This is a genomic window from Tenacibaculum maritimum NCIMB 2154, from assembly GCF_900119795.1.
GTDB lineage: Bacteria > Bacteroidota > Bacteroidia > Flavobacteriales > Flavobacteriaceae > Polaribacter > Polaribacter maritimus.
In genome coordinates, this window is sequence record NZ_LT634361.1 from 620,001 (window position 1) to 677,671 (window position 57,671).

Annotated in this window: 59 protein-coding genes, 2 rRNA genes and 1 pseudogene (2 of these 62 cut by a window edge); 22 read left to right on the forward strand and 40 right to left on the reverse strand. The window is 31.6% G+C overall.

What is annotated here, in order from left to right; all coding sequences use genetic code 11:
- Positions 1 to 178 (forward strand): 23S ribosomal RNA (locus tag MARIT_RS02900); it begins 2,701 nt to the left of the window's first position.
- Positions 179 to 284: 106 nt separating this feature from the next.
- Positions 285 to 393 (forward strand): 5S ribosomal RNA (gene rrf / locus MARIT_RS02905).
- A 108-nt stretch (positions 394 to 501) separates the two neighbouring features.
- On the opposite strand, the pseudogene MARIT_RS15835 reads toward rrf, so the two are convergent.
- The 3 genes and pseudogenes from MARIT_RS15835 to MARIT_RS15845 all read right to left on the reverse strand — a co-directional run.
- Positions 502 to 867, reverse strand: a pseudogene (locus MARIT_RS15835) (ISL3 family transposase); the annotation flags it as partial.
- A 50-nt stretch (positions 868 to 917) separates the two neighbouring features.
- Positions 918 to 1,199, reverse strand: coding sequence for a transposase (locus tag MARIT_RS15840; protein ID WP_394364684.1), 282 nt, complete (start codon positions 1,197 to 1,199; stop codon positions 918 to 920).
- Between the two features lie 3 nt (positions 1,200 to 1,202).
- Positions 1,203 to 1,358, reverse strand: a complete 156-nt coding sequence (locus MARIT_RS15845) for a hypothetical protein (protein WP_231975187.1) — start codon at positions 1,356 to 1,358, stop codon at positions 1,203 to 1,205.
- 39 nt (positions 1,359 to 1,397) lie between these two features.
- Here MARIT_RS15845 and MARIT_RS02915 point away from each other — a divergent pair, with 39 nt between their 5' ends.
- Together MARIT_RS02915 and MARIT_RS02920 are read left to right on the forward strand one after the other, a co-directional pair.
- Positions 1,398 to 1,892, forward strand: coding sequence for a helix-turn-helix domain-containing protein (locus MARIT_RS02915; protein ID WP_024742594.1), 495 nt, complete (start codon positions 1,398 to 1,400; stop codon positions 1,890 to 1,892).
- Complete coding sequence (locus MARIT_RS02920; protein ID WP_100210705.1) at positions 1,861 to 2,469, forward strand: IS630 family transposase; 609 nt, start codon at positions 1,861 to 1,863, stop codon at positions 2,467 to 2,469. The genes MARIT_RS02915 and MARIT_RS02920 overlap by 32 nt, the downstream gene beginning before the upstream one ends.
- Before the next feature lie 156 nt (positions 2,470 to 2,625).
- Here MARIT_RS02920 and rodA read toward each other — a convergent pair whose 3' ends face one another.
- From rodA to MARIT_RS02955, 7 genes are all read right to left on the reverse strand, one after another.
- Positions 2,626 to 3,903, reverse strand: a complete 1,278-nt coding sequence (gene rodA / locus MARIT_RS02925; RefSeq protein WP_024741974.1) for a rod shape-determining protein RodA — start codon at positions 3,901 to 3,903, stop codon at positions 2,626 to 2,628.
- Positions 3,884 to 5,770: a penicillin-binding protein 2 gene (gene mrdA, locus MARIT_RS02930; protein WP_100210706.1), complete on the reverse strand. Its 1,887-nt coding sequence runs from the start codon at positions 5,768 to 5,770 to the stop codon at positions 3,884 to 3,886. The genes rodA and mrdA overlap by 20 nt, the downstream gene beginning before the upstream one ends.
- A gap of 495 nt (positions 5,771 to 6,265) precedes the next feature.
- Positions 6,266 to 7,096, reverse strand: a complete 831-nt coding sequence (gene mreC, locus MARIT_RS02940) for a rod shape-determining protein MreC (protein ID WP_100210708.1) — start codon at positions 7,094 to 7,096, stop codon at positions 6,266 to 6,268.
- A gap of 16 nt (positions 7,097 to 7,112) precedes the next feature.
- Positions 7,113 to 8,141 (reverse strand): rod shape-determining protein, encoded by a 1,029-nt coding sequence (locus MARIT_RS02945; protein ID WP_024741978.1) that lies wholly within the window; start codon positions 8,139 to 8,141, stop codon positions 7,113 to 7,115.
- An 80-nt stretch (positions 8,142 to 8,221) separates the two neighbouring features.
- On the reverse strand, positions 8,222 to 9,748 hold the full coding sequence (gene purH, locus MARIT_RS02950) for a bifunctional phosphoribosylaminoimidazolecarboxamide formyltransferase/IMP cyclohydrolase (protein WP_024741979.1): 1,527 nt from the start codon (positions 9,746 to 9,748) through the stop codon (positions 8,222 to 8,224).
- A 168-nt stretch (positions 9,749 to 9,916) separates the two neighbouring features.
- Positions 9,917 to 10,042, reverse strand: coding sequence for a hypothetical protein (locus MARIT_RS16025; protein ID WP_262509188.1), 126 nt, complete (start codon positions 10,040 to 10,042; stop codon positions 9,917 to 9,919).
- 91 nt (positions 10,043 to 10,133) lie between these two features.
- Positions 10,134 to 10,589: a GAF domain-containing protein gene (locus MARIT_RS02955; RefSeq protein WP_024741980.1), complete on the reverse strand. Its 456-nt coding sequence runs from the start codon at positions 10,587 to 10,589 to the stop codon at positions 10,134 to 10,136.
- Between the two features lie 121 nt (positions 10,590 to 10,710).
- On the opposite strand from MARIT_RS02955, the gene MARIT_RS02960 reads away from it, so the two are divergent.
- The 3 genes from MARIT_RS02960 to MARIT_RS02970 all read left to right on the forward strand — a co-directional run bounded on the left by MARIT_RS02960 (position 10,711) and on the right by MARIT_RS02970 (position 13,796).
- Positions 10,711 to 11,121, forward strand: coding sequence for an HYC_CC_PP family protein (locus MARIT_RS02960; protein ID WP_051398859.1), 411 nt, complete (start codon positions 10,711 to 10,713; stop codon positions 11,119 to 11,121).
- A 69-nt stretch (positions 11,122 to 11,190) separates the two neighbouring features.
- Positions 11,191 to 13,425 carry a TonB-dependent receptor gene (locus MARIT_RS02965; RefSeq protein ID WP_024741982.1) on the forward strand — a complete coding sequence of 745 codons (2,235 nt, stop codon included), beginning with the start codon at positions 11,191 to 11,193 and terminating at the stop codon, positions 13,423 to 13,425.
- Between the two features lie 2 nt (positions 13,426 to 13,427).
- The gene (locus tag MARIT_RS02970) at positions 13,428 to 13,796 is read left to right on the forward strand and encodes a heavy-metal-associated domain-containing protein (protein ID WP_100210709.1); all 369 of its coding nucleotides are present in this window, start codon (positions 13,428 to 13,430) and stop codon (positions 13,794 to 13,796) included.
- 33 nt (positions 13,797 to 13,829) lie between these two features.
- Here the strand turns inward: MARIT_RS02970 and MARIT_RS02975 are convergent, their stop codons facing one another.
- The 7 genes from MARIT_RS02975 to MARIT_RS03005 form a co-directional block, all read right to left on the reverse strand.
- Positions 13,830 to 14,663, reverse strand: coding sequence for a pseudouridine synthase (locus tag MARIT_RS02975; RefSeq protein ID WP_024741984.1), 834 nt, complete (start codon positions 14,661 to 14,663; stop codon positions 13,830 to 13,832).
- Between the two features lie 47 nt (positions 14,664 to 14,710).
- Entirely contained in the window at positions 14,711 to 15,628 is a 918-nt protein-coding gene (locus MARIT_RS02980; protein WP_024741985.1) for a geranylgeranylglycerol-phosphate geranylgeranyltransferase, read from the reverse strand.
- Positions 15,629 to 15,641: 13 nt separating this feature from the next.
- Positions 15,642 to 16,568, reverse strand: a complete 927-nt coding sequence (locus MARIT_RS02985) for a mevalonate kinase family protein (RefSeq protein WP_024741986.1) — start codon at positions 16,566 to 16,568, stop codon at positions 15,642 to 15,644.
- Between the two features lie 234 nt (positions 16,569 to 16,802).
- Positions 16,803 to 17,297: a toxin-antitoxin system YwqK family antitoxin gene (locus tag MARIT_RS02990; protein ID WP_100210710.1), complete on the reverse strand. Its 495-nt coding sequence runs from the start codon at positions 17,295 to 17,297 to the stop codon at positions 16,803 to 16,805.
- Between the two features lie 31 nt (positions 17,298 to 17,328).
- Positions 17,329 to 18,408 carry a diphosphomevalonate/mevalonate 3,5-bisphosphate decarboxylase family protein gene (locus MARIT_RS02995; protein WP_024741988.1) on the reverse strand — a complete coding sequence of 360 codons (1,080 nt, stop codon included), beginning with the start codon at positions 18,406 to 18,408 and terminating at the stop codon, positions 17,329 to 17,331.
- Positions 18,409 to 18,512: 104 nt separating this feature from the next.
- The gene (gene sppA, locus MARIT_RS03000) at positions 18,513 to 20,261 is read right to left on the reverse strand and encodes a signal peptide peptidase SppA (RefSeq protein WP_024741989.1); all 1,749 of its coding nucleotides are present in this window, start codon (positions 20,259 to 20,261) and stop codon (positions 18,513 to 18,515) included.
- A gap of 47 nt (positions 20,262 to 20,308) precedes the next feature.
- Positions 20,309 to 20,716: a DUF6146 family protein gene (locus tag MARIT_RS03005; protein WP_024741990.1), complete on the reverse strand. Its 408-nt coding sequence runs from the start codon at positions 20,714 to 20,716 to the stop codon at positions 20,309 to 20,311.
- 100 nt (positions 20,717 to 20,816) lie between these two features.
- Here MARIT_RS03005 and MARIT_RS03010 point away from each other — a divergent pair, with 100 nt between their 5' ends.
- From MARIT_RS03010 to MARIT_RS03020, 3 genes are all read left to right on the forward strand, one after another.
- Positions 20,817 to 21,377: a DNA-3-methyladenine glycosylase I gene (locus tag MARIT_RS03010; RefSeq protein WP_100210711.1), complete on the forward strand. Its 561-nt coding sequence runs from the start codon at positions 20,817 to 20,819 to the stop codon at positions 21,375 to 21,377.
- Between the two features lie 39 nt (positions 21,378 to 21,416).
- Positions 21,417 to 23,456 carry a dipeptidyl-peptidase 3 family protein gene (locus MARIT_RS03015; protein WP_100210712.1) on the forward strand — a complete coding sequence of 680 codons (2,040 nt, stop codon included), beginning with the start codon at positions 21,417 to 21,419 and terminating at the stop codon, positions 23,454 to 23,456.
- Positions 23,457 to 23,698: 242 nt separating this feature from the next.
- Entirely contained in the window at positions 23,699 to 24,616 is a 918-nt protein-coding gene (locus MARIT_RS03020) for an ion channel (RefSeq protein ID WP_024741993.1), read from the forward strand.
- 16 nt (positions 24,617 to 24,632) lie between these two features.
- Here MARIT_RS03020 and MARIT_RS03025 read toward each other — a convergent pair whose 3' ends face one another.
- Positions 24,633 to 24,821: a hypothetical protein gene (locus MARIT_RS03025; protein ID WP_024741994.1), complete on the reverse strand. Its 189-nt coding sequence runs from the start codon at positions 24,819 to 24,821 to the stop codon at positions 24,633 to 24,635.
- 193 nt (positions 24,822 to 25,014) lie between these two features.
- Here MARIT_RS03025 and MARIT_RS03030 point away from each other — a divergent pair, with 193 nt between their 5' ends.
- Positions 25,015 to 25,737, forward strand: coding sequence for an SDR family NAD(P)-dependent oxidoreductase (locus MARIT_RS03030; RefSeq protein ID WP_024741995.1), 723 nt, complete (start codon positions 25,015 to 25,017; stop codon positions 25,735 to 25,737).
- A 42-nt stretch (positions 25,738 to 25,779) separates the two neighbouring features.
- The gene (locus MARIT_RS03035) at positions 25,780 to 26,166 is read left to right on the forward strand and encodes a pyrophosphohydrolase domain-containing protein (protein WP_100210713.1); all 387 of its coding nucleotides are present in this window, start codon (positions 25,780 to 25,782) and stop codon (positions 26,164 to 26,166) included.
- A 171-nt stretch (positions 26,167 to 26,337) separates the two neighbouring features.
- Here MARIT_RS03035 and MARIT_RS03040 read toward each other — a convergent pair whose 3' ends face one another.
- The 7 genes from MARIT_RS03040 to MARIT_RS03070 all read right to left on the reverse strand — a co-directional run bounded on the left by MARIT_RS03040 (position 26,338) and on the right by MARIT_RS03070 (position 33,350).
- Complete coding sequence (locus tag MARIT_RS03040) at positions 26,338 to 26,988, reverse strand: peroxiredoxin-like family protein (protein ID WP_100211992.1); 651 nt, start codon at positions 26,986 to 26,988, stop codon at positions 26,338 to 26,340.
- Between the two features lie 271 nt (positions 26,989 to 27,259).
- Positions 27,260 to 27,994 carry a helix-turn-helix domain-containing protein gene (locus MARIT_RS03045; RefSeq protein ID WP_100210714.1) on the reverse strand — a complete coding sequence of 245 codons (735 nt, stop codon included), beginning with the start codon at positions 27,992 to 27,994 and terminating at the stop codon, positions 27,260 to 27,262.
- Between the two features lie 188 nt (positions 27,995 to 28,182).
- Positions 28,183 to 28,755, reverse strand: a complete 573-nt coding sequence (locus MARIT_RS03050) for a hypothetical protein (protein ID WP_024741999.1) — start codon at positions 28,753 to 28,755, stop codon at positions 28,183 to 28,185.
- Entirely contained in the window at positions 28,745 to 29,995 is a 1,251-nt protein-coding gene (locus tag MARIT_RS03055; RefSeq protein WP_100210715.1) for a hypothetical protein, read from the reverse strand. Before MARIT_RS03055 ends, MARIT_RS03050 begins: the two co-directional genes overlap by 11 nt.
- Before the next feature lie 135 nt (positions 29,996 to 30,130).
- Positions 30,131 to 31,081, reverse strand: coding sequence for an MBL fold metallo-hydrolase (locus MARIT_RS03060; RefSeq protein ID WP_100210716.1), 951 nt, complete (start codon positions 31,079 to 31,081; stop codon positions 30,131 to 30,133).
- Positions 31,082 to 31,164: 83 nt separating this feature from the next.
- Positions 31,165 to 32,154: a TlpA family protein disulfide reductase gene (locus MARIT_RS03065; protein WP_100210717.1), complete on the reverse strand. Its 990-nt coding sequence runs from the start codon at positions 32,152 to 32,154 to the stop codon at positions 31,165 to 31,167.
- A 140-nt stretch (positions 32,155 to 32,294) separates the two neighbouring features.
- Positions 32,295 to 33,350, reverse strand: coding sequence for a branched-chain amino acid aminotransferase (locus tag MARIT_RS03070; protein WP_100210718.1), 1,056 nt, complete (start codon positions 33,348 to 33,350; stop codon positions 32,295 to 32,297).
- 126 nt (positions 33,351 to 33,476) lie between these two features.
- On the opposite strand from MARIT_RS03070, the gene MARIT_RS03075 reads away from it, so the two are divergent.
- The 3 genes from MARIT_RS03075 to MARIT_RS03085 all read left to right on the forward strand — a co-directional run bounded on the left by MARIT_RS03075 (position 33,477) and on the right by MARIT_RS03085 (position 35,729).
- Positions 33,477 to 33,980, forward strand: a complete 504-nt coding sequence (locus MARIT_RS03075; protein ID WP_024742004.1) for a DUF4920 domain-containing protein — start codon at positions 33,477 to 33,479, stop codon at positions 33,978 to 33,980.
- Between the two features lie 4 nt (positions 33,981 to 33,984).
- On the forward strand, positions 33,985 to 34,653 hold the full coding sequence (gene mnmD / locus MARIT_RS03080) for a tRNA (5-methylaminomethyl-2-thiouridine)(34)-methyltransferase MnmD (RefSeq protein WP_100210719.1): 669 nt from the start codon (positions 33,985 to 33,987) through the stop codon (positions 34,651 to 34,653).
- A 407-nt stretch (positions 34,654 to 35,060) separates the two neighbouring features.
- Positions 35,061 to 35,729: a tRNA1(Val) (adenine(37)-N6)-methyltransferase gene (locus MARIT_RS03085; protein ID WP_084339898.1), complete on the forward strand. Its 669-nt coding sequence runs from the start codon at positions 35,061 to 35,063 to the stop codon at positions 35,727 to 35,729.
- Positions 35,730 to 36,005: 276 nt separating this feature from the next.
- On the opposite strand, the gene MARIT_RS03090 is transcribed toward MARIT_RS03085, so the two are convergent.
- The 4 genes from MARIT_RS03090 to MARIT_RS03100 all read right to left on the reverse strand — a co-directional run bounded on the left by MARIT_RS03090 (position 36,006) and on the right by MARIT_RS03100 (position 38,346).
- A complete protein-coding gene (locus MARIT_RS03090; RefSeq protein ID WP_100210720.1) occupies positions 36,006 to 36,776 on the reverse strand; it encodes a hypothetical protein in 771 nt (256 codons plus the stop codon).
- A gap of 13 nt (positions 36,777 to 36,789) precedes the next feature.
- The gene (locus MARIT_RS03095; RefSeq protein WP_100210721.1) at positions 36,790 to 37,254 is read right to left on the reverse strand and encodes a hypothetical protein; all 465 of its coding nucleotides are present in this window, start codon (positions 37,252 to 37,254) and stop codon (positions 36,790 to 36,792) included.
- A gap of 2 nt (positions 37,255 to 37,256) precedes the next feature.
- The gene (locus MARIT_RS15390) at positions 37,257 to 37,418 is read right to left on the reverse strand and encodes a hypothetical protein (protein ID WP_157926171.1); all 162 of its coding nucleotides are present in this window, start codon (positions 37,416 to 37,418) and stop codon (positions 37,257 to 37,259) included.
- A 385-nt stretch (positions 37,419 to 37,803) separates the two neighbouring features.
- Positions 37,804 to 38,346, reverse strand: coding sequence for a zincin-like metallopeptidase toxin domain-containing protein (locus MARIT_RS03100; RefSeq protein WP_100210722.1), 543 nt, complete (start codon positions 38,344 to 38,346; stop codon positions 37,804 to 37,806).
- 69 nt (positions 38,347 to 38,415) lie between these two features.
- Here MARIT_RS03100 and MARIT_RS16030 point away from each other — a divergent pair, with 69 nt between their 5' ends.
- A complete protein-coding gene (locus MARIT_RS16030) occupies positions 38,416 to 38,544 on the forward strand; it encodes a hypothetical protein (RefSeq protein ID WP_262509609.1) in 129 nt (42 codons plus the stop codon).
- Between the two features lie 167 nt (positions 38,545 to 38,711).
- On the opposite strand, the gene MARIT_RS03105 is transcribed toward MARIT_RS16030, so the two are convergent.
- The 10 genes from MARIT_RS03105 to MARIT_RS03150 form a co-directional block, all read right to left on the reverse strand.
- Positions 38,712 to 39,005, reverse strand: coding sequence for a hypothetical protein (locus MARIT_RS03105; protein WP_100210723.1), 294 nt, complete (start codon positions 39,003 to 39,005; stop codon positions 38,712 to 38,714).
- An 8-nt stretch (positions 39,006 to 39,013) separates the two neighbouring features.
- Entirely contained in the window at positions 39,014 to 39,406 is a 393-nt protein-coding gene (locus MARIT_RS03110; RefSeq protein WP_157926172.1) for a zincin-like metallopeptidase toxin domain-containing protein, read from the reverse strand.
- Positions 39,407 to 39,652: 246 nt separating this feature from the next.
- Positions 39,653 to 40,099 (reverse strand): hypothetical protein, encoded by a 447-nt coding sequence (locus MARIT_RS03115; RefSeq protein WP_100210725.1) that lies wholly within the window; start codon positions 40,097 to 40,099, stop codon positions 39,653 to 39,655.
- Between the two features lie 13 nt (positions 40,100 to 40,112).
- A complete protein-coding gene (locus tag MARIT_RS03120; RefSeq protein ID WP_100210726.1) occupies positions 40,113 to 40,571 on the reverse strand; it encodes a hypothetical protein in 459 nt (152 codons plus the stop codon).
- Between the two features lie 2 nt (positions 40,572 to 40,573).
- Positions 40,574 to 43,369 carry a hypothetical protein gene (locus MARIT_RS03125; RefSeq protein ID WP_157926173.1) on the reverse strand — a complete coding sequence of 932 codons (2,796 nt, stop codon included), beginning with the start codon at positions 43,367 to 43,369 and terminating at the stop codon, positions 40,574 to 40,576.
- Between the two features lie 13 nt (positions 43,370 to 43,382).
- Entirely contained in the window at positions 43,383 to 43,982 is a 600-nt protein-coding gene (locus tag MARIT_RS03130) for a hypothetical protein (RefSeq protein WP_100210728.1), read from the reverse strand.
- A 334-nt stretch (positions 43,983 to 44,316) separates the two neighbouring features.
- Complete coding sequence (locus tag MARIT_RS03135) at positions 44,317 to 44,973, reverse strand: hypothetical protein (RefSeq protein WP_100210729.1); 657 nt, start codon at positions 44,971 to 44,973, stop codon at positions 44,317 to 44,319.
- Between the two features lie 87 nt (positions 44,974 to 45,060).
- Positions 45,061 to 45,474: a phage holin family protein gene (locus MARIT_RS03140; RefSeq protein ID WP_024741946.1), complete on the reverse strand. Its 414-nt coding sequence runs from the start codon at positions 45,472 to 45,474 to the stop codon at positions 45,061 to 45,063.
- Entirely contained in the window at positions 45,467 to 45,895 is a 429-nt protein-coding gene (locus tag MARIT_RS03145) for a TIGR02594 family protein (protein WP_100210730.1), read from the reverse strand. Before MARIT_RS03145 ends, MARIT_RS03140 begins: the two co-directional genes overlap by 8 nt.
- 978 nt (positions 45,896 to 46,873) lie before the next feature.
- Entirely contained in the window at positions 46,874 to 50,458 is a 3,585-nt protein-coding gene (locus tag MARIT_RS03150; RefSeq protein ID WP_100210731.1) for a hypothetical protein, read from the reverse strand.
- Between the two features lie 344 nt (positions 50,459 to 50,802).
- On the opposite strand from MARIT_RS03150, the gene MARIT_RS03155 reads away from it, so the two are divergent.
- The gene (locus MARIT_RS03155) at positions 50,803 to 51,603 is read left to right on the forward strand and encodes a S24 family peptidase (protein WP_100210732.1); all 801 of its coding nucleotides are present in this window, start codon (positions 50,803 to 50,805) and stop codon (positions 51,601 to 51,603) included.
- Positions 51,604 to 51,676: 73 nt separating this feature from the next.
- Here the strand turns inward: MARIT_RS03155 and MARIT_RS03160 are convergent, their stop codons facing one another.
- Complete coding sequence (locus tag MARIT_RS03160) at positions 51,677 to 53,047, reverse strand: saccharopine dehydrogenase family protein (protein WP_100210733.1); 1,371 nt, start codon at positions 53,045 to 53,047, stop codon at positions 51,677 to 51,679.
- A 70-nt stretch (positions 53,048 to 53,117) separates the two neighbouring features.
- Here MARIT_RS03160 and MARIT_RS03165 point away from each other — a divergent pair, with 70 nt between their 5' ends.
- From MARIT_RS03165 to hemW, 5 genes are all read left to right on the forward strand, one after another.
- Entirely contained in the window at positions 53,118 to 53,507 is a 390-nt protein-coding gene (locus MARIT_RS03165) for a DUF423 domain-containing protein (protein ID WP_100210734.1), read from the forward strand.
- 80 nt (positions 53,508 to 53,587) lie between these two features.
- Positions 53,588 to 55,198 (forward strand): phosphoenolpyruvate carboxykinase (ATP), encoded by a 1,611-nt coding sequence (gene pckA, locus MARIT_RS03170; RefSeq protein WP_100210735.1) that lies wholly within the window; start codon positions 53,588 to 53,590, stop codon positions 55,196 to 55,198.
- A gap of 76 nt (positions 55,199 to 55,274) precedes the next feature.
- Positions 55,275 to 56,897, forward strand: a complete 1,623-nt coding sequence (gene ade / locus MARIT_RS03175; RefSeq protein ID WP_100210736.1) for an adenine deaminase — start codon at positions 55,275 to 55,277, stop codon at positions 56,895 to 56,897.
- A gap of 50 nt (positions 56,898 to 56,947) precedes the next feature.
- Complete coding sequence (gene ruvC, locus MARIT_RS03180; RefSeq protein WP_024741954.1) at positions 56,948 to 57,499, forward strand: crossover junction endodeoxyribonuclease RuvC; 552 nt, start codon at positions 56,948 to 56,950, stop codon at positions 57,497 to 57,499.
- Between the two features lie 8 nt (positions 57,500 to 57,507).
- A protein-coding gene (gene hemW / locus MARIT_RS03185) for a radical SAM family heme chaperone HemW (RefSeq protein ID WP_100210737.1) crosses the window boundary here: on the forward strand, positions 57,508 to 57,671 show its 5' end (the start). It continues 1,006 nt past the right edge of the window; only the first 164 of its 1,170 coding nucleotides appear in the window; it begins with the start codon at positions 57,508 to 57,510; the stop codon falls past the right edge of the window.

The window sequence follows — 57,671 nt, forward strand, 5'->3', positions numbered from 1 at the left end:
AGCACTGCTGGGTAGCTACGTCGGGAAGGGATAAGCGCTGAAAGCATATAAGCGCGAAACCCACTACAAGATGAGATTTCTTTAAAGGGTCGTTGGAGATTACAACGTTGATAGGCTATAGGTGTAAAGGCAGTAATGTCATAGCCGAGTAGTACTAATAACCCATAGGCTTATGTATGGTCTTCCCCTCCATGTGAGGGGAGGATAGACTCTTTATAATGATTTGATTAGGATATTTTTTTACTAATATGTTAACTTTTACAGTTGGAATATACTGAACGATTTAAGGTGATTATAGCGATGGGGCTCACCTCTTACCATTCCGAACAGAGAAGTTAAGCCCATTAGCGCCGATGGTACTGCCACAGGTGGGAGAGTAGGTCGTTGCCTTGCTTTTAAAGCTCTTAGTTAAAAAACTAAGAGCTTTTTTTATGGAATTTATTTCCGAAAGGAATGCACTAGATATAAGGGCTTTTTAAGGATCAATCGCAAAAGTTGTGGTTAAGCAAAAACCTGAGTTAATCTGTATAAGAAAAATTCTACGTTTCTCACCCCTCTAAATTGTGTTCTAAATGCTTTTACCTTTGCATTGAAAGATTCCGCGGAAGCGTTTGTGCTTCGATTGTCAAAATAGTTGCGTATAGATTGATAATTTAAATTAATAGAGTTGGCTACAATACTAAAAGCTTTAAATTTTGATTCCTCTACCTCTTTAAACCAATGCGCTAGCTTGGTATAGGCTATATCCTTGGTTATAGTTTTGTTATTAAACAGATTTTTGAGTTTTTGACAGATGCTGTATGCCTTTTTAATATCAGGATAGTTTTTAAATAATATTTTAGCTCTTTGCTGTTGTTTTGGTGTCCAATCACTTTTGGATTTATATAATAAATATTTACTTCTTGCTAATAATTGTTTTAAAGTATCTGCATTAGTAAAAGTTTTAGTAGTGTATGCTTTGTTATTTTTTTAGCTTCTTTTATTTGGTTGTTTTCTTGGTCTATGGCTTTCCAACGATGTTTTATACGAATATCTTGTAAAGCATCTAAGGCTAATTTCTGCACATGAAATCTATCTGTGACTTGCACAGATTTAGGAAAGCATCTTTTAACGATTAATTTCATGGAATATGCCATGTCTAAAGTGATTTCTTTGACTTTATTAGGTTTAGCACTTGGTATTTTATAAAGATATTGGATTACTTACTCCTCCTTAGTTCCTGCAATGATAGCAACAATACTTCCTGCCTTGCCTTTGGCTTTTTTGTTAGTCGCAATAGTATAGAGTTCTGTTTTAGACAAAGCAACTTTATCAATAGAAAGTTGTTTTCCTATATTCTCAGGGGATAATAATACCAATTAAACTTTAATTTAAGTTAAATTTATTATCTTTAAGGTATGGGAAGACTGACTCAAATCCGTATTAGAGAAGATTTAGACACATTAGAATCGTACAAACAAAAAGTAACCAATTTTAAGAGTTCACAAAAGCTTAAAGTTTTGTTTTTAATTAGCTCAGGAGGTTATAAAACATTAGGTCCAATAGCTAGTATCCTTTCTATCAATTATAGTACTCTTCATAGATGGTTGAAGATATATAGAGAAAAAGGAATAGATTATTATCTAAGTCCAGACAAACGTAATAGATCCTCAAAAATAATTACTCCTGCTATTCACAAGGAGTTACAGAATCTGTTGAACCAAGAAAGAGTTCAATTCAATGGTTATAAAGATGTTCAAAAGTGGTTAGAAGTAAATCACGGTGTTAAGATTGAATATCAATGGCTTTGGAAATACTTAAAAACTAAATTAGGTACTACTCTTAAAGTTCCAAGAAAAAGTAACGTTAAGAAAGATAAAGATGCTTCGGCTGAATTTTTTAAAACTTCCTGATAGGTTTAATTTGATTAGAGATAGTCTAAATAAGAATAATAGATTTGATAGCGTCAATTTATATTTTCAAGATGAATCTCGATTTGGTCTGAAGACCTTTGTAGGTAAATGTCTATCGTTAGTAGGATTAAAACCAGTAGTGTCTTACCAACATAAATTTTCTAATACTTACCTGTGGGGTAGCTATTCTCCTATAAATGGAGATAGTTTTGTGTGGGAAATTAATGGAGTAGATTCAAAAATATTTGAAGCCTATTTAGCGGCTTTTTCTCTACATAATCCTAACGAATATAAAATTGTAGTTATAGATAATGCCGCTTTTCATTCCTCAAAAAATATTAATGTGCCTGATAATATTTTTCTCTTGAGAATACCTCCGTACACACCAGAACTTAATCCCTGTGAACAAATATGGCAATATATCAAGTATCGTTTTAGAAATAAGTATTTTCAAAATATGACAGAATTAAAACAATGGTTATATCAAATTGTAAATCAAATGGACAATGAACTTATAAAATCAATTGTAGCTGATTATAGATACAAAGAAATATTTATAACGCATTTTAAAGTTTAAATCGTATAACCAATCTTTGGCATGTGATTTTTCCTTCCACTATTTAAAATCGCTTAAATAATCTTTAAACTGGCGCTGTAGTTTCTTACCATTAAGCCCATAAAAACTAGCAATCGTATTTACCTCTTAAAGGAAAATCTTCCACCATATTTTGACCTACCAGTTGTATTTTTTATGCGCATCTAGTCTAATAAAAATAAAAAGCAATACAGTAAAACCCCATAAAGAAGAGCCGCCATAACTAAAAAAAGGGAGCGGTATTCCAACCGTAGGAAGCAATCCGATGACCATACCTATATTTACTACGATATGGAAAAAGAATATAGAAGCCACCCCATAGCCATAAACCCTTCCAAATTTATTAGTTTGTTGTTCTGAAAGGTATATAATTCTATAAAGAAAAGCCATGAAAACGATAATAACGGCGCAGCTTCCTATGAATCCCCATTCTTCTCCAATAGTACTAAATATGTAGTCAGTATCTTGCTCAGGAACAAATTTTCCTTGTGTTCTATCCCCTTGCAGAAAGCCTTTTCCTAGAAAGCCACCAGAGCTAATTGTTAATTCAGATTGATGAGTGTTATACCCAATACTTTTAGTATCCTTTTTTTTCCCCAGAAGCACATCAAAACGATCTCTATGATGTTGTTTAAAAATGTTGTTATATGCAAATCCAGCACTGATAATAAAGCCTCCTAATATGATATAAGTGGCAGTAATTTTCATCCAATTAAATCGTAAAAATCGCTGATCTTTATACATTGCATACAGTATAAATAATGTAATAATAGCATATATCGCTATAAGAATCCATAAAGCACCAAAGTATATTGTTCCTATAAAGAGTAAGATAGCTGTAGTACCAAAAAGCAAGTAGTTTAAGGTCAATCCTTCCCTATTTAGCACAAAAAAGAAAGCCAAATAAATGAGTACAGAACCCATGTCGGGTTGCAATGCAATAAGAAAAGCAGGAGTAAAGATGATTATAAAAGCCTTTATTTGATTTTTGATAAGCTTTAAATCGTATTGCCGATCACTTAGTAGTTTTGCTAAGGCGAGTGCTGTAAAAGCTTTTGCAAATTCAGAAGGTTGTAGTCCTATACCTCCAAAATTGTACCAAGAGGTTGCCCCGTTGATATTTTTACCGAAAATGAATAATCCTGTTAAAGAAATGATAGAGATGAGATAAAAAAGAGAAGCAAAGCGCTCGTAAAATTTAGAGTTTAAGAACAGGATAAAAATAATGATGAGGAGGCTTAAAGCTATCCATATAAGTTGTTTTCCGTATCGAGTAGAAGCATCTAGCATCGTTGTGTGTGCTTCTGTTGTAGAAGCAGCATAGATGTTTAGCCAGCCAAATCCAACTAGAGAGAAATAAAAGATAACGAGTAGCCAATCAATATTTAAAAATATATTATTCCGTTCCTGTCGCAATGGTATCTAGTTTTTGAATTTGTTTATCGTAAGTTTCTTGCAGGTTCATTTGAAGCATTTTCTTTTCGCGATAGTAGTTGGCTTTAGAAATAGAGCCATTCAAGTATTTTTCAATCATTAAGCTCGTTATAGGAGCAGCAATAGTTGACCCGTAACCTCCATTTTCAACAAAAATAGCAAGTGCTATTTTAGGATTATCTTTAGGAGCAAAAGCAACGAAAATAGAATGATCAGGAAGTTTGATCTTTTTACCATTTATTCTAGTAAAGTTTTCTACTGTTCCTGTTTTACCGCAAATATCAATTCCTTTAACTTGGCTATATTTTCCTGTTCCTGTTTTAAAAACTTCGTGCATGGCTTCTACTACGGGAGGGAAGTGTTTTGCATCAACAGATGTTTTTTTAGGAACGGTATAAGAGGAATCTTTGATAAATGATTTACTTATTTTTTTTACAATATGAGGAGTGTAATAGTAACCTCTATTAGCAATGGCAGCAGTAACATTAGCTAGTTGTATAGGAGTGGTTTCTATTTCACCTTGACCAATAGCGTTTGATATTGTTGTAGTTGCTCCCCAACGATATTTATAACGACTGGTATAAAATTGAGCATTAGGAACTCTTCCCCTTCTACCAGAAGGAAGGTCATACCCTAAAAAATTACCTAGTCCAAAGCTTTTTACATGTTTACTCCAAACATTTAATCCTTCAGACGGAGTTTTATATTTATCGATTATTTTTCGATAAGTTGCTGAGAAATAGCTATTACAAGATTTAGCAACAGCAGCATTAAATCTAATAGGTCTTCCAGTAATTCCACAATGGCATCCCATGAATTCCTTTTTCCTTTTTCCATAGCGATATCCATGATAACAATATACATAGAAGTTTTTATCAATGACCTCTTCCTGCAAACCAATAAGTCCGTTAAGCATTTTAAAAGGAGAACCAGGGGCGTATTGAGCTTGTAAACCTCTATCATACATAGGTTTGTTAATTGTATCGCCAAAGAGTTTTATAGAATTGGAAGAACGTTTGCGCCCAACCATCATATTAGGATCATATGAAGGAGCTGTTATTAAGGCTAAGATTTCTCCAGAGGAAGGTTCAATAGCAACAATGCCTCCTCTTTTACCAGTCATAAGCGTTTCGCCATATTTTTGCAAGTCGCTATCTATGGTTAACGTCAAATCTTTTCCTGTTACAGCAAGTGTATCATATTTTCCGTTTTTATAGGAGCCTATGATTCGATTTAGATTGTTTCTTTGTAGGTATTTTTTACCTTTAGTTCCTCTAAGAGTTTTTTCATATTGTTTTTCTATACCCCATGCACCAATAAGCTCTCCTTGCTCGTAGTAATCACTTTTTTTAGCGAGATTAGGATTTACTTCACTAATATAGCCAAGAATATTTGCCGCAGCGTTAATTGGATAGTTTCTTATGATTCTCTTTTGAATATAAAAACCTTTGAATTTATTTAGTTTTTCTTGAAGAAAGGCAAAATCTTCTTTAGCCAGTTGCTTTACAAATACAGAAGGAAGCCATCTTGCATATTTTTTTGCTTTTTTTATTTTAAGATCGAAGCTTTCTTTTGATATTTTTAAGAGTGTGCAAAATTCAAGAGTATCTAGCGGCTTTACCTCTTTTGGGATGACCATAACATCATAGGATAATTGATTGGCTACTAGTAATTTTCCATTACGATCGTAAATGTGCCCACGTTCTGGGTATTCGTATTCTGGTTTTACAGCGGCATTTTTAACAGGATTGTATCCGGAGTTCCGAAGTATTTGTAATTGGAATAATCTTCCTATAAAGATTAATCCTATACATGTGATTAAAAAAATAAGCAAAAAACTTCGCTTCATTATTGCTTTTTACTGAATATAAAGGTTCCTAAAAAAAATAGAATTAACGTAAATATGCTAGAAAATATTGTATTTACGATAACGCCTGAAAAATTGTGAAAGCTAAAGTTAATGAAAGTAAATAATATGAGATGATGAATAATAGTTAAAATTACCACATAATTAAAAACTTTTCCAAAAGCTTCTAAGCGAAGGTTAAATAAAGGGAAATCGACTGCTGTCTTATTGAATATCAATTTGATAAAGAATAACCGAATATAGGCTATAAATAATATAGAAAAGGCGTTTACTCCTCCTGAATCAGCAAATAAGTCAACCGATAAACCTAATAAAAAGGAAAGAAACAAAAAGGGTATTCTGTTTTGATTTAGCGGATAAAAAAAGACGAAAGAAATATATAGGTAGGGATTTATGTACCCTAGGAATAAGATATTATTCAGGATAAATACTTGTAGTAGTAACAAGAAAAAAAATAAAAAACTGATATAAAACGCTTTATTCACTTGTTGTATTTTCTAGTATTTTAATTTCATTTTTATGTAAATTACTGATAATATAAATATTATATAAGTTGCTCATGTCATTAAATAACTTGATGTCTAATGTATTTGAGGCTGTGTTTTGTAATGGCACATTTAAAATGGTTCCAATAGGAATGCCTTCAGGAAAAATGGTTGATTTACCTCCAGTAATGATGGTGTCTCCTACTTTAAAGCTGGCCTGTCTTGGTATGTCTGTTAGTTGAACGATGTTGTAGTTGTTGCCATTCCATTTAAGAGTTCCAAAATGAGTACTGTTTTTTAAACGCGCATTTATGTTACTATTTTTATTAAGTATTGATCGCACTCTGGCATAGTTATTAGAAACAGCATCTGTAATTCCAATAATGCCCTTGCTGTTAATAACTGCCATTTCTTTAGAAACGTTGGCGTTTTTGCCTTTATTGATGGTAATAAAGTTGTAGGGAGCGTGGTAATTGTTATTGATTATTTTAGCGTTGATATAATCATATTTTTGATGGTATAAAAGTGTGTCTATATGTGTAAAGTTATTGGTGCTATCGTTGGAAAAGCGCACTTTTTCCAAGAGTCTTCTTAGTGTTATATTTTCATCAACTAGTTCTTCATTTTGAGCTTTTAAGCTTAGATAACTTGCTAGATTAGCATACCGTTGGTACAAACCTCCTGTAATGAAATTAGCAGAATTAATAAATTTGCTCTTATGAAAAGTATGATTATTGATTGTTAAAGCAACGGCAATTATTTCTAAAAAAATAAAAAATAAGAAATTTTTATACTTCTGAAAGAAATAGACCAGCTGCTGCATATGAAAATAAACAAAATTACTTAATTAATACACTTTTGTATTTTTCCAAATCTTTTAGAGTAGTTCCCGTACCTCTAACAACTGCTCTTAAAGGATCTTCAGCTACATATACAGGTAAGTCTGTTTTTCTTGACAGACGTTTGTCTAGGCCTCTAAGCATAGATCCCCCGCCAGCTAAATAAATTCCAGTATTATAGATGTCAGCCGCTAATTCTGGAGGTGTTTTTGATAATGTTTCCATAACGGCATCCTCTATTCTTAAGATAGATTTGTCCAATGCTTTTGCTATTTCTCTGTAAGAAACCTGTACTTGTTTAGGTTTTCCGCTTAGTAAATCTCTACCCTGTACCATCATGTCTTCAGGAGGAGTATCTAAGTCTTCCGTAGCGGCACCAATTGTAATTTTTATTTTTTCGGCAGTAGTTTCTCCTACATGTAAATTGTGTTGTGTACGCATATAGTACATGATATCACTGGTAAATAAGTCACCCGCAACCTTTACAGATTGGTCACAAACAATTCCAGCTAATGCTATAACAGCAATTTCAGTAGTACCTCCACCTATATCAATAATCATATTTCCTTTAGGTTCCATAATATCAACACCAACACCTATGGCCGCAGCCATTGGTTCATAAATAAGATATATCTCTTTGGCATTCATATGGCGAGCAGAATCAATCACGGCACGTTTTTCTACTTCGGTAATTCCTGAAGGAATACAAATAACCATTCTTAAAGAAGGAGGAAAAAGCTTCTTTTTGATAGCGGGTATTTTCTTTACAAATTCCTTAATCATTTCTTCAGAAGCTTGAAAATCAGCAATAACTCCATCTTTTAAAGGGCGGATAGTTTTAATATTTTCATGGGTTTTCCCTTGCATTAAATTGGCTTCCTTTCCAATTGCAATGATCTTTCCAGTAATCCTATTTCTTGCAACAATTGAAGGGCTATCAATAACTACTTTGCCATTATGAATAATAAGCGTATTAGCTGTTCCTAAATCGATAGCGATATCTTCAGTCATAAAATCGAAAAAACCCATAAAAATACTTCTGTTTATTTTAAGTTAAATGTAACCTGACAAATTTACTAAAAAACTGTATTGCTTTTACATTCAAAAAATTAATGTTTAAAATGTCTAGTTCCGGTAAAAACCATACCTATATTATGCTCATTACAGTAGTCTATACTTAATTGGTCTTTAATAGAGCCTCCTGGTTGAATAACGCTTTTTATTCCTGCTTTATCTGCTATTTCTACGCAATCGGGAAAAGGAAAAAAAGCATCGCTTGCCATTACAGCTCCATGCAGGTCAAAGTTAAAACTGATAGCTTTTTCAATAGCTTGTCGTAAGGCATCTACTCTACTAGTTTGCCCAGTTCCGCTTGCATATAATTGTTTGTTTTTAACCAATACGATTGTGTTAGATTTGGTGTGTTTGCATATTTTTGAAGCAAACAGTAAGTCTTCTAACTCTATTTTAGTAGGTTTATTGTTAGTAGGATACGTTATGTCTTCAATAGTATCTGTTTTTAAGTCTTTATCTTGAACTAGAATTCCGTTTAAGGCAGTTCTTACAGTTTGCTGTGGTAGTACCGTTTCTTTTTGGATTAGTAAAACTCTGTTTTTTTTCCCTTTTAAAATTTCTAATGCGTCGTTTTCATAACTAGGAGCAATGACCACTTCGCAGAACAGCTTATGAATTTCTTGCGCAGTAGCTTTATCTATTTCAGTATTTGAAATAAGAACTCCTCCAAAAGCAGAAGTAGGATCTCCTGCTAAAGCATCAAGATATGCTTGGTGTAAGCTTTCTCTTTGGGCAAAACCGCAAGCATTATTATGCTTTAGTATGGCAAAAGTAGGAGCTTCTCCAGAGAATTCCCCCATCAAATTGGTAGCAGCATCAACATCTAATAAATTATTATAGCTAAGTTCTTTTCCATGTAATTGCTCAAACATAGCTTCTAAATCTCCAAAGAAATAGCCTTTTTGGTGAGGATTTTCACCATATCGTAAAACTTTAGCATTTATTTCACTGGCTTTATAAGCTATTTCATCTTCATTAAAATAGTTAAAGATGGCAGTATCATAATGCGAAGAAATATTAAAAGCTTTCGCAGCTAACTTTTTTCGGTCAGCAATTGTAGTTTCTCCATTATTTTCTGAGATAAGTTTTAAGAAGCTATCATATTGATCAATAGAAGAAACAATACAGGTATCTTTAAAGTTTTTAGCAGCAGCCCTTATTAAAGAGATGCCACCGATATCAATTTTTTCGATAATATCTTGTTCTGTAGCATTGGAAGCAACAGTTTTTTCAAAAGGATATAAATCAACGATCACTAAATCTAATTGAGGAATTTGGTATTCTTCCATTTCTAGAAGGTCACTTTGGTGTTCTTGACGATTTAAGATGCCTCCGAAAACTTTTGGATGTAAGGTCTTTACGCGTCCACCTAAGATGGAAGGGTAGGAAGTAACTTCTTCTACAGGGACTACATTGATCCCTAAATTTTGGATAAATTTTTCAGTACCACCAGTTGAATAGATCGTAACATTTAATGCATCTAACTTTTTCACCAAAGGTGCTAAACCATCTTTGTGAAAAACCGAAATCAATGCAGATTTGATTGTTTTTGTGTTGTTCATTGTTGTGTTGTTGTTAAGCACACAAAACTACTAAAACAAAAAGTATTTACAATAAAATAAATAGCTACTTCACGCATTTATTTTTAAAGATAGAAACACCATTAAAGCATATATGCTTTAATGGTGTTTCGTTGAGCAAATCTTTAAGGTACTTGAAAGTAAATAGCTTTATTCTGCATTTTCTAAAAAATTACGAAACCAAACTGTAAACTTTTCAAGTAAAGTTTGCTCTGCTTTGGCTTGGGAACTTGTGTTACCCAAAGCAGCATACGTGGGGGATTCTTTATTACTCATAATTAAAGGAGAATTAGAGAGGTTAATAAAAAAGGGGGGATGAAGTCTCTAATTTAAATAAAAAATCACTGATATCCAAATAATTATATGTTTATTGTATGAAAGTCGCTACTTTTTCACAAACATACTCTAATAATTCTTCGTCTTTAGAGGAAAATGGGTTTATGGTATGAGAGTCAATGTCAATTTGTCCAATATTTTCGCCATTGACAAAAATAGGGATTACAATTTCAGATTTAACTTTCCATCCGCAAGAAATATAATTGTCTTGCTCTTTTACATCTTGTACTACAAAATTTTCATTACTAAGAGCTACCTGCCCGCAAATTCCTTTTCCAAAAGGAATGATGGTGTGTTCTGTTGGCTCTCCTGTGTATTGAGCCAATTTTAGTTCTTCTTTAGTACCATTTTTAAAATAAAAACCCACCCAGTCATAATAAGAGATTTCTGAAGATAGGTAGTTGCAAATTTCTTGGAGCTTTTCTTCTTTTGTATTGTAGGTAGATATAATGGTATTTATTTGACTTTTTAAATGTGTTATATTCATTACATAAAATTTTTTACTTTATCTTTAATCGTATTTTATTCAAAGAAATTACAAAAGTACTCTTAACATCTTTTTAAAAAAAGAGATGTATAATTTTTTATATTTTTGTAAAACAAAATAGATGAAATTGACTCTAACTAAAATAGCGGTGTTTGTACTGAGTCTTTTAGTACTTTTTTCTACGGTATCTTTTTCTGTAGAAAAGCATTTTTGTGGAGATTTTTTAGTAGATGTTTCCTTTTTAGGAACTGCGGATAGTTGTGCTATAAATGTAAAAGATGATTGTAGTACATCAATGATTAAAAAGAAATGCTGCAAAGATGAACTGCACAAAATTGAAGGTCAGAAAGAATTAAAGAAAGAATTCATAGATTCGTTTGATTTTAGTAAACAAAAGTTTGCTTTCGTATTTCTTGTTTCATATTATAATTTGTTTCAGCCTTCTGGAAAAGGAATTGTACCGCATGAAAATTATTCACCTCCAGATCTGATATTTGACATACAGTTACTTCATGAGGTATTTATCATATGATATTACATTTTATAAAAAGCTATTCGTATAGCAAAATATACAATGTAAAATTATAAATGATAAAAAATAATGAAAAAATATATTTTCAGCACATTGTTGCTGCTACCAATATTATTATTCTCGCAAACTACTTTTAAGGGGATGATTATGGATGAAAAGAATCCGCAAGATAATTTAGGAGTTTACGGAGCAAATGTTTATTGGCTAGGAACCAAAGTAGGAGCTACTACAAATGAGAAAGGTTGGTTTTCTATTCCATATAAAAAAGAATACAAAAAGTTAATCGTAAGTTTTGTAGGGTATAAGACCGATACATTAACAATTGAAGAGATACACCCAATTCATCATTTTATAAAAGAAGAAGGAGAATTAGATGAAATTTCAATTTCAACAAAAAGAAAAGGAATACAAAAATCATTTTTAAAAGCTCAAAATGTGTTTATAGTAAACAGTGATGAGTTATTAAAAGCCGCTTGTTGTAATTTGTCGGAAAGTTTTGAAACCAATCCGTCTATAGATGTTAATTTTTCGGATGCATTAACAGGAACCAAGCAAATTCAAATGCTTGGTTTAACAAGCCCTTATTTATTAATAAGCCAAGAAAATATCCCATCAGTTCGGGGAGCTTCCCAAGCTTTTGGATTAACATTTACTCCAGGAACATGGGTTGAAAGTATCCAAATAACAAAAGGGGCAGGAAGCGTTGTAAACGGATATGAGAGCATTTCAGGGCAAATTAATGCTGAGTTGGTAAAACCATTTTCGGATAAGAAATTCTTTTTAAACGCATATGGTTCTTTAAATGGAAGGTTAGAGTTAAATAGTCATTTCAATCAGAAAATAGCCAAAAAATGGCAAACAGGAATATATGTTCATGGAAATTATAGGGGGGAGAAGTTTGATAGGAATAAAGATAATTTTTTAGATACTCCTTTAGCAAGACAAATTAATGTAATGAACCGTTGGCAATATACAGATACAGAGAAAGGGTGGTTGAGTTTTGTTAATTTAAGGTATCTAAAAGATGAAAAACAAATGGGAGAAATTAATTTTATTCCAAAATATAACAGAGGAGGAAATAGTGTATGGGGTAGTGAAATTAAAACAAAACGGTTTGATGCTTCGGCAAAAATAGGATATGTTTTTCCTGAATTGCCTTTTCAAAGCTTTGGATTTCAGGTGTCTTATAGTAATCATGAACAAGATTCTTATTTTGGACTGAGAACATATGATATTGTACAGGAAAGTGTTTATACCAATTTATTATTTAATTCGATCATAGGAGATACTCGTAGTAAGTTTAAAACAGGAGTAAGTTTTACTTATGATAAATATGGAGAAAAAGTTGATTTTACAAATTATAATAGAAGAGAGTATGCTATTGGAACTTTTTTTGAATATGCTTATGATAATATGGATGATTTTAGTTTTACGGCTGGTATTCGAGCGGACAAACATAATGTATTAGGAACCTTTTTGACCCCCAGATTGCATTTAAGATATATCCCTTGGGAGAAGGGGGTATTAAGAGCTTCTGTAGGGAGAGGTAGAAGAAGTGCTAATATATTTGCAGAAAATCAGCAATTATTTGGAAGCTCAAGAAAAGTTAATATAGAAAAATCAGGAGGAAATATTTATGGGTTGGATCCAGAGGTTGCTTGGAATTACGGGATTTCTTTTTTACAAGGTTTTCGTGTTTTTGATAAAAAAGGAGATATTACTTTAGATTATTATATTACTAGCTTTGACAATAGGGTTGCTGTGGATTGGGAAAATTCTCAAGAAGTATCTTTTTACAATGTAAGAAATGGTAGTACAGCAAAAAGTTTTCAAGTAGAAATTAACTATGATCTTTTAAAGAATTTAGCGTTAAGGGCTGCTTATAAGTTTTACGATGTTTCAACGGCTTATAAAAACGGTCGGTTACAAGGTCCTTTACAAGCTAAAAATCGTTTTTTTGCTAATATATCTTATGAAAAAGGAAGAAAAGAACGGTCTTGGAAATATGATTTGACATATAACCTTATAGGGAAACAACGTTTACCAAATACAATAAATACTCCTGTGGCATATACAATTCCAGAATATTCTAAGAGGTACAGTTTGCTAAATATGCAAATAACAAGGGTGTTTTCAAAAAAGTTTGAGGTGTATTTAGGAGGGGAGAATATTACAAACTATATGCAAAAAAATCCTATTTTAGCAAGTGAAGCTCCTTTTGGAGCTCATTTTGATACGAGTATTGTATATGCCCCAGTTTTTGGAAGCTCATTTTATACAGGTTTAAGATTTAAAATAGATTAGAAATGAAGAAAATAATTATAATATTTAGTTTTATGTTACTGGTTATGTCAGTACATGCGCAGAAGAAAAATGCCAAAGTATCTTGTGAGGTTGATGGAGTTTGTATGATGTGTAAAAAGCGTATTGAAGCAGCAGCATTAAAAACAAAAGGAGTAAAATTTGCAAGTTGGGATGTTCGTACTCATGAATTAAAATTGATTATAGATGAGCGTAAAACAACCTTGCAAAAGGTACAGAAAAACATAGCAGATGCAGGTCATGATTCTAAAGAAGTAAAGGCAACTACAGAAGCTTATGAAGGAATCCATCCTTGCTGTAAATATAGAAGTGAAGCAGTAAAAGAAGAGCATCAGAAAGGAGAAACAGAGTAAAAAAAAACCTGAGTTTTAAAACTCAGGTTTTTTTTATAACATTTGTAAACTACTTACTTCTAAAGAAGTTAGTTCTCTCCATCTTCCTCTAGGTAAATTCTTTTTGGTCATACCTGCAAAAATAACTCTATCTAGTTTTACAACTTTGTAGCCTACGTGCTCAAATATTTTACGAACAATTCTGTTTCTACCAGAGTGGATTTCAATACCAACTTCGGTTTTTTGCTCTCCTTCAACATAGGAAACCGCGTCAATAAATACTTTTTTACCTTCAATAATTACATCACCACGAAGTTTGTTTAAATCTTTTAAGTCTAATTTCCTATCTAAAGAAGCATGGTACAATTTACGAACATTGTGTTTTGGATGTGTTAATTTCTTAGCCAATTCACCGTCATTTGTAAAGAGTAGTAGTCCTGTAGTGTTTCTATCCAAACGGCCAACAGGGTAAATACGTTCTTTAGTGGCATTGCTAACTAGCTCCATTACCGTTTTTCTACCACGATCATCTTCCATAGTAGTAATGTAGTTTTTAGGTTTATTAAGCAATATGTATTTTTTTTGCTCAGGAGAAATCAAGGTCCCATCAAAGCGAACAGCATCATTAGGTTGTACTTTATAGCCCATTTCTGTAACTAGCTCACCATTCACTGTAACACTACCGTGTTCTATATAAGTATCAGCTTCTCTTCTAGAGCATATTCCTGAATTTGAAATAAATTTATTCAATCGGATTCCAGTATTCTCAGTAGAAGTGTTTTGAGCTGTAGTAGTTTTCTTAAAGTTTTTTTGAAATTTACCTTTTTTTTGAGGACTGTTGCTTTTAGCGGCGTGTCGTCCTCTCGACGAGTTATTTTTTGAATTCATTTTTTTATTTTTAAAATGCGTGCAAATGTACGCTTAAATATTTGATTTTAATATAACTTATGAATCACTTTTTCAACTAGTAAAGAAGGTTTGATAAACATTAAACTAAAAATTCCAATCAATAGTAGTAGTTTTAAGATGTTGTGTATTAATATATAATCTCTTCTGTATTTAGATTTCCATAAGTATAATGCAATAAAAACAAGTGTGATAATCGCCCAATAGAAATAGTATTTCATATAGCTAATTTCTGCATAAGAGAGTAGTAGGGTAATAGGTATAAGGGTTAATAAAATTAATAATACTGAAACTTGTTTGGTTTTTTTTTCACCATATTTTACAGGAAATGTGTTGTAGTTATTGGCAATTGCTCCTTTTATATTTTCTAAATCTTTAACGAGTTCACGTATCATAATTACTAAGAATAAAAAAAATGCATGAATAAATATAGCCGTAGAAAAATTTTTAAAATAGATAAATATGGCAAAGAAGGGAATTATTGTTAAGGTAGTAGCTAGTAAGAGTCCTAGAAAAGGGTGTTTTTTTAGTTTATGGGAATAAAACCAAATAAAGAAAATATAAGAAGAAAAGAATCCGGCAGCTTTCCAAGACACCAACCAACCAAATAGAAAACCAAGAAAATTTAATAAGAAGTAAATGTTTAATTTAGTTCTTTGGCTCACATAAGCATCTAGCCCTGATTTTATAGGACGGTTTATTCGGTCAGCCTTGGCATCATAAAAATTATTAATAATATATCCCGCAGAAACTACGCAAACAGAAGAAATTATAATAAATAATAAATGCGTATCTAGTAGAACAGTTCTCAAAGATTTTTGAGGAGAGAAGATAAAAATAGCAGCCAAATATTGAGCTGCTATTAATATAAGTATATTATACCCTCGTATTACTGATAATAAGCTAATTCCTTTAAAGAAAAGAGTACGTATTTTTGAGTATTTCATAGCGATATTGCTATTAAAACCTATACACGAGTTCTAGTTTGTAATCTTGTAAGCTTTTTTGTGCTTTTTCGTAGTTTTCAGTGAATCCTAAGATATAGCCACCTCCACCAGAACCGCATAACTTTAGGTAATAATCATTAGTTTGTATTCCTTTTTCCCAAACTTTATGAAAAGCTTTAGGAATCATTGGTTTAAAATTAGTTAAAACCAATTTAGATAAATTTTTAACGTTGCTAAATAATGATGTAACATTTCCGTGTAAAAAATCATCAATGCAAGCATCTGTATAAGTAACAAACTCTTCATGGAGCATTTTACGAAAACCTTCATTTTTCATCTTATTCATGAAAATGTTAACCATGGGTTGCGTTTCTCCAATTTGTTCAGAGTCCAATAAGAATACAGCTCCTTTTCCTTCTTTTTGAGACGGAATGCCAGCGGCTTCAATGCGTTCTTTTGAATGAATAAGGATAGGTAAGCTTAGATAAGAGTTTAAAGGGTCTAAGCCAGAGCTTTTTCCATGGAAAAAAGATTCCATTAAAGAAAAAATAGCTTTTAACTTTAAGAGTTTATCGCGTGTTAAGTTTTCTAATACAGTAATTTTGTCCGTTGCATATTGGTCATAGATAGAGGCTACAAGTGCTCCAGAACTACCTACTCCGTACCCTTGTGGGATTGAGGAGTCAAAGTACATACCTCTTTCGATATCTGATTTTAATTTCTCCAAATCGAAAGAAACCAAATCATTTTTTAAGTTAACTAGGTATTCATAGAATTTTGCTAAATTATCATTAGACTTTTTAGCTTCTCCTGTTAAGTTTTGAGCTGTTTTTAAAGCTCCTTTATATGAGTTAAAAGGAATTGCTAAGCCTTTGGAATCTTTAATGATTCCGTACTCACCAAATAGCAATATCTTCGCGTAAAATAAAGGTCCTCTCATTAGTTTCTATGAATTTTGAGACAAAAGTAAGACTAAATATAATACAATACTATTTATAAATTAAAATAAATAGCATAAAAAAGTCTTTTTTCTTTCTATTGAAGTGATTTAAACTTTTTTTATTGGGAAAAGGAAATCTTATGGAAGGTCATGTTTTATTTTTAGCACTTAGGTAGATAAAAAAAGCATTTTTCTTTATCGAGGTTTTTCGTGGTAATTTGTAATACGAGTCAGTTAATAAACATTTTTATAAAAAGTTTTCCAAACCCCTATTTTTTCTCCATTTCTATACTTTCCTTTCTTTTTTATTTTTCCGTTTTTGTAATACGTTTTCCAAACGCCATCTCGTTTGCCGTTGGTGTATTTTCCAGTTTCTTTAAGCTCTCCTGTTTCATAATATACATCGCGTTTTCCTTCCAACTCTCCATTTTGGTAATTTGCTTTGTGAAATGTTTTTCCATTAGGATGATAATAAAGAATCAAGCCATCGAATTTTTCTTCGTTAGGTGTTGATACTGTGCTAAAGCCTTCCATTTGTACTGTGCCATTAATGTAGTAATCTACAATCCAAAAACCATTGCCCTTTTTTTGAGGGGCAGGTCGATAAAATACGGCTTTGTCTTTGGTAGTAGCATTCCAATTCGCATCAAACCAAATAGTTTCTTGAGCGTTTACTGTTGTGGCTAGGAAAAAAAGAATGATTCCAATAAGTGTTTTCGAATTTTTCATGATATTAGTTGGGGATTAAGTGATTATGATTTTAGATTTCTATGGCTCCAAAACTCACATTATCACAAATATACTGATTTTTTTGGCAATATTTAGATAACTCTTTGTTTATAAACTGATTAACACTTTCTTTTTCATCAAAAGGATATAGCACATGCACATTGGCACCGGCATCTAAAGTAAAGCAGATATTACTATTATTTAAAGTTCTGTACTCCCAAATCTTATGAATAATTTCTAAAGTATTAGGTTTCATTAAAATAAAGTAAGGGTTGCTTGTTAACATCATTGCATGTAATGTTAAAGCTTCGCTTTCTACTAAATTAATAAATCCTTTTAGGTTGCCATTTTGAAGGAATGTAGTAATTTTTGAGAGGTTATTAGTTGCCTGTTGAAAACGATTTTCAGCATAAGGATGATCGTGCATTAGATTGTGTCCAACCGTGCTGCTAACTTGCTTTTCTCCTTTATCAACAAGTAAAATGGCGTCTTGATAGTTTTCAAAGACAGGGTGTACTTGGTGAGGAAATTTTGTTCCAAATAAATCAGAACTTCCTTCAATATTAGGATGTGCTCCCCAAACTACAATAGGACCATCAATACTTCTACTAGCACTTCCAGAACCTAAACGAGCTAAAAAAGAAGCTTTTTGCTTGATAAATTCTTCTGTTAATGATGGAATTAATTCTTTTTCTAAGCTCATGATACACATTGCAATAGCACTCATCCCACTTGCAGAAGAGGCAATTCCACTACTATGAGGAAATGAGTTTTCAGAATGAATGCTCATATGGTATTCCAAAAGGTATGGGCAATATGGCTCAATTCGTTTTAAAAATGCGGCAATTTTAGGCTGAAAGCTTTCTTTTTTCTTACCTTCAAAAAGCAATTCAAAAGAAGCTTTTTCATTTTTAGCACCTTTTTTAAAATTTATGGTAGTAATTGTATGGCAGTTATTTAACGTAAAGCTAATAGAAGCATTTTTAGGTATTTGAGGAGTGCTTTTACCCCAATATTTTACCAATGCGATATTGCTAGGTGTTCGCCATGTAAAAGTAGCCTTTTCAACGGTTTGTACGATTTTTTTCGGAATGAATTGTTCTGTATTCAATTGCTTTAATATTTGCAACAAAGATATATTTTGTAGGAGATAATAAAAAATAAAAAAGAGACTACCTTTTACAGATAGTCTCTTTGTAAAATAGGGTTTTGTTGTTAGTTGATTTGAAAAATGAAAGGCAATCGAGCTTGGATTCCTTTTAATTTTTTCATGTCTTTAACGTTTTTATATAAGCGATAGCTCTCTTCTCCTAAAGCTTCTTGCAAAACTTCTTCTTTAGTAACTTTTGCAAATGGAGAAAGTTTTAAAGCTTCTTTTAAATCTTTTTTATAATTTGGATAATTTCTAATTCTATAACTGTCTATTTCGGCTAATTCAGCAGCTACTTGAATAGCGTCTTCTAAACTACCAAGTTGATCTACTAGCCCTAAATTGACGGCCTCTTTACCTGTCCAAACGCGTCCTTGAGCAACATTATCAACTTCTTCAAAAGTCATATTTCTACCAGCGGCTACGCGATTAACAAATGTTTTATAGATGTTTTCAACGCCTTCTTTAGTTACCTCGTAAAATTGTTTGGAAATAGGTTCAAAAGGACTATAATATGCGCTTTTGTTGGTGCTAACTTGTTCTGCATTAATGCCTATGTTCTCTGCTAATTGATGTACATTAGGAACCGCTCCAAATACTCCAATAGAGCCTGTAATAGTGGTAGGTTCCGCTATTATTTTATCAGCATTACAAGCAATATAATAGCCTCCAGAAGCTGCAAGATTCCCCATAGAAACGACCAAAGGTTTTTCTTTTTTGGTAAGTTCCAATGCTCTCCAAATTAATTCAGAAGCCAAAGCAGAACCGCCAGGAGAGTTTACTCGTAAAACAATTGCTTTAATGCTATGATCTTCCCTAGCTTTTTTCAACGCTTTATTAATCATATCTTGGCCAATCATTTCTTCTGATCCTTTTCCGTATATAATTTGTCCTTGAGCGTAAATTACAGCAATTTTATTACTAGTTTTTACCACTTTTCGTCCTTTACCAGCTTTTATATAATCATTTATTGATATCATGTTTATTTCGGCCGTTCTTGATGCTATTTTTACTTTAGCATCAAATTCGTCTTCATAAATAGCCGCATCAATTAATTGGTTGCTCATTGCTTTATCAGCATCTCTACCAAGAGAGTTGGTGGCTATATTATTTAATGTCGGAATCGGTATTTTTCTGCTTTCGCTGATGTCTTCAAGTATTTCAGACCAAATAGATTGCAAAAAAGAAGTTGTTTGCTCTCTATTAGCTTCACTCATTTTATTACTCAAATAAGGTTCAACGGCACTTTTGTATTTTCCGTGACGAATTACTTCCATTTTAATACCGTATTTATCTTCAAAATCTTTATAGTATAAAATTTCAGTAGTCAAACCTTTAAAATCAATGGCTCCGATAGGGTTTAAAAAGAGGCTATCGGCAACAGAACTTAGGTAGTAGTTTTTTTGGTTATACACATTGTTATAAGCATATACAAATTTTCCACTTTCTTTAAATGCTGCTATTTTATCTCGTATTGCTTGTGTTTGTGCAATTCCTGCATTTACAAAAGAGGTTTGAATAGTTATTCCTTTAATGTGGTCATCTGTTTTAGCATTTTCTATGGCGGTAATAATACGATTCAATCCTAATTTTTCATCAGCTAAATCAAAAGCTTCAACAAAGGGGTTATTCTCTACGGGAGCATAATCCTTTATAGGAATGGATAAGTCTAAATTTAAAACAGAATTAGGTTTAACAAGAGTAATTTCCTCATTGCCAAAGGCAGCGGCAATGCCTATAAAAACTAGAAGGAGTAGAAAAATAGCAATAAAAAAACCAATTATTGCAGCAATAAGGTTACGTAAAAAGTTCATTTTAAAGTTTAAAAATTGAGCTACAAATATACTCTTTTCTAAAGAAGCTATTTGAGCTGCATTCTATATTTTTGTTGCGCAAATTCGAAATAATTAAAGAGTTTATAATTTACCTCATAGCCATAGTTTATATTAGGATCATAATCAATGATATTCTCGTAAATATTAGGATTGAATTGATTGACATTTGTAACTCTATAATTCCAAGTAGATACGTAAAATAAATTTTTATTTTCAAGATAATTTTGAGAGTAGTATCCAGTAGGTTTGGCAATGGTGTTGAGATACATGGTAAAACCAGGGTCGATAATAATGATTTCGTAGGCCAAGCTGTCATTTGCAATAACTACAGGAGGTTCTTTGCTTGTGGTTGTTATTTTGTTAAGAGAAGGAGTGCATGACCAAATACATACCCCAATACAACAAAGGAGAAAGAATGTTTTAGAGAATTTCATAATAGCGAGCTTTAGAAAAACTAAAGTTGCAAAAAATATTTCAAAAATGATTGATTTTTAGGAGCTTTAACAATAACTTTCAAGCAAATAACTTTAAGAAATGAAAAAAAGATGTTTTTGGGTAAGTGATGATTCTTTATATGTTGAATATCATGATATTGAATGGGGGGTTCCTACTTTTGACGATGCAAAATTGTTTGAGTTTTTAATTCTAGAAACCTTTCAGGCTGGACTTAGTTGGATTACTATTTTAAAAAAAAGACAAAATTTTAAAAAGGCATTTGATGATTTTGATTATAAAAAAATAGCAAATTATACTGATGAGGAGTATGAGCGTTTGATACAGGATCCAGGAATTATACGAAATAAACTGAAAGTGAAAAGTGCTATTACTAATGCAAGGTTGTTTATGGAGGTTCAAAAAGAATTTGGATCTTTTTCAAAATTCTTTTGGAGTTATACGAATGGAAAACCTATTGTGAATAAATTTGCGAGAAAAGAAGATGTACCAGCAACCACTCCATTATCAGATAAAATTTCAAAAGATTTAAAAAAGCGGGGATTTAAGTTTGTCGGCTCTACTGTGATATACGCTTATATGCAGTCTATGGGAATGGTAAATGATCATACTACAGATTGTTTTAGGCATCACGAAGTTTAAAATTTGTACATTTATCCACCAAAATAAAAGTTAATCGAAATGAAATTAAAACATATTTTTTGTTCAGTTGTTGCAGCAGGAACATTTCTTTCTTGCGCCGTTGATAAAAAAGAAGAGACAAAACCCCAAACAGTAAAAAAACAAGCAACAGCGTTTGACTATGTAGTAGAGCAATTTGCTGATGTGAGAGTAATGAGATATCAAATACCAGGATTTGATGAGCTTACTTTAAAAGAAAAGCAATTAGTTTATTATTTAACACAAGCAGGACTTGCAGGTAGGGATATTATGTGGGATCAGAATTACCGACATAATTTAGAAATTAGGACTGTTTTGGAGGGAATTAATAATAATTATAAAGGGGATAGAAGTAGTACGGAGTTTAAAAAGTTTAAAACGTATTTAAAAAGGGTTTGGTTTTCAAACGGAATTCACCATCATTACTCAAATGATAAATTAAAACCAGCTTTTTCTAAAGCGTATTTTGTTGGCTTGTTAAAAGATTCAGGAATTATTATAGCTCCTGAAGTATTAGATGTTATTTTTAATGATAAGGATTTAAAAAAGGTAAATAAAAAAGCAGGAGTTGACAATGTATTGGCATCAGCAGTAAATTTTTATGACCCTACAATAACAAGTAAGGAAGTAGCTGATTTTTATGCAAAGGCTTATAAAGGACCTAAAAATCAACCTATAGAAGCAGGGCTTAATTCAAAGTTAGTACGTGAGAATGGTGCGTTGGTAGAAAAGGTATGGAAATCAGGAGGTATGTATGGCCAAGCTATTGACAAGATTATATTTTGGTTAGAAAAAGCAAAAGGGGTTGCTGAAAATGCTAAGCAAGCAGAAGCATTAGGATTATTAATAACGTATTATAAAACAGGAAGTTTAGATATTTGGGATAAATATTGTATTGCTTGGGCAACTTCAACAGAAGGAAATATAGACTGGATTAATGGGTTTATAGAAGTGTATAATGATCCTAAAGGATATAGAGGATCGTATGAAACTATTGTAGAAATTAAAGATTTTGATATGTCTCGAAAAATGGCAGTACTATCAGAAAATGCACAATGGTTTGAAGATAATTCTCCATTAGATCCGGCTCATAAAAAAAGCAATGTAGTAGGGGTTTCGTATAAAACAGTAAATGTAGCAGGAGAGGCTGGTGATGCTTCGCCAAGTACTCCTATTGGTGTCAACTTACCAAATAATAATTGGATTCGTCAAGAGCATGGTTCTAAATCGGTATCTTTAGGAAATATTACAAATGCTGATAATAATGCTGGAGGAACAGGGCGTTTAAAAGAATTTGCTCATGATGATGATGAAATAGCATTGGAAATAGCATACGGGCAAAAAGCCGATAAACTGCATACTGCTTTGCATGAAGTAGTAGGGCATGCATCAGGTAAAATAAACGAAGGTATTGGGCAACCAAAAGAAACACTTCAAAATTATGCCTCTACTATGGAAGAAGGAAGAGCTGATTTAGTAGGGTTGTATTACTTAATGGATCCGAAATTACAAGAATTAGGTTTAGTAGAGGATTGGGAAAAGATAGGAAAAGCAGCATATGATGGATATATCAGAAATGGGTTAATGACGCAGTTGGTACGTATTAAATTAGGAGATGATATTGAAGAAGATCATATGGTAAATCGTCAATGGGTTGCTGCTTGGGCCTTTGAACAAGGAAGGAAAGATAATGTTATTGAAAGAGTAATACGTGATGGAAAAACATATTATAATATTAATGATTACCAGAAATTGCGTGAAATCTTTGGACGTTTATTGAAAGAAGCACAGCGTATAAAGTCGGAAGGAGATTTTGAAGCAGCAAAAGCTTTAGTAGAAGGATACGGAGTAAAAGTGAGTCAAGACTTACATAAAGAGGTGCTAAAGAGAAATGAAAAATTTACAGCAGCTCCATATAGAGGGTTTGTTAATCCTGTATTGGAACCTGTAAAGGATGCAGCAGGAAATATTACAGATGTAAAAGTAATACAACCAAAAACTTTTGAAGAGCAAATGAAGTTTTATGCTGAGAATTATAATTTCTTACCAGTTAAGAACTAGATCGTGGTAAATAGAAATTTTAAAACCGATTCTGATTTTAGAATCGGTTTTTTTATATTTTAAGATTGTCTTACTTTTGAAAGTACTTTGGAATATTTACCAGTTAAAACTTTGCGTATAAATTCTGTTGTTTTAAGAGAAGAGTTCAAATAAAATTTTAAGGATAAAGCTACATCAATGAAAAGGAAACAAATTTATAGGTAACGTTTTATAAAAAATATGTACATACTAAGAAATACTATATGGTAAAAAAAATTAAAGATCCAGGCTTAGGTTATAATTCCAGGAGTGATGCACAAAGTATCATTCGTAAGAATGGGGCTTCAAACATTAAACATATTAATAAAAAATTTAATGTTAATGATGTTTACACTTATTTTGTGGAGTTGTCTTGGGGTACATTTTTCTTGATTGTATTTTTAAGTTATATAATCATGAATGTATTATTTGGATATTTATACACTGTAATAGGGATCTCGCAAATAACGCCTTCTAAAGGAAATTTTTATGACGATTTTTTAAGCGGATTCTTTTTTAGTGCTCAAACTTTGACAACGGTAGGATATGGAGGAATATCACCAAAAGGAGTGGCTGCTAATTTTATAGCAGCATTTGAAGCAATGCTAGGACTTTTAAGTTTTTCATTTATAACAGGATTATTGTATGGAAGATTTTCAAAACCCAAAGCAGCTATTCATTTTAGTGAAAACATCATTTTAAGAAATTTAAATAATAAAAGAACGTTGATGTTTCGTATTATGAATAGTAGAAAAACAGTAATGATAGAGCCAGAGGTAACAGTTACATTGGCCATTACTAAAGAAGACGAGGCACATAAGTTTAGTAGGAATTATTACCGTTTTTCTTTAGAAAGAGAAAAAATAATGTATTTACCAACTACTTGGACAATTGTACATGAAATCAATGAAGCAAGTCCATTATTTGAATATACCAATGAAGAAATAGGAGCCTTAGATGCGGAACTGTATATTTTAGTGAAATACCATGAAGAATCTTTTGGGCAGCAAGTATATCAAATTTCTTCCTATGATTTTTCTAAATTAATAATAGGAAAAAAATACAAACCTTCTTTTTATTATGACGATGAAGGCTATACAGTATTGGATCATGATAGACTTAATGAAATGGAGTTAATGTAGGGGAGTATCTATAAAGTTATTTTAAAACATATTTGGAAGCAACCAAAAGAACAATAGTAACTACCAAAGCAATAGCCACTTTTACTGCGGTGTTTTTATAATAGATATCATGGCTTTTAGAATCTTTTTTATAACTATATATCATAAAGCCAATAAAAGTTAAAGCAAAAATAAGAGCAAAAATAATTCGACCCGGAGTAAACATAAATAATTGTATTTTTATACAAAATTACTCAATGATATTGAAACTATCTAATATCTTAGATTATTTGTTATTTGAATTTAATTACGTAAAAAAGAAAGACTTTTAAAAAGAAAATAAAGAAAGAGTCTTTATGTTTAAAGTATAAGTTCAATAATAAACAAGGTGTATAAACGTAATTATTATATTTATTTTTATGAAAACAGCCATTGTTTTTGGAGCTACTTCGGGTATCGGTAGAAAACTAACAGAGATGCTAGTAAAAGACCAGTATAAAGTAGCTATTACAGGAAGAAGGGAAGAGAAGTTAAAGAGATTAAAAGAACAGTATCCTACTCAAATTGTAGTAAAAAGAAATGATATTCAAGACATAGCAGCTCTAGAAAAGGCGTTTTATGAGATAGTAGAAGCGTTAGGGAAAGTAGATTTAATCATTCAATCATCAGGAGTAGGGTTTGTAAACTCATCATTAACATGGAGTAAAGAATCAGAAACGATTCATACCAATGTGTTAGGAGTAACGAGGTTATACGGATTAGCTTATATGCTTTTTAAGCAACAAAGCTACGGACATTTGGTGGGTATTTCATCGATAGCTTCTTTAAGAGGAAATAGATTTGCGCCGGCTTATTTTGCATCAAAAGCCTATCAAAAAGCTTACTTGGAAAGTTTATATATTAAAACGAAATCAATCGCATCAAAAAAAGTCTTTATTACAGAAATTCGCCCAGGTTTTGTAGATACTGCAATGGCATTAGGAGATGGAATTTTTTGGATGGTACCACTAGAAAAAGCAGCAAAACAAATTTATATGGCTATCCAAAAGAAAAAAAGAGTTGCTTATATTTCTAAGCGTTGGAGATTAATAGCGATTGTTTTAAAAAATGCACCAGCATGGTTGTTAAAAAAGGTCTTATAGAATTACTTTCATAATAATGTATTTATATAAAAAAGAAATAACATGGAAAAAGAGATAGCAGCAGTACGCGAATTTCATAGCGTATTTAAGTTAGGAATTAACAATGAGCCTACTACTAATATAGGGGGAGATAGAAAAATGTTACGCTTTAACTTAATGAAAGAAGAAAATGAGGAGTATTTAGAAGCAGCTCAAAATAATAACTTGGTAGAGGTGGCAGATGCCCTAGGTGATATGTTATATATATTATGTGGAACCATTATAGAGCACGGTATGCAAGATAAGATAGTAGCAGTGTTTGAAGAAATACAACGCAGTAATATGAGTAAGCTAGGAAAAGATGGAACACCAATTTATCGAGAAGATGGAAAAGTATTAAAGGGACCAAATTATTTCAGTCCTAATATAAAGAAGATCTTAAAAGAATAACAATTAAAAATAATAGTAAATACTGAGAGATGAAATAAGAAAAAAAGGTATCGAGAATCAGTTTCGGGGGAAACCTTTATTCTCGATACACATAAACTTACCCCGATATTAAAATTCATATAAATGAATTGGAGATTTATCGTTGATAAGCAAGGCTATATAGCTTTAAAATTAAGAGACAGGTTGCTTCTTAAGCACATCCAAAATGATTTCAGGATCAAGTCTTTCTGTATAATCTTCAGGAGCAAAACTATAAATAATCTCTCGTTGTTTGTTTACAATAAAAGTAGCAGGCATAGGTAATTCATAATCTTTATTCCCATTAGATTGATCTACATGAAGATTAAATGAATGATATACTTCTCTTAATTCTTCTGGCATTTTAAAAACCAACCCTATAGATTTTGCATATGTATTATCAAGATCGCTTAATACACTAAATGTTAGTTTGTTTTTTTCTGATGTGCTTAGTGAATTATCAGGAGTTTCAGGAGAAATTGCTACTAAATCTGCTCCTAGCTCTTTTAATTGGGGAATGATATCTTGCAAGGCTTTTAGCTCTAAATTACAATACGGACACCAACCACCTCTATAAAAAGAAACTACTAAAAAATCACTTTTAAAGTCGTCAAGACTTACAGGTTTGCTAGTGGCATCCACTAGGTTGAATACAGGAAGTGTGCTTCCAGGTTGTATTGCTTTTTTACTAAGAGCTACATCCTTTAATGCTTTGGTGCTATTTTGCATAATTGTTAATTGCTCTAAAGGAATGTTTTTTGCACTTATTTCTTTGGTATTGGCTAATATTTTTGATAAACTCATCATTACTTTTTTTAAATTTTACATATTCAATACTATATATGTTTTAAAATTTTATGTAAAGAGCTTGCATTATTTTTAGTATTGTTTAAGAAAGAGAAATTAGGTAAAACCTTTGGCTGTACTTTTATTCCTTAATAACAAACTAAAAAGAAAGAAGCTATGCACAAAATTTTGCGACGTAAATAGCAGATCGTTTTAACACTACAAAAGTCAGCCAAATTATAGTTTATAAAAATGTAAAAAAAGGAAAAAAAGATGTAAAAAATTCCCACTAAACCTTTTTTAAAAACGCATTCCTATACTGTGTAGGTGTAAGCTCAACGCTCTTTTTAAAATATTTTATAAAGTAGTAAGGGTCCTTGAAACCAAGTTGATAGGCAATCATCTGGCTAGTGTCTGCCGTGTGAAGTAGCTTATGTTTCGCCTTTTCTATAACCTTTTCAGTAATAAAATTACAAGGAGTTTTTTGTTCGCTTTTTTTAACTTCTTTAATCAGTTTCTTTAAAGGAATTTGTAACATCTCAGCATAATCTCCTGCGCAATAATTTTTACCAACATTTTGATCAATAAGAGCAGAAAATCTTTCGGTAATAGTGGGCTTTTCATTATGAAGAGCAAAGTCATTGAATAGTTCGCTCCATAAAATATGCATATAGCTTTCTATAAGACGTTTATTTTCTTTAGCCTTTTCAATAGCATTAATAAGGTGCTTTTTGTTTTCTACATTGTTAATACTTTGAAATTTAAAGTACGTAGTTGTTTTTTTAGCAACTTTATCAATATCAGGGAAAGTTTTTAAAAAATCATCCGTTAATTCAATAACAAACGCTTCTAAATAAGGAGAAGCTGCCAAAATATAAAAAGGAGTATCAAAAAAGAAATAGCTATTTGAAGGTATTGTTTGATTTTTTTCTGATTTTTCAATCGTAATGTTACCATTTAAAAGAATGCAAACGCTTTTTCCATTAGGAGTAAGTGTGTCGTTATTTTTAATATTATAAATCATTTTCTTTACATTGAAGAGGTTTTATATCAGTTATCATTCTCATTAAATGAGGTGTTTTTTTTTAATACGACAACGTTATGATCCATAACGCTCCCCACAAATATAAAACCTTTATAAAGAAGAGCGATAGTTGCAGTTGCTATTCTATTTCGATTACTTGTAAAAATATTGTTTATTGTGTAATGTTTTTATATTACTTTAATTTTGTCTTTTATAGTTATTGAATTTGTTCCTTTTATCATTAACTTGTGTTCCTCTCTAAGTTGTTTCCATTCAGTAGCTTTAATAAAATGATTATGAAAATTAGTTTTGCCTTTTCTAGGAAAAGAAGCTATAGCATAAACAATTTTATTTTTAGGGATTATACCTTTGTTTCTAAATAGAGCAATATTCACAAGAAACTTTTCTTTCATTTCTTTATGGTAGGCAGAAACATTTTTGGGTTTACAATCTTTTATCTCAATAAAAATAATAAATGATTCAAGTGTGTTTGAAGTTAGGTACATCACACCTTCACATTGTTTTAATTCTCTGTCACCATCCATAAAACATTGCGGTTTAAAGATAGTTGTTGAAATGTTTAAAGATGTTGGATTTAGAATCTTTAAAGGAGGAATATCTGGTGGTAGCCTTTCTAAAACTTCGACAGATTTAGCAGAGTTTGTTCTTTCGGTATAATCAACTATATAAAACTTGTCTTTTTGAGTTGTAACATGCCTTAACTTATCTTGTCCAAATTCAGCATTCATATTATCCTTCATCTGAATAGTAATTTAAAATTTCGAAATACTCATCAGTTAACTCTGTCATTTTAATATCAAAATAATTTTCTGATATAATATAATCTTTATCTTGAATATTACGAATTTCACCATCTTCTATTTCCCAGACTGACACCAGTTTTGGAGTAATCCATGAAGGCTGACTTTGAAAATTGATGAGTTTATCAGAAGGAATATTTTCTTTAACTAATCCGCCTAATAAGCAGTTGTTTAGTGCGTAAAGTATGTACGGGCTATGTGTGGTTAATGTTAAGTTATGATTTCTATCTGTATTGCATATTTTATTGAGTAAATGATAAACTAATTCTTTTTGCGTTTCTGGAAATAGGTTTTGTTCAGGTTCTTCGATAATTACGTTAGAAAAAGCATAATCTGTAGATAAACCAATCTCATTCCAAACTTTTTCTTTTGTTTCGTTTAGCAATTCAGTGTCCTGTTTAAAATTGGATTCTTGTTTAAGGTTTTGATTTTTTATGATCCAATCATAATCTGCTTTTAGGTTTTCAGGTAACAATTCTCTAATATATTTTTTTTCAGCAGGAGAAGGATTCCTTTTTTGAGTATAAAGAGTAGAAAACATAAACTCACAAACTACAAGTAAAGGAGTTATTGATTGCTGACCACTTGAAGATCGTTGTAATGAAATTCTCTTATTATTGGGTAATGTAAGAATATCATTTTTAGACGAGGCATCATAGCTGTATTTTATATCAATTGATTTTAGAGGGTTTTGATACTCTTTCTTTTTTGTAAGAATTTCTTTAAAACTAATCCAATCGTTTAAAAAATTTATGATATTATCATAACCATCATTATATCTTTCTAAATTAGGAATTGCTGATACAAAATTTCTTTCAGCGGGTATATACTCAATTTTTAAATTTTTATATCTACTAAGCTTTTGATTAGAAACTTTTCTTATTTCTGTAGTTTTATTCTTACCTTCAAAATTAATTATAGTCCAATCACTTTCATATTCTATCTTAGAGCTATCAGAAAAGTATCCATTGTCCATTCTATGGAAATCCGTTAGGCCATCGTAAAAGTTATAATTATCACCTGCTAAAAGATGGTTCTTTTCATACCAACTACATTGACTAATTATTTTAGCAATGGTGCTTTTACCGCTGCTTTGAGGTCCCATAAATACATTAACTTTATTTAAATTAAAATCAGCATTTTTTATTGGTCCTATGTTTTTAATCTTTATGCGAGCCATACTTTTATATCAAATATTATAAGGAGCTGTTTATTAATCTTATTAGAGCGGTAAAATTAATCTTTTATAGATAAAAAAAGTGTCATTTGATGAAAATATGCTTTACGAATCCTTTTTTATAGGCTTCTCATAAAATTACAATTCATAGTTTTGTCCTTCTTCAGCAAAGCCAAAGCCCAAACGCTTTATCTCATTTTTTTCTTTTGTGTTTTTATGTAAGGTAGGGTTGGTGTGGTTAAAATGAATGAAAATAATTTTGCTTTTTGTGGCTATGGATTCCTTTTTAAATATGTTGATAGTTTCTTCAATAAAAGGGTGAGGTACTTCTGTCATGGCTCTTTTAACTTCTTTTTGATGTAAGAAAGTAGCATCCAAAAAAGCATAATCTACTTTTTTAACCTCCTCAATAATATTCTTTTTCCATTGTTGCCATTTGTTAATATCAGGAATAAACAAAGCTACCTTACTATTCCCCGAAATCTTATACCCCACTGTTTCAGAAAACTCATCTCTATGAGGTACTATAAATGGAGTTACTTTTAAATCATTATTCAATACAACAGTATGGGCATCCTTTAAATCAGTTAGTACAATGTTTTTTAAAGAGACGAGTTGACTCCAAGGAGCATTGTTGGTTAAAAAAGTGTTCATTTTAGGCATAACATATACTTTAGTTCCTTGTTTTCCTAAGGCTTCTCTACCAAAATACATTAAACCAGTATAATGCCCAATATGCGCATGTGTTAAAAACACCCCATCAATAATAGCAGTAGTTTGCAGATGCAGCCTATTAATATCAGCAAGTTGGGTAGCAATATCAGGAGAAGCTTCAAACAACCATTTTTGTTTATTTTTACGATCTATAAGTCCCAAAGAAGTTACCCTCTTTTTCTTTTGAAGTCCTTCGTAAAAATCATTACAACATTTCTGTTTGCAGCCAATATGAGGGTATCCAGCATCTTGAGCGGTTCCTAGAATTGTAATGTATTGCTGGTATGTAACTGCTGTTTTTTGTGATTTAGGAGGATGGTTAGTGCATGCAGCAATTATAAAAAGTAATAAAGACGTAATAAGTAGCTGTTTCATAAAGAAAATATTTTAACGAAGCTACAAAAAAGAAAAACCTCAACATATGTTGAGGTTTAAAATCTTTAGAAAAAACATGCAAATTATGTCGTTTTTTCTTTAGTAATCATATCAAGCTCATTCATTAGTGAGTAAACATTATTAACCATTTTAAGAATGGTTCCGTTTGAATCCACAATAATGTGTGTAGGATATTGTTTAATCTTTAATTTTTTAGACATATACTTTTTTTGCTCAGGAATTACCGCATACTTAAAAGCTTTTTTCTCTAAGAATGCTTTCAACTTATCCCCTTTGTCAAAAGCTAGACTAACAAAAGTGATGTTTTTGTTATCTTTATAGCGATCTACCAATTTATTTAACTCTGGAAATTCTTCAACACAAATTTTACAATTGATAAACCAACATTTTAAGACGAGTATTTTCCCTTTGGTATCTGCTTTATTATAAGCAACACCATCAAGATCTACAAAATTGTATTCAGGGAGTTTTTTGCCTTCCATTTTATAATATAAGCGCGCAATTGTAGCAGCGGCTTTTACTTCTTTAGCTATTTTTTCATCAGAAGTTTTGCTTAAATTAAATAGTTGATAATGACGTTTATTGCTGCCTTTTAGCTTTATAGGTATATAAGCTCCTGTTCTTAAGAGAGATAAGAATGTGCCTTTATTCATTTTGCTACCTATATTGTCTAAAGGAGTAAAGGTGGACATTAAATCAATGTTTTCCTTATAGTAGGTTTTCCATGCTTCGTAACTTTTTTGAGCATCAGCTACTACTATATTAGGAGTTAAATTGCCTTCTTCCTCTGTGCTAGTATCTTTGGCTACGGCAGGAGTAACTGCAGTTGTTCTTTCAACAGCTACTTCTTCAGCAGGCATTGGCAAGGCAGTTTTCCGTATAGCAGGTGCTACTTTTTCAGATGTAGAACTATTAGTTTTGTTACTTTTTTTAACTGTATTTTTTGTACGATCATTTACAGTTGTCGATTTGTTTTCATACAGACTTATACCAATAGTTATAACAGTAAAACTTACAACGATTGATAGTATTGCTGGTAAAATATTTTTCATCCCCCTAAATATTTATCAGCAACAAAGATACAAGAAATTAATAAAATGGCATCTATAAGGATTATAGTTTGAAATTACCATAAAAAAAAGGAGTATTATTTCCTTTTTTTTATGGTAATTTCAAAATGTGAAAGTAGGTGCTATAAGGTAACTCTCCAACCATATGGGTCCGAAACCTTATTGGTTTGTATGTCTGTAATTCGTTTTTTTAAGCTGCTAGCATATGAATTTGTAATTTCAGGTAACTCATAGTCCTTTTCCTTAAAACCAAAAGCAGCAATAGGAGAAATAACCGCAGCGGTTCCTGCTCCAAACATTTCTTTTAAAGCACCATTTTTAGCAGCCTCAACAACTTCTGAAACAGTGATTTTTCGTTCTTCAACAGGAATGTTTTCATCTTTAGCTATCTGTAAAATACTTTTACGAGTAATACCATCTAAAATTCGATCACTTGTAGGACTGGTTATTAATGTGTCATTAATTCTAACAAAAATATTCATAGCTCCAGCTTCTTCAATGTATTCATGTTGGTTGTCATCTGTCCATATAACTTGATGATAGCCTTTTTCAACAGCCAATTGAGTAGGGTAAAATTGTCCAGCATAATTCCCTCCAGCCTTTGCGTATCCTACACCGCCATTAGCTGCACGTGAATATTTTTCTTCAATTAAAACCTTAACCTTTCCAGAAAAATAAGCTCCTGAAGGTGCTGTACAAATAATTAATTTATAAGCATTTGCTGGCGAAGCATGAAACCCTTCACCTGTAGCAAATATAAAAGGACGTATATATAAAGAACTGCCCTCATTAGTAGGAATCCATTGGCTATCAATTTCTAATAGCTTTTTTAATCCTTCCATGAACATATTTTCAGGAATCTGAGGAATTGCCAAACGCTCTGCTGATTTGTTCAATCGTTTGCAATTGTCTAAAGGACGAAATAACAGGGTGTTGCCGTTAGTGTCTTTGTAGGCTTTCATTCCTTCAAAAATAGATTGCCCATAATGAAAAATTTTAGCAGAAGGGTTTAAAGATATTGGACCGTAGGGTTGAATAGTAGCATTTTTCCATTCTCCGTCAATATAATCGCATACAAACATATGATCCGAAAAGACACTTCCAAAAGAAAGGTTGTTAAAGTCTATCGTATCAATTTTTGATTGCTTTATAAGCTCAACGCGTATATTAGATTCCATAAAGTTAATTCTATTATTAATAGGGGTAAAAATACAAAAAAAAACGTGGGTTTTTATGTGCGAATAGGAGGCGAGTGTTAAAAAAAACATATCTTTGAATAACATAATTTTTTTTAACACTTTATTATGAGAAATTTACTAAAAGTAGGGTTTTTAATGGCTCTTTTTTTTATTTCATGCAAGCAAGTAGCGAAAGAAAATCAGCCTCAAAAAGCGGATGTTTCCCCTGTAATCCCCCTTTCTTTAGGAGCTAAAATAACTAAAGAAAAAGCATTGTCTTCAACAGAGGCTTTTGGAAAAATAAAAGCATTACAAGTAGGTGATACGTTACATGTAAAACTTGCGTCAACAGTGAGTGAGGTTTGTAGCAAAAAAGGGTGCTGGATGAAACTTCCATTAGCAGAAGGCGTAAAAATGATGGTTAGGTTTAAAGATTATGGTTTTTTTATGCCCTTAGATAGTAAAGGAAAAAATGTAATTGTTGAAGGGATGGCTTTTGTACAAGAAACCTCAATAGCAGCATTACGTCATTATGCAGAAGATGCAGGAAAAACAAAAGAAGAAATAGCCAATATAACAAGTCCTAAAAAAGAGTTTGCTTTTGAAGCAAATGGTGTTTTATTAAATTAAGCCTATCAAAAGAGAAATTATCATAACGTCAGATGGTTCTACTACCATACATTTGCCAGACTGGAACGAGCAGTATCACTCCAAGCACGGAGCTATACAAGAAGCTTATCACGTATTTATAAGAAACGGATTAGAAGCTTTGCCAATTGCTAATATTTCTATTTTAGAAATAGGCTTTGGAACAGGGCTAAACTGCTTTATCACTTTTTTAGAAGCACAAAAAAAAGCAACTAGCATCAATTATACAGGTGTAGAAGGGTATCCCATACAAAAAGAAGAACTTGAAAAGCTAAATTATGTAACCGCGTTAAGTGCTGGTAGTCAAAGTGCTATTTTTGATAAAATGCATGAGGTTTTATGGAATGAAGAGCAAGAGATTACGAAAGAATTTTCATTGCTTAAAAAACAGCAATTTTTTGAAGATATTGATGAAGAAAATGCTTATGATTTGGTTTATTTTGATGCTTTTGGAGCAACGAATCAACCAGAGTTATGGACGGAAGTTATTTTTGAAAAAATGTATAAGGCCATGAAAAAAGGAGGGGTACTTGTTACATATTCAGCCAAAGGAAGTGTTCGTAGAGCTATGCAAGCGGTAGGTTTTGTAGTAGAGCGCTTGCCTGGACCACCAGGGAAAAGAGAAATGCTAAGAGCTGTTAAAACAATAATATAATCATTCAAATAAAAACCCGTATATGAAGTTTCAAAGAAGGTTTGGAAACCGGAGAAAAGCAGCACCTAAGAAAGGCCTTTTTTTAGTATTGCTATTAGTTATGGTGTTATTTCTTTGGTATAATGCTGAAAAAATTATAGAGAATTTGTTTTAGTATAAGTATGTGTTTGGAGCTAGCATTTTATACTAGTAGTCGTTTAAAATCGTGGTATAAAAAAGATCGTTGTTTTTCTTGATAAAAAATAGCCCCTCTTTATTTACATTTTCTTTTTCTAATAAGCGAAGAAGAAAGAAAGGTGAAGAGCGTGCTTATAATGTTTGGGGAAATTTTAATATTAACTCGTAAAAAAAAGTATTTGAAACCTTTTCAGTTTAAAGAATTTTTAGTGAATCAAGATAAAACAGCTATGAAAATAGGTACTGATGCTGTTTTATTAGGAGCATGGACAGCAGTAAATACCTACCCTGATGCTATTTTAGATGTAGGGTCGGGTACAGGGGTTATAGCACTAATGTTAGCGCAACGGAGTGATGCGATGACAATAGATGCTGTGGAATTAGATGCAGATGCTTATGCACAAACAGTAGAGAATTTTGAACAGTCAGATTGGGGAGATCGTTTGTTTTGTTATCATTCCGATTTTAAAGATTTTGCTAAAGAAATAGCAGCAGAAGAAGAAGAATATGATCTTATTGTTTCTAATCCTCCGTTTTATACAGATGAGTTTGAAACCAATAACGAAGCAAGAAATAAGGCGCGTTTTACATCGTCACTTTCTTTTGAAGAATTGCTTGCTGGTGTGGCTAAAATATTGGCAAAAGAAGGGCGTTTTTCTGTGATTATTCCTTTTAAAGAAGAACAAAATTTTGTGGCATTGGCATTGGATAATCAATTGTATTTGAATAGGGTTTGCCATGTAAAAGGTACGCCAACATCAGATGTGAAACGGAGCTTATTGTCTTTTTCATTTGGTAAAAAAGAATTGGTTAGAGAAACGTTGGTGATAGAAACAGCACGCCATGAATATACTGAAGCGTATATTGCATTAACTCATGATTTTTATTTAAAAATGTAGTTACTAGGGTTGTAGTAGCTAAGTTATTTTATGATGATTTCGTTCTTAATAACGCGCATTTGGCTTTATAAGCTTTGTTATTTTAATTTTTTAAGAAAAAAGAAGTAAATGTAGTAGGAGGTGAGTAATTGTTTATGGAATAGTTCGATAAAAAAAACAAAGCCTTTTGCTAACTTGTGAGGCAACCTATAAATCTAAAAAAGGAAATATTAAAACGCATTTTTTTTACTGTAAAATACAACTCATTTATTATCAGTACTAATCTGTACAAATATTTTAACCCGCTCTAAAAAGTTTGTACAAGATTTCCCCTTTATTTTCTGTACAAGGTTTTGAAACTGCTCTAAAAAGTTTGTACAAGATTTCCCCTTTATTTTCTGTACAAGGTTTTGAAGCTGCTCTAAAAAGTTTGTACAAGATTTCCCCTTTATTTTCTGTACAAGGTTTTGAAGCTGCTCTAAAAAGTTTGTACAAGATTTCCCCTTTATTTTCTGTACAAGGTTTTGAAGCTGTTCTAAAAAGTTTGTACAAGATTTCCCCTTTATTTTCTGTACAAGGTTTTGAAGCTGCTCTAAAAAGTTTGTACAAGATTTCCCCTTTATTTTCTGTACAAGGTTTTGAAGCTGCTCTAAAAAGTTTGTACAAGATTTCCCCTTTATTTTCTGTACAAGGTTTTGAAGCTGCTCTAAAAAGTTTGTACAAGATTTCCCCTTTATTTTCTGTACAAGGTTTTGAAGCTGTTCTAAAAAGTTTGTACAGGATTTTCCCTTTATTTTCTGTATAAGGTTTTGAAGCTGCTCTAAAAAGTTTGTACAAGATTTCCTCTTTATTTTCTGTACAAGATTTTGAAGTTGCTCTAAAAAGTTTGTATAAGATTTCCCCTTTATTTTCTGTACAAGCTGGTGAAAATGGATGATAGTTATATCGCTGGATTATCTGATGGATTTGCAATTCACTTACATAGAAAAATAATGGGAAATATTGTTTAGGTGAAATTATAACTATATTAAAAATAACTAAATAAGGGATGAATACTGTTTTATTCATCCCTTATTTAATTTTATAAAGGAATGTTATTTAACCTCCTGTAAATTGCATCATTTATCATTTTACTAAAGGTGTATTTTACATCCTTTAAAAATGGTTCATTTCCCTCATAAGCACCTGAAGGATCTAGTATATATACATTAGGGTCTTCTGTATCCTCATCTAAAAAGAAAATACTATACTGTCCATCTAATTGATCAAATACAAAATAGGGTCTATCCATTTTGTAACCTGTGTACTCTAATGATTCTTCACAATCTTCTCTTAGTTGTTCAAAGTCATCCCATTCAAAAACCATCCCCGTCGCTTCGCTTTCACCTCCAATATTTAAATATTCTTCAAAAGCTAATGGGAACTTCTTTCCTTCATTGAACAATTTTCTAATCTCTATTACAGTTTCAATCTCAAGACCTTTCAAGGGAATTCGACTACTTAAATTTGGAGTGTCTTTTAGTTGTTTCATGTATTTTAATTCCATCGTTATTTCTTTTTAAGTTTTTTATATATTTTTTCATACTTCTTTTTTGCTATTTTTATTTCAGGATAAGTTCTTGTTAGGTCTGCAAACCCTTTTACAGATTCATCAGATTTTACAATAAATTGAACCTTCTTTCCTATTGAATTTAAATATTCTTCTAACATCACAAACTCGCGAGAACAGTGTCAAAAATTAGTAAAGAATTAAAAAAGCAGTTTCAAGTAACCTTAAAACCGCTATAAAATTAATAACAAATAGAGCTCGTTTATACCTACTCTATTTTATAATATTTGCCTTCTTTATCTTTTTCTATTTGAAATAAAATCATATTAAAATTGTGGTAGTATAAAGGTTCTCCTGTTTCGTCTGAAATAAACAATAAATCGATATTTTCAAAAATTGTTTTAATATAAATTGTCCAGCACGGTAAAATTTCCCCCCTTGACTTACCATATCCAATCTTTTCATTTTCTTTAAATAAAGCTCCATCTGTGCAATCTTCAAAATAATATTCACCATCTAAATCTTTAATGATTTGTTTCGCTTTTTTTATAATTTTATTTTTATTAAATCTATACCTGCTTTTTCCCTAGTACTATTTGCATAATTTAAGCTGAGTTCTAACTCTTCTTTTGTCCGATCTCTTCTTCTAGACCATATTTGCTCCCAAACATAGGCTTCTTTTTCCCATGTTTTTAAAGGATGATACGCTTCTCTGAGTTCTTCAAAATGTTGTAAATGAGCTTTTTCATGAAAAGCAACCAATTCAGTAGATTTTTCTCCTAAAACCATTTGTTTTGTTTTTGCATCAAAAGCGCCTGCATAACCCTTTACTTTCATGAAATAAAATAAATTTTGTGCTTTTTCAAACTCTAGCCCATTTAGTTTAATAGTTTTAAATTGATTGGTAATTTTTAAATCTTCTTCTAAAATTAATAAAACCCCTTTCTTTTTTAATTCTCCTCTTAGTTTTTTTACCTGTGATGCTTTTAAAACTTTTCCGCCAAATTTACCTATTTCTCTTGGACGAGCCATTAAGCTAATTTCATCAAGTATTCCTCCAACCTCATCAATCTCTCTTTTCTTAACCAAATCATCTAACGACTTTGTAAAATTAGAGTTTTCTACAATTTCTGTGACTGATTGGAGTTTCCATATAACATGAGAAAGTCACTAGATTGTAAGCTTCCAGCAGTACAGTTGGTGAAAATGGATGATAGTTATATCGCTGGATTATCTGATGGATTTGCAACTTACTTACATAGAGAAATAAAGGGAAATATTGTTTAGGTGAAATTATAACTATATTAAAAATAACTAAATAAGGGATGAATACTGTTTTGTTCATCCCTTATTTAATTTTATAAAGGAATGTTATTTAACCTCCTGTAAATTGCATCATTTATCATTTTACTAAAGGTGTATTGGTGTGTTTTTCTGTGAAATTAAGTAATAAATTATAAATCTGTCATATCTGATTCCCTATCTTCTACAAAACCATGTTCTGACATAGTGTATAAAACCCCTCCCTTCTCAGCATCAACAACTACAAAATAGACCTTAGGATTGAGATACCCTTCTTTTTCATAACTAACAATAAAAGTATTTTTATACTCTTCATTATGTTTTCCATAAATAATTTTTTCATTTTCTTTGTAAATAATTTTTTCCTCATCAATAGTACTATATTCCCTTTTTCTTTCTTTCAAATAATTTTTTACAATCACAATTATTTCTTCTTTTGTTTTCATTTTTTTATTTATTTTAAATTTAAAATAGTTTCAATGCTTATATATTGACGCTTTTTAGGTATACTATTTATATCAAATGGTAATACAATTTTTATAGGGCTTCCTAAGTCATCTGTAACTCCAAGTTTCTTGTAATAATAATTAATATATCTTTCAGCGTGATTTAACTCATTTTTATTTAGGTATTTAAAATTACTTACTATTTTGTCAAACACATATCTTTCTGTTTTTAAAACCCCTTCCGCTTGCAACATATTATAATAGTTTTTTATTCCTAATTCTTTTGAATGTCTAAAATGCATCAACTCATGTAATAGTTCATAAACAGTAGCATTTTCTCTTAATACTAATTTCATGTTTTTACCATCAGTAATAAATAATGCTGCATTTTCATAATCCATTTTCATTATATTACCTGATTTGTAAAAATACCCTTCTACTTCAAAAGTACCTTTTGTTTTTCCTATCTGTAAATCTACTTTATTTTTAATTAAAACTTTCTGATAAAGTCAAAATCTAACGCTCTTAATGACTGTCCAAGGTACCTCCCTCGTCCTATTGATACAACTTCAGCTACTCCATCTAAATATTCTATTATCTCATTACTCTCTCCTTTCTTAACCAACTCATCTAACGACTTTGTAAAATTAGAGTTTTCTACAATCTCTTTTGCAGATTGCTGTAGTTACCTGTTTGGTTTTATACAATAAGGTTTTTCCGTTTTTAAGAAGTTTTACTAAGCGTCCTGCTTTAATCAGGTTCCCAACACCTGATACAGTGGTTAGTATGTCAACACTATATTCTACACCAGTCAATACATTTTTCCAAAAAGCCTTTTGGTTGTTTGCGTATAATAAGAATGCTGGTAATTTTGTAAAACGAATGCCTTCTTTTTGGTCTTTGTCTTTTAATAGAAATGTAGGGTTTTTGCTATTTAGCAGTACAGTTGGTGAAAATGGATGATAGTTATATCGCTGGATTATCTGATGGATTTGCAATTCACTTACATAGAAAAATAAAGGGAAATATTGTTTAGGTGAAATTATAACTATATTAAAAATAACTAAATAAGGGATGAATACTGTTTTGTTCATCCCTTATTTAATTTTATAAAGGAATGTTATTTAACCTCCTGTAAATTGCATCATTTATCATTTTACTAAAGGTGTATTTTACATCTCGGTATAATGGCCAATTTTCTTCTTTTTTAGCAAACGCATCTAATATATAGATATCAGGATCTTCCTTCTCCTCATCTAAAAAAAATATGCTGTATTGACTATCTAATCGATCAAACACAAAATAGGGTCTATCCATTTTGTAACCTGTGTACTCTAATGATTCTTCACAATCTTCTCTTAGCTCTTCGAAATCGTTATCAACCACGCCCGTACCTCCTTTAACACCTCCTAAAACCAAATATTCTCTGAAAGATAATGGAAACTTCTTACCTTTGTTAAATTTAGACTCCAATACTAAAATCCTGTCTTCTCCTAACCCTTCTAGAGTAACTCCTACAAGTAAATTTGGATTGTCTTTCAATTGCTGCATATATTTTAACTCCATTCTTATTTCTTTTTAAGTTTTTTATATATTTTACTGTATTTCTTCATTGACTCTTTGATTTCTGGATACACATCCTTTAAATCCGCAAACCCTTTTACAGATTCATCAGATTTTACAATAAATTGAACCTTCTTTCCTATTGAATTTAAATATTCTTCTAACATCACAAATTCGCGAGAACAACTTGAACAAGTAGCAAAAATATTACTGGTTTCAATCACAAATTCATCTGCCTTATGAACATGGTTTTTTAGAAAATTATATACAAATTTTATTTCACTATCGTATTTTCTGGCACGACCTGTCAAATCATAAGCCCCTGTAACAAATGTAATAAATTCATCATAATTTTTAAAGACATCAATAGTATTTGGAGGTAAAACTGGAGGGTCACCAAACGTACTTAGAACAATTTCTTTCCTACCAGACAAAGAAAACTCAACAACTTCGTCAAATTGTTTTCCATTTTCAAAAAATTTAATATTGAAATCGGCTTGGTTATGCCCTTTTACTAATCCTGGAAATTCATCTAAATGTTTTGTAAATAATTCTACTATTTCATTTTTTGTAATAGGAATTAACGATTTTGCTCTCCATAACCTTGTGGTTTTACTTACATTATAAATAAATTTTGGTCTAAAATCAATATAGTTTTTTAAAGTTTTTTCTAATTCTAACTCTGCTATATTTTCAATTTCTTTTAACAACACTTGTTTTCCTTTAAGAGTTAATGGGTTTTTGGAATCTTTAACAGATTTATTTAAAAGTTTTTCTAACTCCTTACGCTCTTTTAAAATACCTCTTGCGCTGTTTTTAAGTTTTTCTCTTAAAAACACCGAAACCTCACCAGTCAAAGCTATCATTTCTAGATAAAATAAATATTTAGAAATGCTTATTCCTAGCTTGGTATCGTCAATACTAGTGAGTTTTAACAAAGCATTTACAGTTCCTGAGCTTACTTCTATTACACCAGCTATTGCTTTTGTTGTTGCAATTGCTGTAGTTACCTGTTTGGTTTTATACAATAAGTTTTTTCCGTTTTTAAGAAGTTTTACTAAGCGTCCTGCTTTAATCAGGTTCCCAACACCTGATACAGTGGTTAGTATGTCAACACTATATTCTACACCTGTTAATACATTTTCCCAAAAAGCCTTTTGGTTGTTTGCGTATAATAAGAATGCTGGTAATTTTGTAAAACGAATGCCTTCTTTTTGGTCTTTGTCTTTTAATAGAAATGTAGGGTTTTTGCTATTTAGCAGTACAGTTGGTGAAAATGGATGATACCCATATTGGAATGTTTGGTAAATGGCTACTTCTGTTGTTTGCCCAGTATCAATATACTGTGGTTTTGGGGTTTCATAAGCAATGTTTACTAATTTAGGAACTTTTTTTGTTCCTGTTTTTATCCGTATATCGAGATTAATTCTGAATGTATTTGCTTCCCAGTTTATGGTTGCATTGTTGTAATGAATTCCTAAAGTTTTGTCAGATCGATAATCTAATAATACAGGGCTTTCTCCTGTAATTTTAATAGTTTTATTAGTTTCGGGATTGATGTTTGCGTATGAGCTATTTTTCCAGATACTCCAAATAAAATATACATAGGTTTTGAATTGCTCTCCATCCAAATCATCTGTTAGTTTTTGCAACAATATTTTATTGTCAGCTTTAATGGTTAGTAATTTATTTAAATAAATATCATTTAGCCGTTTACTAGTAGGGGCTTCTTTTTCATCCACTACTTTTCTTCCTACATCTTGTACTTTATTGTATTTATGGGTATGTCTATGATAGATGATTTTTAGGAGTTTTAGTAATAAATCTTCTTCATTAGTTCCTAAAATATTAGTAATAGTACCACTTGCTAGTATTTGTACGGCTGCCCATAATGAGGAGTTGTTGTAAAATACATAATATAATGCTTCTGGTATTTGATAAATAAGTGCTTTTTTATTTTTTAAATTAGAGGTGTTGGCCACAGGGGTTATATGATACCCTATGCGTTCCAAAAAGCGATGGCGCCATTTTGATCTGAAATCATTTACCTCATTATAGTAGTTAAAAATAGTTTCTTTTAAAAAACTTAGCACACCAGATAAAGTTTTAAAACCAATTTTTAAAGCAATCATTGGTTTTTCGTTTTCATCTAGCGCAAAGGAAGCTAGCATCTTGTGGGTGTCTTTTTTATAGTAATATGACAATTGATACGGATTTGAATCTCCTAACTGTTTTGACAAGATAGGAAATCGATGTGCTGATGCATTTGAGGATGCTGTTACTATTTTTAATTTTTCAAGAGTCTTTGTGCCATACACATTGGAGTAGTGGTAGGTGTTTTCATTGAAAACAGAGAAGTTATCAGGATTAAAGTTGATATAGTCTTTCGAATTATCAACATGTGCAACCGCAATAAAACCGATTAATTGATGGTTTGGGTTAATGTAAAATCGGATTCCTTCATTGTAAAGATGATTAGGAATGTTTACTGATACTAAAGGTTCTTGAAAATTAGCATCGGTAAACACTCTTGGATCTTTGTTGTAAGAAATTCTTTTATAATAAGTATTTCCGTGAAGAATATGTTTGTTATAAGCAACATTATCAGTGTCTATAAAAAGCGTTTGAGGAATACTTAACTCTTTGTTTGTTCTTGGGAAATCTTTTAAAAGTATGGTTTCTTTTTGAAACAAAGCTGTTCTTGTTATTTTTACGGTGATGATTTCTCGATTTACTTTTTCAGAAAAATCTGGAATTTTTAAGTAATTGATAAGATCATTTATAGTGATTATTTTGTGCATTTCTTTCTCTTTTTTAATTAAACAGTCTAAATCCGACACCAATATTGTGAGTAGGTTGGTGCAATTGGTTGATATTTAATCGGTAACTGGTAAACCATTTTCCTTTGCGGTTGTATTGCATTCCGAGGCTGATATTATTAAATTTATTTATGTTTCCTCCAATTTCAGAAAATAAGAATAAACCACTTTTATAACTTTTTGGATGCGTTATGGTTTTAGTGATCCTAACTTCTTTAGGAACTTTTAATTTGTAGGAAATATTACTATCTAATAATTTCCCTTTTACCAAATTGTAACTATAAATTTCTAGTTCAGTATTGTTTAAGGTATCTTTATATATGTTGGCAGCTATAAAATTGGTAGTATCTTTTATAAAAATAGTGTCGTTAACAATTTTTGTAGGAGAGTTTTTGTGTACATATACTTTTTGATATTTGATGGTTTGTACAGGAAAACTATCTATTTTTGTTTGCCAAATAGTATCTCTTATAATACGAACTTTAGGTTGCTTAATTATGGCATTTTTAGGTGGTTTAAAAAAGCTATTAAAAAGAAGGAAGCCTAAGATAATGTATAAGAGTATGCGTTCATGTTTTGTGTAAATTACGGTCATGATATTTAATTTTAGCGCATTAGGATGCTGATGTGATTTTGTTAAATACTATTTACTATTTGAAATTCCTGACATAAAAAGTGCTCTTTTAAGGCAATTTCAAATCACGGTTGGTATAACAAAGTATCAATTACCCGAAGGGGAAGGTAATTGAACTATTGTAAAATAAAACAGGCAGGTTTATGATATCATTTAAATCTTAAAATTTCATAGATACAGTTGCTTTTTACTATTAGAAGTAATGTTTAAAAAAGGGAATTGGTTTTTTTTAAACATTTGCATTTGTTTATATTCCGTTTAAAGAAGTAGATAATACAATCACAAACTACTTTATTTATCTCATACTCATTGGAGGAGGGCTAGGGATATTTTTAATAACATAAGTAATATAAACCCTTACAGTTCCTGTAATAGCAGAGCGTTCTCCTATGGTTTTGCCAGCTTCTTTTTGAAAAATAATAGCTTCATTTTCCTTATAGCTTCCTTTATGAATAAGCAAGCTTTCAATGCTATTAGCGTTGTAATTGGTTATCATTTGAGAAGCCGCAATAGTAGTTCCAGAAGCAGTATTGAGTTGCATTTTTGCAGTTCCTGTAAAGGAGCCTCCCCCATGTATATATTCAAAACTAGCGGCTAGTATTTCTATAAACTTGCCCACACCAGGAGCAGGAATAGCGGTTAGAGAGGTGTTTTCAATAGTACCTTGATTAAAGGTAGCTACAGTTTCTAACACAATAGGTTTGCTTATATTGGGTTTGTTTTTAATATAATCAAGAGAGGTGCTATCCGTTTGTTTCCAGTCAGCTTGAGGTATTTCGGTACCCGCAACTACAGATACATCTCCGTTTTCATCAATCGCAAATTTACGGTGGGCTGCTCCTGGAGGTTGTTTTGCATCAATATAGCTATCAATAAGTTCGTGATATTGTTGTTGAGTAGGCTTGTCACCAGTTTCAAAATACTTTTTAATGATTTCTTTGTTTTGTTTCATTTTGTTCTTTTTTATCTTGTTTTTAATTTATGTTGATAAAAAAGAGACGACTAAAAACGAATGCTAGCGTCTAAACTTTTTTCTTTTTTACAATTTCTTTTTATCGTTTGATAAATGAGTCATTGTATCTTTTAAGCTACTGTGCTTTATAAGGTTTGTTAAAGCTTTAAATGGATTAACGCCATATATTTTGTTGTAGTTTTCTAAAATTGATTTGATTTCTGTAATGGCGATAAAACCTGCGATAATTTTTAGAAAAGGGACTTCGTTTACAATGTGTTTTTCTAAAAAATAGGCAGAAATGATGACCAAATTATAGATGAAAAACTTAGAAATAGTATGTCCTATTCGGAGGCTGCAAATGGGTACTTTATGTTTGAGTGCTGCATAAGAGCCTGTAATAAAATCAACTATAATTAAAAATACGATGGTAGTTAATACACCATTTAATGGAGATACTAATGCAAGTAGCCAAAATAGCAGGTGCATTAATTTATCCATTTTTTCTTAGTTTTCGATAGTCTAATACTCTGTTTTTAGGATATGCTTTAATGCTAACTGAATTTCCTTGATTGCCTCCTAGTAGGTAAACATATCTGTTGGTTTCTTTAATAAAAAAACCAACATGACCTTTCCAGCTACTTGGTTTTTCTCTCCAAAGAACTACAACATCTCCTAGTTGTGGATTGTTAGTTGAGGTACCAATGTGTAGCCAGCTTCGTGCATGTAGCTTTTTAGAATATTCGTATCCAGCTGTTTTTGCTACCCAGTTAGCAAAAGCACTGCACCAAGCAGTTTCATCCTTTAGTTTTTCTCCATCGTACCCTAATGTAGTAAAGTAGTTTACAATTTGAGGGTGATCTTTTAATCCAGCAACTTCTTTGATGCCGTATTGGGTTAAGGCGGTTTTGATGATTTTCATATAAATGTTAATTTTTTTAGTTTAAGTAGATAAAACCATAAGAGTAAACAGGTTCTTTTTCATAGTATTCTTACCCAGATTTTGAGGTAACCTTTACTGCGTTAGGTTGCTACTTAATAATAGTTAATATAATAATTTGAACTACTAGAAAAGCGAATACAAATATACACATATTACATAATAAAACCAAACAAAATGCATAGAAAATAAAAGGTTTTATGTGTTTTGTTAAATAACGAGACTGTTTTTTTGAGGAAAACAATTTATTTTTTAACATATGTGATATTTGTAAAGATGCTGTTTGATCTGCTAAATTGTATAGAGAAATCAGTTTTGCATCGAAGAATTTTAAAATACATTTCGTAGCCATCAATTGAAATGCCTAGTATTTGTTATTGTTGCTTGTCTTTTTCAGAAAAACGCTCATTGGTACTTATTGCTATATTAAAAGTACAATGGTTGTTTTTTTTGATGGCTTGTAAAGGTGATTTGAAATATTTCGGTTTCAGAATATTTCTCAGAAGCGGTACGGTTCATAGTGGCATAAGACTCCGCTAGATTTAATAACATTATTTTTTATAATTTCTCATAGTTTTCTGCTCTAAAAATACACCATTGGTATAAAAAAAGGGGGTAAAGTCTCGTTATTTTGTTAAGATGAGACTTCGTCGGTTTTTGGTAGAAAGAGATCCATTTTATGAGAATTTCTCATAGTTGTAAAAATACAGGTAATCAAATTTTAAAAGAGTTCAGTTCAGAGAGAAGGCTATATAAAAAAGACTGCCTTTTCAGACAGTCTCTTTTACTTTCTCTACAATAGAGAATTTTCATGCTAACAAATAGATGTCCCCCGAAATCTACCTCTTTACGTATAATAAGACACTTCTTTTTTGTTGAAGTCACAACTTTTATGCGAAAAAATATTTTTTAAGCGTTTATGCTAATTGATGAGTTAGGAGAACACTTTGTATATAAAAACTAAGCAATGGTATTTGTTTGTCCAATAATATCATAATCAACACCTTCCAAAGAGCCGCCTATTTTATGAGTACTTGGCGCAAATAATCCTTTACTTTTACAATCAGGGTTACAAGGCAATCCCTCTTCGTTTAAAGCAACAGATTTAGCTTGTAAAACCGTTAAGGTAGTAGGCACGCGAGTTTCCCAGCTATCTTCAACTTGCCCTTCTACAGTTTTCATTTCTTCCGCAATAGATACATACAAATCATCATCCATATCAGGAACCATACTTTGTCCATTCCAAATCTCCCCCGTTTTCATAAACCAAATTACAGCATATTCAAATCCCGGTTTTACAGGAACAACAGATTTAGCCATTCCACTTTGTAAAAAAGCTTGGAAAATAGGATCATTCCCTTCGTTATATTTAAAAGAAGCCTGCCAATTTTCTTTATCAGCATAAAAATAAGGGTAAAATGTATATGCCATAATTTCCCAATCAAAAGCCTGTTCAAAAAACTTGATGACAGCAGCGTGTTTTTCTAGAGCTTCCGTATTGTCGTTTAGCTCAGTATTAGAATCATTGGCATAATGATTTCCGGTAGTTCTAATACCATAAGGCCTTGTAATTAGGTCAATAGCCATACGTTTAAGTTCTCTTTTTTCAATGTTTCTATTCAGTTGGCTGCTAAATTCTCTCCTCTTTTTAGTTTCAACTTTTTCAATGTCTTGCGCTCTTATAAAATCATTGTATTCTTCAACCTGTTTATTATAAGCGTCCAAAATAGCTTTGTAGGTTTCATTTTGCCATTTTTCATAATTAGCTTCGGTTCGTTCACATTTTAAAACAACATTGATGTTAGCAATCCATGTTTTATTCATATAAGCAGAAACAGGTACTTTTGTCAAATAATGAGGGTATATTTCGTTAAATTCTGTATTGACCTCAAATTCTCTACCAGCAACATGAACCTTTACATCTGTAGCTCTATCCGTATAGAAATATTTTCCAGTGGTTTTTGCGGCGATAGCTTTATATCCTCTAGGCACTTCAATTTCTTCCTTAGAAACTTTATTAACCCACTGTGTTCCATCTCCCTCTTTCTGAGATTTGGATAAGGTAGTTCCTACAAAACTATATTTCTCTGGAGCAGATTTTCCATCGATGTTATAAATCCCAATCAAATATTGGTAATTCCCTTCATTAATATCTGATGAAGCAATTATTCCTTTACCTATTTCTTCACCAAATTTATTGAATCTAGGAAAAGAGAGTTTTGAAGGGTGTTTAGGTTCAGTAGGAGCAATGATCTTTTTAGCATTGTTTTCTTTTTGTTGATTTTCGGTAGAACTATCAATATAAAACTTAGCTGGTTCAGGTAAGCTAAATTCATACATTAAGCGCTTTCCGTAGTTAATGATTTTGTTGTTGTACACCTTATCTATCCAACGATAGACACCTGTTACATGTTCATTCCCTTTTCTGTTGTCAAAACCATGAGTGTTATTTTCTTCATACTCTTTTAACATTCTAGAAGTTCGTTTGGAGCTTATCTTTTGTACTATTCGCTCCAGAGCACGTTCGGTAACTTCTTGTGCATAGTTTTTAGCTTGCGTATTTGAGATAGCACTGGCATTAGAAGAAGAAGCGTTAAAATTAGTATTAGCAAAAAAACTCCCTGTAGCAAATTTTCCAGTAACCCCAGCATTGGCACCAAAGTTTTGAGAATTGTCTTTGTTTATAACAGAAGAAGCTTCACTTTGTAGTTCATTACGTTCTGTAGAAGTAGTATCGGTTAAGTTCTCAATTTCTCTTTCAGAAGTTTTTTCTGTTATTTGCTCAGATATGGATAAGTTTCTTGTAGCACGTTCTTTGTATTCACGTGCCATTACATTTTCAATATGAGAAACTTCTCCAGGTACATAGCAACATACTTCTTGCTCAACGCGTCTGAAATCAGCAATTCCTAATTGAGTAACACCAAATAGTTTTTCTTCTTTAGTAGGGGTATCAGTAACATCAGAGTCCGTATCCTCATCAGTGGTATTGGTAGTAGCGATTCCTGAATACGCCCCTTTGTATTTGACCCTTTCAAGAAAGCCCCTTTTTTTAGTAATAAACAAAGAAGTATTAAAATATAATTTTGTTCCAGTGCTCAATGTCAATTCCCCAGAAAAAGTAGCTGCTCCAGAGCTCAGTAGCTGCAAACCATTTAATTCTGTAAAAAATAGGATATTTATCAATGTATCAGTTGCCGTTATCTTTTTTATATTGCTAGCTGTATGTACAGTTCCAGAACTAGTTTTTAGTTGATAAGAAGCATTTGTGATATGAACATTAGGCTTTCCTATTATTAATCCCATAGAAATGCTATGATGAGAGGAGCCAATAGAACGAGTTAATCCGCCCACATATGAGTATTTAGGGCTTCCGTCTAGTATATTCTTAGTAATTCTAGTAGTTCCAATATTGATTTTTTCAATAGCATTAGGAATGTTGTTAAAAATCACTTCACGTGTTTCCTTTATTCTATCTTGAAGCAGTGAGGTTGCTTCTTTAAAGTGAGTAAAAGTATTGAATTCCTCTGATTTTAAAAGTTCTTGCGTGTTTGTTGAAAATAATGGAATATTGGCGGTTTCTGTAGCCCTAGCCTCTAGCTCACTATTAGAAAATCTAGGAATTTCAGGTTGTTTTTCAAATTCAAATTCAGGAAGTTTTACATGAGAATATGATTCAGATTTAACTTCCAATCCCGTTGTAGGATCCGTTTTCGTAACAATCGTAGGAGTTGCATCTTCATATATTTGTTTGATATTCGCTTTGTAAGCTTTCCTTTTTGTTTCGTATCTTACTTGCTCTTGCTTTTTATAAGAAACTTCAGCTTGTTCAATTTCTTTTAAAGAGCTTTTATAACTTTGCAAACGGTCTTTGGCTAATGAAGTTTTAAGTTGCGCTTCCATATAGTTTTTTGACTTTTCAGGAAGTTGTAAGGTGTCTAAAGTTATTTTTTTTCGATCAGAAATAATAATTTCTTTAGGAATGATAACGCTTGCATTTGCCCTGCGAATAAAGTCTTTTTTATCGGCTTCAGTAAATGTAATTTCACTAGCTGTTTTGGAGGAAAAACCTTTGGTAAAATTAGTGAACGCTTTTAAAAATTTATTAGTAATTAATAGATGAATGAGTTTTTCTCTTATAGCAAAAGAAGTTTTTTGCGTTGTTTGATAAAACAAGTTATCCCATAAGATACGTTCTTCACTTATTGATAGCTCTTTTGCGTTATGTAAATTTGAAGAGATACTTTCATAAGATAAATAGGATTTATTACGCATTAGCCAGCTTGAAAAATCATACAATTCTGTATGTACTTTTTTTATGTCAGTTCTTTTTGCAAAAGGAATAAAAGAATTTGTCGTAACGGCATTGTTTATAGCAGCTTTTCGTTCCATATTGCTATTGGTATTAGCAATGGCAGAAAAATAAATACTGTTACTTTTTTCTTCTTCAGGAAATGAAATAAACCCAGTTTCTTTGTCTTCAATTAACTGAGGGTTACGTAAGGTTACAAACCTAAATAAGGTGGACTTGATTGGTGTACTCATTTGATAAAATTTAATGTTGTTTTTTATGAAATTAAGTTCTTGTAAAAAGAACAACTGTTGTTTTTCGCTTTTCTAACAGTTCGCTCTTATGCTTAATTACATTGTAAGAATCACATTCAAAAAAATGTTTGAATATGCCACATTGAAATTTTAAAAAATCATTATAGAGTTAAAATTTCCTAAGTAAAATTGCTTTGAGTTTTACAAATGTTTGATTTTTATTAAAAAATTGTATATTAGCCTTGCAATTACAAAGCAAATATATAACATTTTACAAGAGTAGGCAAATCGAAAGGATGTTTTTTTTGTAAAAAGTTTTAATCTTTTCAATTCGCACAAGTCATATGGAAATCGCAGAAAAAATAAAAGCAATAAGAGATAGATTTGAGTTAAATAACTTTTCCTTTTCAAAACGCATAGGAGTTACTGGAACAACGGTAGATAGTATTGTTAATGGAAGGCCCCAATCTGATGGAACTCGAAAAAAAACCAAGCCAGGGTATGACGTGTTGATGTCTATTATTAATGAATTTAATATAAATCCAGATTATTTATTTGATAAAAGCGATGTTATGTTGAAGTCAGAATTGGTAGAGGTTCAAACATATTCTGGAGTTCCTCAAGTAGTAGCTGTTAATACATCAGGAAATGAAAACGTAGTATATGTTCCTATACAAGCGCGCGCCGGATATTTAAATGGTTATGGAGATGCAGATTATATAGAGCAATTACCTAGTTTTCATATGCCGCATTTAACAAATGGAACATTTCGTTGCTTTGAGGTACAAGGAAACTCAATGGTAAGAACCTTTTTTGATGGAGATCTAGTTTTTGGAAAGTACGTTGAAAATCTAGGATATATCAAAGATGGTCGTATATATATAATTGTAAGTAAAAATGACGGAATTGTTTTAAAACGTGTAATTAACAGGATAGAAGAACGTGGGAAGCTTATTTTAAAAAGTGATAATAAAGATGGAAATTACCCTACTTATACCATCAATATAGAAGAAGTTATGGAGGTTTGGTATGTTACAATGTTTGCTTCTAAGCAAATGCCAGAACCTGTAGATATTTATGATAGATTACATGAATTAGAGAGTAAGGTTGTTGAGTTAGAGGAAAATTTATATAAACAAAATTAGAAAGCAAAGACTATATTAAATAGTCTTTGCTTTCTAATTTTATAGTATTGGTATATAAAAGTTATTCTAAGAACTAGCCGGTAATGCTTTCAGGATTGTAACCTAAATAAGGAACCTCCTTTTCAATAAAAGTAATTCCAAATTCTTCAAGCTCCTTTAAAATAGGTTCATATACTTCTTTTGAAATAGGAAGTTGCACGCCAGGGGTAACAATCTCTTTGTTTAAAATTTTTAATGCAGCCATTGCAACGGGCAATCCAACTGTTTTTGCCATTGCAGTATATGTTTGGTCATCTCCTTTAATAAGCATGCTGCTCTCTATTTGGTGTTTTTCGCCTTTGTGCTGATATCCAAATTTATGTTGCATTACAATCATGTCTTTATCTGCTTCTTGTAAGGTCCATTTTTCGGATAATATTTTTTGTAAAATTTGAGCAGGAGTAGCATTTTTTAAACCAACTTTTTTATTCGGATTAAAAATATCCAGTTCTAAAAACTTATCCCACATAATATCATCCTGTTCTATTTTTAAGTAAGAGCGAAATTTTAGTTCTACTGAATCACTCGGAGAATAAGCTAAAAACAAATTGGTAAAATCTCGATAGCTCATCTCTTCTGAATTTTCAATAGTATAAGTATCATCCGTCATTCCTAGCTGTATAAAAACATTCCAAGCTCTAGAAAACCCCACTTTTCGAATAGTTCCTCTATACATTGTAGGAATATTATCTAAGCCATAAATACTTCTATATTTTAAGGAGTCTCTATTGGCATATGCTTCAAATTTACCACCTCCATCAATAGTTAAAAATTCTGTTCTACGAAATAACTTGTGGTAAGGAATATATTTATACGTTCCTTCTTGAATAAACATAGCTGCACCTCCTTGCCCTGCCAATACAACGTTTCTCGGGTTCCAAGTAAACTTGTAATTCCATAAATTAGTATCGCTCTCAGGAGCTACTAATCCACCACAGAATGATTCAAATAGCAGCATTTTACCATCACTTTCGTGAATTTTATCAATCACTTGCATTGCGCTCATATGATCAATTCCAGGATCCAATCCAATTTCATTCATAAAAACAAGTCCTTTTTCCTTAACAGCAGTATCAAGTTGTTGCATTTCTGTAGAAACATAAGAAGCAGTAACCATATGCTTACCATAGGTAACGCAATCTTTCGCAACCTCTATATGAAAGCGAGCAGGGAGCATAGAAATAACAACAGTTGCTTTTTGAATTGCTTCACTACGTTGCTCTTTGTTAAAAACGTCTAATGGTATGGCTGTTGCATTCGGATGGTTATTAATTTTTCGTTGGGCGTTATCAATAGAAACATCACCAATAGTAATGTGTAATTTTTCAGAAGTAGATTTATCTAATAAATACTTTATAAGTGATGAGCTCGATTGTCCAGCTCCAATAATTAATATGTTTCTCATGATAATATGATGTATTTTTGTATACAATAATCGTTTAAAAAAAGTTTAAAACTAAACAAAATTACAAAAAATGTATAAAAATTTAACAATTTCTTCGATTTTGGGAGCTTTAGCTGTCATTTTAGGAGCATTTGGAGCACATGCATTAAAAAATAAATTATCTGTAGAAGCTTTAAATAGTTTTGAAGTAGGGGTAAGATATCAAATGTATCATGCAATAGCTTTATTATGTATAAATATGTTTACAGAGATCTCTGTAAAAGAAAAAAATAAAATAAGTAGGTTATTTATAATAGGGATATTATGTTTTTCAGGCTCAATATACATGATTCAATTGTTAGGGGTTCCTGCAAAATATATTTGGTTTATAACCCCTATAGGAGGTTTATTTCTCATTGGAGGTTGGGGAATGCTTTCTTATTTCTTTATCAAAAAACATACCGAAATAAAAAAGAGATAAAAAGCATTTTAGTAGTATTTTGTGTAAAAATAATATGTACTTTTGTTCAAATAACAATAACACAACTAAAATCTAGAAAGATGACAAATCTTGAAACGAAAACGATTTCGTTAGATAATTTAGGAATTACAAATGCAACAGTACGTTACCAGTTAACGCCAGATCAGTTGCAACAGATTACTATAGAGAAAGGACAAGGTGTTGAAGCCGCTTCAGGAGCGTTAGCTGTTAATACTGGTGAATTTACAGGGAGATCTCCTATGGATCGTTTTATCGTAAAAGACGATATAACCAAAGATGAAATTTGGTGGGGAGATGTTAATATTCCTTTTGATGCAGAAAAGTTTGATAACTTATACGAGAAAGTAACTAAATATCTTTCAGGAAAAGAAGTTTTTGCTCGTGATAGTTATGCTTGTGCAGATGAAGATTATAAGCTGAAAATTAGAGTAGTAAACGAGTATCCTTGGAGTAATATGTTTGCTTATAACATGTTTTTACGTCCAACTTCAGAAGAATTAAAAGGATTTTCTCCGGAATGGACCGTGATTAATGCTCCAGGTTTTATGGCAGATCCAGCAGTAGATGGCACGCGCCAGCATAATTTTGCAATTTTAAATTTCGGTAGAAAAATAGCACTAATTGGAGGAACTGGATATACTGGAGAAATTAAGAAAGGAATCTTTTCTGCATTGAATTTTATTTTGCCAGTCTTTAAAAATACATTGCCAATGCACTGTTCTGCAAATGTAGGAAAAGAAGGAGATACAGCTATATTTTTCGGATTGTCAGGAACAGGAAAAACAACCTTATCAACAGATCCCAATAGAAGTTTAATAGGAGATGATGAACATGGTTGGACTGCTGAAAATAAGGTGTTTAATTTTGAAGGAGGATGCTACGCTAAAGTAATAGACTTATCAAAAGAAAAAGAGCCAGAAATATACAATGCAATAAAGAAAGGGGCTATTTTAGAAAATGTAATTTTGGACAAAGAAGGAAATGTAGATTTTGCGGATACTTCTATTACGCAAAATACTCGTGTAAGCTATCCTATTTATCATATAGAAAATATTCAAAAACCTTCTATCGGAAAGAATCCAAAAAATATATTTTTCTTAACAGCGGATGCTTTTGGGGTATTGCCTCCAATATCTAAGTTAACGCCAGGGCAAGCAGCTTACCATTTTATTTCAGGTTATACAGCAAAAGTAGCAGGAACAGAAGCAGGAGTAACGGAACCATTACCGAGTTTTTCAGCTTGTTTTGGTGCTCCTTTTATGCCATTACATCCTACGCGTTATGCAGAAATGCTAAGCGAAAAAATGAAGGAAACAGGTGTGAATGTGTGGTTGATAAATACAGGATGGACAGCTGGTCCTTATGGAGTTGGCCATAGAATGAAATTGAAATATACGAGGGCAATGATTAATGCAGCGTTGCATGGAGAATTAGGAGAGGTGAATTATGAGAATTACCATACGCATTCTGTATTTGGATTGGCACAACCAAGAAAATGCCCAGGAGTGCCTTCAGAAATGTTAAGTCAAAGAAAGGCTTGGAATAATGATGAAGAGTATTATAAGACAGCGCACAAATTGGCAGATTCGTTCAGAAAAAACTTTAAGAGTTTTGAAGAATATGCTAATGAAGAGATATTAGCAGGTGGACCACCAATAATTGAAAAATAAAAAATAAAAAAAGCATCCAAATTTGGATGCTTTTTTTATGCTAAATAATACCTATTTTAGCCAAAAATAATATAAGATGATAATACAAGGGAATATAGTTGATATACAAAATAAGCGAATTTTTAAAGGAGAAGTAGTTGTAAAAGATGGAAAAATAGCTAAAATTCAAGAAGCAGATCACACTATAGAAACCTATATTCTTCCAGGCTTTATAGATGCTCATATTCATATTGAAAGTTCTATGTTAGTTCCTTCAGAATTTGCAAAAATAGCAGTAACACACGGAACAGTAGCAACAATTTCTGACCCGCATGAAATAGCAAATGTATTAGGGGTAAAAGGAATTGATTTTATGATTGAGAATGGAAAAAAGGTTCCTTTAAAATTTAATTTTGGCGCTCCGTCTTGTGTGCCAGCTACTTCTTTTGAAAGTGCAGGTGCAGTTATTGATTCAGAAGATATTAAAGAAATGATGAAAAACCCAGATATTAAGTATTTGGCAGAAATGATGAATTATCCAGGAGTATTATTTGATGATGATGAAGTGTTGAAAAAAATTCAGTATGCAAAAGAGAATAATAAGCCTATTGATGGCCATGCCCCTGGTTTAAGAGGAGATGATGTTACAAAATATATTGCTGCAGGAATTTCTACAGACCATGAGTGCTTTACGTATGAGGAGGCGCTAGAGAAGCTGGAAAAAGGAATGAAAGTAATTATCAGAGAAGGAAGTGCAGCGAAAAATTTTGAAGCACTGATTGATTTATTACCAGCACACTACAAAGAAATCATGTTTTGCTCTGATGATAAACACCCTGATGACTTACTCTTAGGGCACATCAATCAATTGTGTGAAAGGGCAGTGAATAAAGGAGTTGATGTGTTTAAAGTATTGCAAGCTGCATGTATAAATCCTGTAGAGCATTATAAATTAGAAGTGGGATTACTAAGAGAAGGAGATGCGGCCGATTTTATTGTAGTTGACGATATAACTAGTTTCAAAGTTTTACAAACATATATTGATGGGGAGTTGGTAGCAGAAAATGGAGTGTCATTTGTGAAAAGTGTAGCTTTTGAAGTGCTGAATAATTTTAATACGGATCCAAAGAAAGTAGAAGATTTTGAATTTTACTCGGCTGCTGAAAAAATTAGAGTCATTGAAGCTTTAGATGGAGAGTTAGTAACGAATGAAATAGTAGCAGCCTCTTTAATAGCAGCAGGAAATCTTGTTTCTGATATTACAAATGATATATTAAAAATGACGGTTGTTAATCGTTATAAAAATGCGGCTCCATCAATTGCCTTTATCAAGAATTTTGGACTAAAAGAAGGTGCTATAGCAAGTTCCGTAGGGCATGATTCTCATAATATTATTGCAGTAGGAGTTTCTGATGAACTTATTTGCAAAGCAGTAAATTTATTGATAAAAAATAAAGGAGGAGTTTGTGCTGTTACGGAAACTAAAGAAGAGGTAGTGTCATTGCCAGTAGCAGGAATTATGAGTGATAAGTCGGCCATAGAAATAGGAAAATCGTATGCCGCATTAGATGCTATGGCAAAAGAAATGGGAAGTACATTACGTGCTCCTTATATGACTTTGTCATTTATGGCTTTATTGGTAATTCCTTCTTTAAAATTATCAGATAAAGGATTGTTTGATGGAAATCAATTTACATTTACTTCTTTAGAGGTGAAATAAACAAGATCGTAGGAAAAATAACAAGGTTACTCGTAGGAAGATTAGAAAGATTGAAGACAGAAAAGATCATATTAGGTATTGACCCCGGAACTAGTATTATGGGATTTGGAGTCATAAAAATAATAGGAAAGAAAATGGAGTTTGTTCAAATGAACGAACTAATTTTAAAAAAATATGACGACCATTACTTAAAGTTAAAATTAATTTTTGAAAGAACCATTCAATTAATAGATACTTATCACCCCGATGAGATTGCCTTGGAAGCTCCTTTTTTTGGTAAAAATGTACAATCTATGTTGAAATTAGGCAGGGCGCAAGGAGTGGCAATGGCAGCAGGCTTATCAAGAGAAATACCGGTAACGGAATATGCTCCTCGTAAAATTAAAATGGCAATAACAGGAAAAGGTACAGCAAGTAAAGAACAAGTAGCCTTAATGTTGAAGTCACTTTTAAAATTAAAAGAGCTTCCTAAAAACTTAGACGCAACAGATGGTTTGGCAGCAGCGGTGTGCCACTATTACAATTCAGGAAAAACTATTGGAGGTAAAAACTATACAGGCTGGGCAGCATTTGTAAAGCAAAATCCTAAAAAAATTAATTAAAGACTATTTTGGCAGGAATTTATTTACATATCCCATTTTGTAAAAAAGCATGTTATTATTGTGATTTTCACTTTTCTACCTCGTTTAAAAAGAAGGAAGAGTTAATTTCATGTTTGGTAAAGGAATTGGAGATTAGAAAAGATGAATTGTTTCATGAAGTAATAGAAACTAT

Bases quoted from the DNA above. Each gene is read 5' to 3' on its own strand.
- MARIT_RS02915 (WP_024742594.1), top strand. From the start codon at position 1,398: ATGGGAAGACTGACTCAAATCCGTATTAGAGAAGATTTAGACACATTA.
- MARIT_RS02920 (WP_100210705.1), top strand. From the start codon at position 1,861: ATGCTTCGGCTGAATTTTTTAAAACTTCCTGATAGGTTTAATTTGATT.
- mrdA (WP_100210706.1), bottom strand. From the start codon at position 5,770: ATGAAGCGAAGTTTTTTGCTTATTTTTTTAATCACATGTATAGGATTA.
- mreC (WP_100210708.1), bottom strand. From the start codon at position 7,096: ATGCAGCAGCTGGTCTATTTCTTTCAGAAGTATAAAAATTTCTTATTT.
- MARIT_RS02945 (WP_024741978.1), bottom strand. From the start codon at position 8,141: ATGGGTTTTTTCGATTTTATGACTGAAGATATCGCTATCGATTTAGGA.
- purH (WP_024741979.1), bottom strand. From the start codon at position 9,748: ATGAACAACACAAAAACAATCAAATCTGCATTGATTTCGGTTTTTCAC.
- MARIT_RS16025 (WP_262509188.1), bottom strand. From the start codon at position 10,042: ATGAGTAATAAAGAATCCCCCACGTATGCTGCTTTGGGTAACACAAGT.
- MARIT_RS02955 (WP_024741980.1), bottom strand. From the start codon at position 10,589: ATGAATATAACACATTTAAAAAGTCAAATAAATACCATTATATCTACC.
- MARIT_RS02960 (WP_051398859.1), top strand. From the start codon at position 10,711: ATGAAATTGACTCTAACTAAAATAGCGGTGTTTGTACTGAGTCTTTTA.
- MARIT_RS02965 (WP_024741982.1), top strand. From the start codon at position 11,191: ATGAAAAAATATATTTTCAGCACATTGTTGCTGCTACCAATATTATTA.
- MARIT_RS02970 (WP_100210709.1), top strand. From the start codon at position 13,428: ATGAAGAAAATAATTATAATATTTAGTTTTATGTTACTGGTTATGTCA.
- MARIT_RS02975 (WP_024741984.1), bottom strand. From the start codon at position 14,663: ATGAATTCAAAAAATAACTCGTCGAGAGGACGACACGCCGCTAAAAGC.
- MARIT_RS02980 (WP_024741985.1), bottom strand. From the start codon at position 15,628: ATGAAATACTCAAAAATACGTACTCTTTTCTTTAAAGGAATTAGCTTA.
- MARIT_RS02985 (WP_024741986.1), bottom strand. From the start codon at position 16,568: ATGAGAGGACCTTTATTTTACGCGAAGATATTGCTATTTGGTGAGTAC.
- MARIT_RS02990 (WP_100210710.1), bottom strand. From the start codon at position 17,297: ATGAAAAATTCGAAAACACTTATTGGAATCATTCTTTTTTTCCTAGCC.
- sppA (WP_024741989.1), bottom strand. From the start codon at position 20,261: ATGAACTTTTTACGTAACCTTATTGCTGCAATAATTGGTTTTTTTATT.
- MARIT_RS03005 (WP_024741990.1), bottom strand. From the start codon at position 20,716: ATGAAATTCTCTAAAACATTCTTTCTCCTTTGTTGTATTGGGGTATGT.
- MARIT_RS03010 (WP_100210711.1), top strand. From the start codon at position 20,817: ATGAAAAAAAGATGTTTTTGGGTAAGTGATGATTCTTTATATGTTGAA.
- MARIT_RS03015 (WP_100210712.1), top strand. From the start codon at position 21,417: ATGAAATTAAAACATATTTTTTGTTCAGTTGTTGCAGCAGGAACATTT.
- MARIT_RS03020 (WP_024741993.1), top strand. From the start codon at position 23,699: ATGGTAAAAAAAATTAAAGATCCAGGCTTAGGTTATAATTCCAGGAGT.
- MARIT_RS03025 (WP_024741994.1), bottom strand. From the start codon at position 24,821: ATGTTTACTCCGGGTCGAATTATTTTTGCTCTTATTTTTGCTTTAACT.
- MARIT_RS03030 (WP_024741995.1), top strand. From the start codon at position 25,015: ATGAAAACAGCCATTGTTTTTGGAGCTACTTCGGGTATCGGTAGAAAA.
- MARIT_RS03035 (WP_100210713.1), top strand. From the start codon at position 25,780: ATGGAAAAAGAGATAGCAGCAGTACGCGAATTTCATAGCGTATTTAAG.
- MARIT_RS03040 (WP_100211992.1), bottom strand. From the start codon at position 26,988: ATGAGTTTATCAAAAATATTAGCCAATACCAAAGAAATAAGTGCAAAA.
- MARIT_RS03045 (WP_100210714.1), bottom strand. From the start codon at position 27,994: ATGATTTATAATATTAAAAATAACGACACACTTACTCCTAATGGAAAA.
- MARIT_RS03050 (WP_024741999.1), bottom strand. From the start codon at position 28,755: ATGAAGGATAATATGAATGCTGAATTTGGACAAGATAAGTTAAGGCAT.
- MARIT_RS03055 (WP_100210715.1), bottom strand. From the start codon at position 29,995: ATGGCTCGCATAAAGATTAAAAACATAGGACCAATAAAAAATGCTGAT.
- MARIT_RS03060 (WP_100210716.1), bottom strand. From the start codon at position 31,081: ATGAAACAGCTACTTATTACGTCTTTATTACTTTTTATAATTGCTGCA.
- MARIT_RS03065 (WP_100210717.1), bottom strand. From the start codon at position 32,154: ATGAAAAATATTTTACCAGCAATACTATCAATCGTTGTAAGTTTTACT.
- MARIT_RS03070 (WP_100210718.1), bottom strand. From the start codon at position 33,350: ATGGAATCTAATATACGCGTTGAGCTTATAAAGCAATCAAAAATTGAT.
- MARIT_RS03075 (WP_024742004.1), top strand. From the start codon at position 33,477: ATGAGAAATTTACTAAAAGTAGGGTTTTTAATGGCTCTTTTTTTTATT.
- MARIT_RS03085 (WP_084339898.1), top strand. From the start codon at position 35,061: ATGAAAATAGGTACTGATGCTGTTTTATTAGGAGCATGGACAGCAGTA.
- MARIT_RS03090 (WP_100210720.1), bottom strand. From the start codon at position 36,776: ATGAATAAAACAGTATTCATCCCTTATTTAGTTATTTTTAATATAGTT.
- MARIT_RS03095 (WP_100210721.1), bottom strand. From the start codon at position 37,254: ATGGAATTAAAATACATGAAACAACTAAAAGACACTCCAAATTTAAGT.
- MARIT_RS15390 (WP_157926171.1), bottom strand. From the start codon at position 37,418: ATGTTAGAAGAATATTTAAATTCAATAGGAAAGAAGGTTCAATTTATT.
- MARIT_RS16030 (WP_262509609.1), top strand. From the start codon at position 38,416: ATGAGAAAGTCACTAGATTGTAAGCTTCCAGCAGTACAGTTGGTGAAA.
- MARIT_RS03105 (WP_100210723.1), bottom strand. From the start codon at position 39,005: ATGAAAACAAAAGAAGAAATAATTGTGATTGTAAAAAATTATTTGAAA.
- MARIT_RS03110 (WP_157926172.1), bottom strand. From the start codon at position 39,406: ATGGATTATGAAAATGCAGCATTATTTATTACTGATGGTAAAAACATG.
- MARIT_RS03115 (WP_100210725.1), bottom strand. From the start codon at position 40,099: ATGAACAAAACAGTATTCATCCCTTATTTAGTTATTTTTAATATAGTT.
- MARIT_RS03120 (WP_100210726.1), bottom strand. From the start codon at position 40,571: ATGGAGTTAAAATATATGCAGCAATTGAAAGACAATCCAAATTTACTT.
- MARIT_RS03125 (WP_157926173.1), bottom strand. From the start codon at position 43,369: ATGCACAAAATAATCACTATAAATGATCTTATCAATTACTTAAAAATT.
- MARIT_RS03130 (WP_100210728.1), bottom strand. From the start codon at position 43,982: ATGACCGTAATTTACACAAAACATGAACGCATACTCTTATACATTATC.
- MARIT_RS03135 (WP_100210729.1), bottom strand. From the start codon at position 44,973: ATGAAACAAAACAAAGAAATCATTAAAAAGTATTTTGAAACTGGTGAC.
- MARIT_RS03140 (WP_024741946.1), bottom strand. From the start codon at position 45,474: ATGGATAAATTAATGCACCTGCTATTTTGGCTACTTGCATTAGTATCT.
- MARIT_RS03145 (WP_100210730.1), bottom strand. From the start codon at position 45,895: ATGAAAATCATCAAAACCGCCTTAACCCAATACGGCATCAAAGAAGTT.
- MARIT_RS03150 (WP_100210731.1), bottom strand. From the start codon at position 50,458: ATGAGTACACCAATCAAGTCCACCTTATTTAGGTTTGTAACCTTACGT.
- MARIT_RS03155 (WP_100210732.1), top strand. From the start codon at position 50,803: ATGGAAATCGCAGAAAAAATAAAAGCAATAAGAGATAGATTTGAGTTA.
- MARIT_RS03160 (WP_100210733.1), bottom strand. From the start codon at position 53,047: ATGAGAAACATATTAATTATTGGAGCTGGACAATCGAGCTCATCACTT.
- MARIT_RS03165 (WP_100210734.1), top strand. From the start codon at position 53,118: ATGTATAAAAATTTAACAATTTCTTCGATTTTGGGAGCTTTAGCTGTC.
- pckA (WP_100210735.1), top strand. From the start codon at position 53,588: ATGACAAATCTTGAAACGAAAACGATTTCGTTAGATAATTTAGGAATT.
- ade (WP_100210736.1), top strand. From the start codon at position 55,275: ATGATAATACAAGGGAATATAGTTGATATACAAAATAAGCGAATTTTT.